Origin of the sequence: Pseudarthrobacter sp. Y6, assembly GCF_050156205.1 — a bacterium.
Taxonomy (GTDB): Bacteria; Actinomycetota; Actinomycetes; order Actinomycetales; family Micrococcaceae; genus Arthrobacter.
The window spans coordinates 2040707-2095692 of the sequence record NZ_CP189574.1 but is presented as its reverse complement, the minus strand read 5'-3'; the positions used below and the strand labels follow the sequence as shown (position 1 = coordinate 2095692).

The following is a 54986-nucleotide window of genomic DNA, read 5'->3' as shown; positions in this document are numbered from 1 at the left end:
GCGGCTGCGGATTTGTTCACCAGGGAAGCGGTCTTGTCGCTGACGATCTGGACGATATTCAGGCCTTGAATGCTGTTGGTCTGTACTGCGTCGAGGGCAACGAAGAAACCCATGTTGGTGCCACCGGTCTTGTACGACTGGGCCGCCAGGGCGCCGATTTCCTTTTTGTACTGTCCCAGTTCGGCCGCGGCGCGTGCGGTCTGGGCGGTGAGTGCGTCCACGGTGGAAGTGGCGGCCTGAAGCGCCGCGTCGGCCAGGGCATACTCCGCGGCGGACGTCACGGCCGCATTGCCCAGCGCCTCCGCTTCGGTCTGGAGCCCGCCCAGCAGCCCGTTGATCCTGGTGACCTCTACCGCTTTTCCGGCCTCGCTTTGCTTGGCGTTCTGCACGTCCTGCCACGAGGGATAGCCGCCCGGCGGCGCGTCGTCGCCAGCATGTGAGGGAAGCAGCGCAGCCGACCCCACGAGGACGACCGCCAGCATGCCCGCGAAGGCCGGCAGCCGCATTTTTTGAACAATCCGGGACATAGTTGGTGAGCTTACCGGGCATATACGGATTACGGGGCCTGACCAGCAACATCGTTACCGTCTCAGTACTGCTCCTGTGACGCGTTGGGGGTGGCCACCCAGACTGTCCGGGTGGCGCGGGGTTCCAGCTCGATGCCGTCGGAAATCCGCTCCCGTAGGTCTTTCACGGCGTCGCGGTCGTCCGCGGTCAGGGCTGCCAGGTGTGAGAAGCGCGCGAACCACTGCTGGGCGTACTCCCGTGCGGCCGGGGTCACGGGTGCGATGGTTGTGACTTCGGACTGGGTGACGCTGAACCCGGCGGCCTCGATGACCGGCGTCCAGTTCGGGTGGTGGTTCCACCCCTCGGCTGCTGCAGCGGCGTGGCAGCGCTGCTCCAACAGCGCTCCGCTCGGATGGCTTAGGAAGCGGGGCAGAGCGGCGAGCTCGACGACGACCAAGACCCCACCCGGCGACAGCGCCCGACGGACCCCCGAGAGGAGCTGGGCGGGGTGGGCGACGTGGTGTAGCGAGGACGATGCCCACACCAGGTCAACCGGCGCCTCGGTCGCTGCATCCGCCGTGATCAAGGAGCCGGCAAGCGTAGGGAAGCCGTCGTCGAGGTCGGCCTCGATCACGGCGAAGCCCAGCTTGCGAAGCAGCTCGAGCATCTGCGGGTCGTTGTCGATGCCCGTGACCGTGGCGTCGGGGTACCGCTCGCGCAGCAGCCGGCTACCTGCGCCGGTGCCGGCGCCTAGGTCAACGACGCTGCGCGCAGTTGGCACCCCTGTCAAGTCCAGGACGGCTGCGAGGTGGTCGCCGAACACTTCGGCGTCGAGGTCGAGGAAGCGGTGCTGGTCATGACTGCCAGGTCGCTGGTGGTGCTGGTGGTTCATGCTGATTCCCTTTGTGCTGTAGTCGTAGTGCCCATGTCGGCGGGTTTCTGCAAATCATCAAGGCCATGGCGTCGGTGACCCAGAACGATCTTGGAAACGGCTGCTTCCGAAGCGGCCGCGAAGGGGCCGAAGTGCCCTTCGACGGCCCGTCGTGTTTCCTCTTCTATGAGGTCCGCGTTGATCCTTGCGCCGGTCATGACACCTTCGGCCGCCGCGGTGATCACCTGAGCGGTTAAATTGGAGACATTGCCCGCCGCATAGACGCCGCGGACGGCCGTCGCACCCATAGCGTCGGTCTCGATAAACCGTCCGGCCCCCGACGGGTGCAACTGAGAACTTACCCCGAGTGATTCCAGAAGCGCGGATCTGGCCTCTACCCGTGTCCCGACAGCGAGGGTCTGTACGTCGAACGAGGAGCCCTGGCGGAGCGTGAGCCCCGTGAGGACACCACCGACAGCGTCCACAGAGGCCACGGTGCCGTCTACGACCATTACGGACCGGGCGGCGAGCTTGTCCCACTCCTCGTCGGTGGGTTCCACGGTGTCGTTGAGAAAAAGGGTGATGTCCCGGGACCACTGCCTAAACAACAGTGCCTGGTGGACGGATAGCGGGCCCGTGCCCAGCACGCCAATCCGTTGCCCACGGATTTCCCAGCCATGGCAGTAGGGGCAGTGCACCACGCCCTTTCCCCATTGCTTCCGCAGCCCGTCGATGGGAGGTAGCTCGTCTGTCAGGCCGGTGGTGACGAGGAGGCGTCTGGCGGAGAACCGGCGGGTATCTGCGAGAACAACTTCAAATCCGTAGGGGGTTCGCCGTGCCGAGACCGCTTCGCCGTCAATGACCGTTCCTCCGTAGGAGAGCACTTCGCTGCGTCCGATGGTCAGGAGCTCCCGGGGGTTCATACCGTCCCTGGAAAGATAACCGTGGACACCCGCCGCTGGTGCGTTGCGGGGAGTTCCGGAATCGATGACCAGCACCGAGCGCAGCGCCCGGGCCAGTGTTGTGGCCGCGCTGAGTCCCGCGGCGCCGCCGCCAATGATCACAACGTCATAGTGTGCGGAGTCCATGTTTGTTGTCCTTCGTTGCGTCCTGAAAGTTCGCCGCCAACGTCCGGAGGCGGTTAAACCAGCATCCGCCGCACGAAAAGGTTTTGGCAAACATTGTTGCTGTTATGGCAAAATGACGGTATGGCAAATGAACTTGATGACGTTCTCGGGGCGGTGGGCCCCCGGCTTCGGGCGCTCCGTACGGAACGGAACCTCACACTCGGAGATGTGTCCTCTGCCTCCGGTGTATCGGTGAGCACACTGTCCCGCCTTGAATCCGGCCAGCGCAGGCCAAACCTCGAAATCCTGCTGCCCCTCGCGAGGTTGTACGGGGTTCCCCTCGATGATCTGGTGGGCGCCCCGCCCACCGGGGATCCCAGAATCCACATCCGCCCCATCACCCATGCCGGGATGACTGCTGTTCCCCTGACACGCCGCTCGGGCGGATTGCAGGCGTTCAAGATGGTGCTCGACGGCGGTGCCCGCGGCGCCGAGCCTGATCCCCGCGTTCACGAGGGCTACGAATGGCTTTACATCCTCAACGGACGGCTGCGTTTGGTGCTGGGTGACAAGGATTTCGAACTCCGCCCTGGCGAGGCCGCGGAATTCGACACGCACACCCCGCACTGGTTCGCCAGCGCCGACGGAAAACCCGTCGAGTTCATCAGCCTGTTTGGACAGCAGGGAGAGCGGATGCACGTACGGGCGCGGCCCAAGACCTCGTAGCCGAAGTCCACTCCATCAGCTGGCTCGCTTAGGTCCCGCAGAAGGTCCGGTAGTTCCCGAAGTCTTCAGGGGCGGGGCCGGCGTAATGTTCCAGGCCGGGGCGCGGCGTGTAGGGATCGGCCAGGACGGCCATCAACCGGCTGAAGGGGTCCAGGTCGCCTGCAATAGCAGCGTCAAGAGCCTCTTCAACCAGGTGGTTCCTGGGGATGTAGACGGGGTTGACGCGGTCCATCAGGTCCGCGTCCGGTTTCAGCGCCAGCCACAGTCCGGCCCAGGCGTCGAAGGCTCCGGGGTCCGCAAACATGGACCGCGCAGTTTCCGGCGTGCCGCGGGCCGCCGAGCCGAGGCTCCGGAAGAACGACGTGTAATCAACCTGGCCTTCCCGGAGCAGCGCCAGCACGCCGTCCACCAAGGGCGACGCGACGTCGTCGTGCGTGTCCGAGCGCAGCCCAAGCTTGGCCTTCATGCCGGCTGACCAGGCAGCGCTGTACAGCACGCGGAAGGCGCCGAGGGATTCCACAGCGAGCGCCACGGCCTGATCCTGGTCTTCATGGAGCAGGGGCAGGAGTGCTTCGGCGAGCCGGGTGAGGTTCCACTCGGCAATGACCGGCTGGTTGGCGTAGGCGTAGCGTCCGTCCGCGTCGATGGAGCTATAGACCGAAGCGGGGTTGAAGGCGTCCATAAACGCACACGGACCGTAGTCGATGGTCTCGCCGGAGATGGTCATGTTGTCGGTGTTCATCACGCCGTGGACGAAGCCCACCAGCATCCATTGCGCCAGCAGGGACGCCTGGGCGGCTATGACCGCATCGAAGAACGCGAGATAGGGCTTGTCGGCCTGCGCCGCGTCCGGGTAATGGCGGCTGATGGCATGATCGGCCAGGCGGCGGAGAAGGTCCGCGTCGCCGTTGACGCGGGCAAACTGGAAGCTGCCGACGCGCAGGTGGCTGCTCGCCACCCGGGTGAGCACAGCCCCGGGCAGCATGGTTTCGCGGCGGACGGGCCGGCCCGTGGCCACCACGGCGAGGGACCTCGTGGTGGGGATGCCCATGGCGTGCATGGCCTCGCTGACGACGTACTCGCGCAGCATGGGACCGACGACGGCGAGACCATCACCTGCGCGGGCGAACGGTGTCCGGCCGGAGCCCTTGAGGTGGATGTCCCGCAGCTGCCCGTGGATGTCTGTGACCTCACCCAGCAGCAGGGCCCGACCGTCGCCGAGCAGGGGCGAGTAGCCGCCGAACTGGTGCCCGGCATAGGCCTGGGCCACCGGTGTGGCACCTTCAGGAATCTGGTTTCCGATGAGCAACCGTGTCCCGTCGGGCGTGAGCAGCGAGGCCGGGTCCAGGCCCAGCTCGCTGGCCAACGGCTCGTTCAGGACCAGCAGCTGCGGGTCAGGTGCTTCCTCCGCCTGCCACGGAACCGCCAACTCCTCAAGTTCCCGGGCGAAACGCCCGTCGAAGGAGAGCGTTAATGGGATTGCGGTGCTCATCCTTCAAGACTACCCGTGGCAACCGCCCGTACCGCGGCAGATCAGAGGTGCTGTCTCAGACGTGCTGTCTCAGACGTACTGTCCGAACCAGGTGAGGGTGTCGTTCCAAGCAGCCGTGGCCTGGGTTTCGTTGTAGCGCTCGCCGGTGTCGTTGTGGAAGGCATGGTCCACGCCGGGGTAAACGGTGAGCTGATGCGTCACGGTGGCGGCGTCCAAGGCATCGCGGAGGCCCGGCATGGCGCCGGTGATCCGCTGGTCGAGTTCGGCATAGACCCCGAACGCCGCTGCTTTGATGGCCGGCACCTTGTTCAGGTCCGGCGCTGGCCCATAGAACGCGGCGGTGGCCTTCAGCCCGGCCAGCTCGGTTGCCGCCTGCCAGGTAATGCCGCCGCCGAAACAGTACCCGTTCATGGCGATGCGTCCGGAGTCCACGAAGTCCTGGGCCTGAAGGTAGTCAAAGGCGGCGGCGAAGTCAGCAACATGGCGTTGTGCTCCTGCCCGGGTCAGGGCACCGGATACGGCGTCGGTGTCCAGGCTGCCGGTGCCCCCTTCCCTGCTCAGCAGGTCAAGGGCCAACGCCGCATACCCGGCCTTGGCAAAGCGGCGGGCAACGTCCTGGATGTGAGGGGTCAGGCCGCGGTTCTCGTGGCAGACCAGCACCGCCGGGCCGGCTGCGCCGGATTCAGGCCGGGCGAGGTAACCACTGATATCGGTTCCGTCGGCGGCGAACCGGACGGTCGCCGTCGTAAGCCCCGCGGCGCCCTCCGGGACGGACAGCGGACTCTTGGCACCCGGCACAGCCCCGGCAGAAGCGGTGCCCGTGCCCGCCGTCGACGATGACGGGGTGGGCGTGGGCATGGGGTCGGTGCTGCGTGGGACTTCCTCGGGCGTGCATCCCACGAGCAGCATCGCGGCAGATGCCGCCGTCATGCTTCCCATGATGAATGCGACCCGGCGGGTGAAGGTGCGGTGCGTCATTGCGCCGGCGCGGTAGTCGTCGAAGAATTCCTCGATCAGGTACCGTTCAAACGTTCCAAGCTGGACCATAGATGGCCTCCTCGGGTGAGGCTCATATCCTTCTCCGAAGCCGGCCATCCTGCAAGGTGTCCCCAGCCCTGGGTTAGAACTGCTCGGCCGGGATGGAAAACCCGAGGTCCAGAAGTCCGCGGCCAGCCTGTTCCAGGATCGGATCCATGGTCAGCGAGGCGTGGTTGAGCAGCACGTTGACATCGCGCTGGATCCGCTGAAGGGGGTGCGTCAGCCGGTGCACACTCCCTCCGGAGCCCGTCAGGATGAGGCGGACAGCCTCGGCCGACGCCGCGCCGCTGAGACCAAGCGAAAGCCGGTACCGAGCCCGCTCCTCATCAGTGAAAGCGACAGGCCGGCGGCCGTAGGAAGTGGCCACTACCCGGACCGCTTCCTGCCAGTGCAGCCGCGCAGTGGCCACCTGTCCGTAGGCCTGGGAGAACCTGGCCTGCGCGAGCGGCGAATCCGCCTGCCGCGCCTGCGTTGTCTGCTTGACCTTGCGCATCATCATCAGGTCCTGGAACACCTCAAGGGCGTGCTCAGCGGCTCCCAAAGCGGCGGCCGGAGCAACCATGTTCAGGAACGTGGCCATGGGGATGTGGATGTTCGGATCCGGGTGGATGCGGCTGCCGGGATTGTCCGCGGCCGCCAAGAGGTTCCACTCCAGGGCACGGTGCGCCGGGACAAAGAGATTCTCCGACCGGAGATCGTTGCTCCCGGTCCCCCGCAGGCCGGCCGTGTGCCACACGTCCAGCAGTTCAAGATCGGACACCGGGACCAGGCACTGCAGGCGGACGTCGGCGTGCTGCACGGCCAGGAGTGCCCATTCGGAGTGCATGATGCCGGAGGCGAAGCTCCAACGGCCCGAGATGGTGAAACCGCCGGGAACCTTCTCTGCTGTACCTGGAGGCGCGCCGGTGGCGGCGGCCAAGGGGGCCGGCCCGTTGGCGAACACTTCGTCCTGCGCTTCCTGCGGCCAGCGGGCCAGCATCCAGACATGTTCCACCAGGTGCCCGACGCTCCAGGCTGTGGAGACACATCCCTGGGCGAGGCGGCGAACTACCTCCACGTAGGTTTCCAGCCCCATGCCGAAGCCGCCCACGGCCTTCGGGGCAAGCATCTGGAACACCCCTGCTGCCTTCAGTGCAGCCATGGTGGCTTCCGGGATGCGGCGGATCTCCTCGGTTTCCGCTGCGCGCTCACGCAGCCGGGGAACGAGGGCATCCACCCTGGCCAGCAGCTCGTCATGCGTCGGGACGGTAACAGCCGCCGCGGTCGGCATCACGGCCGGGAGCACCTCTTCGGGCAGCTCGATGGTGTGCGCTGTATGGCTGCGCTTCGCGGCCAGGTAGCGGTGGTTGGCCTCCGAGAGGTGCACTCCGGTGGGGACCTGCTCCGCGACGTCTACGCCAAGGGCCGTCAGCTGCCCCACCTTGTCCGGGTTGTTGGTGAGGAGGCGGATCCGGCCCGCGCCCAGCGCGCCGAGCATCTGGGCGGCGGCGCTGTAGTCCCGCTCGTCCTCGCCGCGGCCCAGGGCCACGTTGGCTTCGTACGTATCCAGGCCGGTGTCCTGCAGGGCATACGCGTCGAGCTTGGAATACAGGCCGATGCCGCGCCCTTCCTGCCGGAGGTACAGCAGGAAGCCCCCGACGGCGGCAATCTCCTCGACTGCCTCGCGCAGCTGGGGTCCGCAGTCGCAGCGCTCGCTGCCGAATACGTCGCCGGTGAGGCACTCGCTGTGGAGCCGGACCAACGGCGCCTCGCCGTCCGGACCCTGGTTCAGGAGCGTTTGCTCCCATGCGCCGAGGGCGAGCAATAGGTGCTCTTTACCGTCGGCCAGTCCATTGAACGTCATGATCTCGGCGGTGGCCGCGAAACCATCAGGGAAGCGCAACGGGACGGTGACCTGGCTGCGGACAGTGGCGGGTTGTTCGAATGGCCGCGCGACGGTCTCGGACATGACGGTCATCCGGGCTCCTCAGGAAGTCTGGCAGTACTTGAATGTTGAAGTAAACAGTACTGGCCATTAGTTCACGACGCAAGTGATGTCCTGGACATAAAACTTCACTCTTGAAGTAAATGCCTTAGACTTGCCCTATGGAAATTCCCGAGGAGCCACGCTGGCTGAGCAGCGATGAACGCGAAGTGTGGCTGACCCTCGTGGGCATGATGATGAAGCTGCCCGCCGCCCTGGACGCCCAACTGCAGCAGGACGCCGGGATAAGCCACTTCGAGTACATGGTCCTGGCCGGACTATCCGAGGCTCCGGCCCGCACGCGCCGGATGAGCGACCTCGCGGGATTCACCGAGTCCGGCCTCCCCCGCCTGTCCCAGGTTGTCAGCCGGCTTGAAAAACGGGGCTGGGTGCATCGCTCCACGGATCCGTCCGATGGACGCATCACGCTGGCCACGCTCACCGACGAGGGCTGGGAGAAGATCACGCAAACCGCTCCGGGACATGTGGAGGCCGTCCGCAGCCTCGTGTTCGATCCCCTCACCAAGGCGCAGTCGCGCCAGCTGGGGAGCATCGGCAAGCGCATCATGGGCGCCATCGACCCCGAGGACCGCTGCCTGGGCCAAAGCGCCCCACCCTGAAAAAGAGCAGGGCTCTTTACCCGTCCACCCGATCGCGAGGAATGACCGGCTGGGCGGAGTCTGTACCCTTGAGGCGTGGGACATTCAGCGGTCATCATCGGCGCGGGAATCGGCGGCCTGAGCACAGCACGGTCCCTGAAACGTCACGGCTGGTCAGTGACGGTACTGGAGCAGGCTGCGGCCCTGCCGACGTCGGGCACCATGCTGGGTATGTGGCCGGCCGCGATGAAGGCTCTCGACGACATTGGTGTTGACGCCTCACGCCGCACTGATGGCTGGGCGCATATTGCTACCGGCGCAGGAACCCGACTCTGGACGCCGGCCGGCTGGCCGTTGGTGACAGCCCCAGGCGGCGCCGACCTGAACCTGGTCTCCCGGCCCGCGTTGCTCGCCGCGCTTGCCCGGGACATCGACGTCAGCTTCAACACGCAGGTCGTCGACCCCGGCCAGCTGGACGACGCAGAACTGGTGGTCGGTGCAGACGGCACGTTCAGCCGCACCCGACAGCGGATGTTAGGTGACCGGTTCCGCGCCCGTCCGCTTGGAGCCGTCGCATGGCGAGGCACCGTCAACGGCGCCGTAGCCGAATACGGCGAGACCTGGGCCCCCGAGGCACTGTTCGGCATCACACCGGCAGGTCCTCATGCGACCAACTGGTATGCATGCATCCGCGCCGATCAGACGTTTAATGGACCCCACCTGCCCCACATCGTGAACCATTTCGGGTCCTGGCACCGCGGCGTGCAGGAGCTGATAGACAGGATCGAAGAAGGGGCCATTTTGCATCATGGACTCTTCGAGGCGCCCAAGTTGCCGTCGTACATCATCGGGAAGACAGCGTTGGTAGGCGACGCCGCCCACGCAATGGCGCCCTTCCTTGGGCGAGGCGCCTGCGAGGCCATCGTTGACGGAGCCACGCTGGGGCGATCCGTGGCGCAGGCCTCCTCTATCGAGGCGGGTCTTGCCGTGTTCGACAAGGAGCGCAGGGCGCGGACGCAGCGGCTGGTGCTTGCCTCACGACTCATGGGCCGATTCGCCATGATGGATACCGGCTCAGGAATCCGCAACGCCGCGGTCGGTACCGTCGGCCAGCTGATGAAGCCCAGGCCGCGGCGGGATCCCACGCTCCGCAGTCACTAAGGGGCGTCAGTCACGCGGGCGCATGAGCCGTGGATTGAGCACTGCATGCGTTGGCTGGCCTGCTGTCGGGCGGCTTCCTGCTGACGCCGGAGGACATCGTTCGTCAGTGAGGCGTGGCCCTCCCCCATCACCGGAGTCGCCTTGACCGAGGGTGTGCTGGAGGCGGGTGAAACGCTCCGGATCACCGTGGCATCCGACCAGTTGGTGGTATTCGGTGACGGCATGGAATCTGACCGCCTGACCGCATCCTGGGGGCAGGAAATCACGGTGCGATTGGGCGAAAGGCCGCTGCAGCTGGCGGTGCAGGAACTGCGCTGGTCACAGGTGGACAGGGTCGTCCGCCACCAGGGCGCCGATGTCCGGACCTCTGAAATGGTGAGCGGTCCACGTCCGCCTCAGACCGCTTCGCCAATGCCGGCCAGGTCGGGGGCCAGTGCCAGGGGCGGGCGCTGCAGCCGCGCGAGTGCGGCGGCGGCTTCACTGCCTGGTTCTGCGGCGTAGGTGAGGATCCGGTGGCCGGAATCGTCCGGCATGGTCAGGACCTCAAACCAGACTTCCAGGGACCCGAGCTGCGGGTGGTCCAGGGTCTTGCGCCCTGACATGCAGTTCTCGACCGGGTGTTCTGCCCACATGGTCGCAAACTCAGGGCTTTTGAGGGTCAGTTCCCCGACGACGGCGGCCAGGTCCGTGTCGTCCGCGAACCGTCCGGAGAGCAACCGCAGGGACGCGACGGCGCGGCCGGCCTCGGAGCGCCAGCGCGGGTAGAGGCTGCGTGTGGCGTCATCCAGGAAGAGCATCCGGGTCATGTTCGGCCTACGGGACGGAGTGTCCGGGGCGCCGAAGTCCAGGTGCGAGGCAACCAGACGGTGCCCGGCCTGATTCCAGGCTAGGACATCGGTGCATTTGCCCAACACCACCGACGGAACACTGCCCATGGAATCAACCAAACGCTTGGTTCCGGGCCGCACATGGTCAGGCCGGTTCCGGGACGATTTGGGGTTGCGCCGTTTGATTCCGGAGAGGTCCGAAAGGTGTTTCCTTTCCACCTCGGTCAGCGCCAGGGCCCGGGCAAGGGCGTCGATGACCGTGTCCGAGGCGTTCACGTGCTGGCCCTGTTCCAGCCTGGCGTAGTAGGTCACGCTCATTCCGGCCAGCATGGCCACCTCTTCACGCCGCAGCCCTTGCACACGCCGGGTGCCATAATCCATCAGCCCGACGTCTGCCGGGGTCAGGGCGGCCCGTCGTTTGCGGAGGAAGTCGCCCATGGCCGTTGGTTGGTTCATACCTGTGAGTATTCACGATCATTCGCGAAGGTGGGTATCACTGCCAGTGCTACCCACAACACGGCGTGGCTGTTCCGGCCTGACGTCGTCAAGGTGGAGAGGAAAACCCACCCCACGTACTTAGTGATTGGAAACGTCCGCGATGACAGCTCACGACACCACACGGCTCCCCCCGTTCGCACCACCACCAGCACCGTCACCTGAACAGGGTCCCGCCCGGATCACCGGGCGACAGCGGCTGATCATGGTCCTGCTGCTGACCGCCAGCTTCACCCTGGCCGTGGACTTCTCCATCCTGAACGTCGCCTTACCCCGGATCGGGGCCGACCTTGGGTTCTCCCTGGAACACCTGCAATGGATAGCCACGTCATTCGCCCTGTGCGCGGCCGGGTTCACCCTGTTCTTCGGCCGGGTGGCTGACCTGTTTGGACGCAAACGCGTCTTCATCGCCGGCATGGCGCTGCTCGGAATCGGCTCCCTCGTCGGCGGCCTCGCCACCGACCCCGGGCTGCTGCTCACGGCCCGCGTCGCCCAGGGTCTCGCCACCGCGGCCGTCACCCCGGCCGCGCTGTCACTGCTCACCACCTCCTTCCCGGAAGGATCCCTGCGGGACAAAGCCCTGGGGCTGAACGGCTCCCTCATGGCCGCCGGTTTCACCACTGGCGCGATCCTCGGCGGACTCCTGACCGACCTGCTGTCCTGGCGGTGGGCGTTCTTCATCAACGTCCCCATCGCTATATTTGTCCTTATCCTCGCCCCGAAACTCCTCACCGAATCTGCCCGCGGAGACCGAACCAGGCTCGATCTCCCCGGGGCCTTCTCCGTCACCCTTGCTCTGCTGCTGCTCGTCTTCGGCCTGACCACCGCCGGAGGAAAAGGCTGGGCCGATCCGCTGGCCTGGGGACCACAGGCAGCCGGAGTGGTCCTGTTCATCGTGTTCTTCTTCATCGAAAAAGGCACGGTACACGCCCTTGTTCCTGTAAAAATCCTGCGGCGGAACAACATCGCATGGGGCAACATTGCCGGAATCCTGGCGTTCGCCACGGAAACGTCGCTCGTGTTCGTCCTGACCCTTTACCTCCAGCAAGTCCTCGGCTACACACCCTTCGAGGCGGGACTGACCTTCGCTGTGCTCGGCATCGGCACCGTCGTCGGCGGGATCATCGCCCCGAAACTCATCGGCAAACTCGGGAACAGGAACACCATCATTACCGGCCTTACCGTCCAGGCAGCCGCCACCGGCTCCCTGCTCTTTATCAACACCAGCCAGAACTCACTGATCATCGTCCTGATCGCCACATTCATAGGCGGCGTCGCCAACCTCGCAGCCATCGTCGGATTCATGGTCACCGCCACCACCGGTCTCCCCGACACCGAACAGGGCCTTGCCACCGGACTGACAACCATGAGCCAGCAAATCGGCATCACCATGGGCATCCCGATCATGAGCACCATCATCGCCGCATCCCTTCTCCGGCACGGCAACGGCGGTTCCCCCGAACAGGTACTGCATGCGGTACTGCCGGCCATAGGGATCAACGCCGCCCTCTGCCTCGCAACGGCCGCATTCATCGGCCTTTTCCTCAGGAAGCGTCCGTCAACGGCGACCCAATAGGGTCAGGCGCGCCAACGATTCCTCGCTGCTGCCTGGGCATCGCAGGACTGGAAATCCTCGCTGGACAAGTGGTACTCCTACACCGGGGCCAAGGAATCAAGGTTCCTGGCCACGGACACTGACTGGGCGCCATGGACAGTGGGCAAGGGCTACGACAAGAAGCGGGCCAGGGAGGAAGCAATGCGCCACGTAACTCCATATGTTCGACTACGAGGACAAGGACGCCGACCTCGTCGAGGAACCCGACAGTCTGATAGTCGGGTCGGGCTCACGCATTTTCGAGGACGGCGAGAATACCCAGGCCTTCTCCCAATTCCGCAGGACCACCGTCTGACAATTCGTGCAAATGCCACTTTCACAATTGGCACCTGCGCACGCGAGCAGGGGCTCAGTACAAGAAGATCGGCAGCCAGTCGCGGTTGTGCGCGTGCACCAGCGCGAGGAACAGCACGAAGTCGAAGACCAAGTGCACCGTCACCACATACGTGAGCGACTTAGTCAGCTTGAAGGTATATCCCTGCAGCAGGGCGAATGGGAACGTCAGAAGCGGACCCCAGGCCGTGTAGCCGATCTCCCACAGGAAAGAAGAGAAGACGACGGCCTGCAGAATGTTGGCGAGCCAGTCCGGGAAGTGCCGCCGGAGCAGAGTGAAGGTGGTGCAGATGAAGAACAGCTCGTCCCAAACTCCAACAGCGTTCACGCCGAGAAAAAGGCGCCAGAAGATGGTGGCGTCGGAGGCGTCCGGCCAGTTCTGATAAACCTCCGTGCGTATCAGGTACACCGGCAGAATCAAGTAACCGAGTGCCACAACAGCGATCAGGTACAGCTTCGCTGACAACGGCCATTTGCGGCCCGTGTTCACCGGAAATCTGATGATCTTCTCGCGGTAGACGAACCGGGACACCAGCCACGGCACCAGTACGGCCAGCGCGAGGGCACCACCCATCAGGGTCATGTGCGGGATGCTCAAGTCAGCGTTCAGCGGAACCAGGCTGATGATCACCATCCCCGCCGCGATTACCGCGAGGTGCCGCACGAATTCGCGGTCGATCAGCGCTGCCGTGACTAGGCTCAACGCGAGCACGCTGTAGCCCAGGAGGTCATTCTCGACGCCGAATAGCAGCACTCCGGACACTGAGAGTAGGACCGCTGGCACTAGCTTCCACGTGAGCGCGATACGGGGTGGCTGCGTCGAGATCGATGTCACCCCACAAGCATGTCAGCGATGGTCGCTCCAGCAAATCGTCCAATCACCTGGCATTTCCAGTGACAACCCGAGGGGCGCCTGCAGTTCGGGCAGGCCCCCGGTGAAAGCTTTCCGCGTGTCGATGTCGGCCGCTTAGTACAGCGCGGACGGCCATCTCAGTGGTTAGCCCGGTGTCGATGAAGCGCCCAGAATGGCCCATGACTTTGAGGCACTTCCGGATGGACACAGAATCTGAGAAGATGCAGACAGGTCTCCAGACTGAGGGACAACTACTACCGGACCGGAACAATTTCGCCCCTCGCCGAAGCCCTTCCCTTGGAAGACTCAAATGCACACGCTGACCTTGATTTATATCGTCCTTGCTGCGGCAATGCTCTGGATGGCAATTACTCTGAGCATGCTGGCCCTGCTCGCTCGCTCTGAACGTCGCGCCGGGCTCAGAGTGCCCCGTAAAAATGCTGTCGCTCTAAAACGGAAGCATGGGAGCATAAGCCCGAGGAGACGGAAGGTACGGCGTGGACGAACGTCTCATCGGGTAGCAGTGCGCCGCTGAAGCAGGCTTCTGCCCCTCGTCTGCCGGGACGTTTAGGACCATATCGTGGTCGAACAGGACCGGGCACGCCCTGTGCTGTCGGATGCTTCGGTTATGCCTGCTCACTAATTGTGCAGAATGAAGACACGTCCTGCCCGTTTCGGCTCTTCCTGCCGCCCCTTTTCGGACGAACTGAGCGGCTCTACACTGATCCACTGAGCAGCTCCAACGGGTCGGGCTGCAGTAAAAAGGAGGCCCCGAATGGGACTCGACGACAAGATGGGCAACATGGCCGAGAAAGCCGCTGGCAAAGCGAAAGAGGCGGCAGGCAAGGCTACCGGCAATGAGCGGCTTGAAGCCGAAGGTGAGGCGGATCAATCCAAAGCGGACCTGAAGCAGGCAGGCGAAAATATCAAGGATGCGTTTAAGAAAGACTGACTGCTACCCACAAGCCGGGGCGTCTCTTGCGAACGGGAGGCGCCCCTTACCTTTGGTGAGGTGTGTCACGGATCTTATGACGGTTGTCCGAAGGCGTCTTCTTACTCCAACATGTTGGGCAGGAGTCCCCAACACGAACCTGCGCAGGCGACCCGTCGGCAACGGCCGATTCGGGTGTCCGGCACCTGCCACCGCACAGGCGGTCGGCGCGCCCCTGGCGGCTGGCCCGATCATGTTGGGGACAATAGACAAGACGGCACCAGCCGCATGGAAGCTTTCCGTCCCCAGCTGTCAGTCAATCCTTCAGCAGTCCTGACACAAGGGCGGATGTTTGCCATTCCCGTTCTTCAGCCACCATGAGGTTCAGATGAAAAATACCCTAAGCGGGGCCAGCGCCCGCGACGATATTCTCAGGATAGGCGTCGTAGGCATCGGCAGCATCGCGCAAAAGGCCTACCTTCCCGTGCTGGCTAGCCAGCCCGGGCTGGAGCTCCACCTCATGACACGCGACCGGGACAAGCTGGAACGGATCGGCGCGGCGTATCGGGTCCCCCGCCTCTACACGGACCTTGAGGCGCTCATTGATGCGGGCCCGCACGCTGCCTTCGTCCATGCCCCCACTCAACACCACCACGACATCGTCACCCGCCTGCTCGAGGCCAACATCGACGTTTTCGTCGACAAGCCCCTCTCCTACAGCATCGCCGAAAGCCGGCAAATGGTGGCCCTTGCGCGGGGACGCGGACGTTCCCTCATGGTGGGCTTCAACCGGCGGTTCGCGCCAGCCTACACGGAGTCGCTGAACCACCCGCGCGACTTGGTGATCCTGCAAAAGGACCGTCACAACGGCCTCGGAAACGCTCGAACCATCATCCTCGACGACTTTATCCACCTTGTCGACACCCTGAGGATGCTGGCTCCGCCGGGTGCGGCCGACATTGACGTGCGCGGGAGGATCGATGGGAACGGCCACCTGCACCACGTCATCCTGCAACTGGAGGACGGTGGATTCAACGGCCTGGCCATCATGAACCGCACCAGCGGGTCCAACAGCGAAGTGCTGCAGACCGCCGGCGCCGGCCAACGGCGCGATGTCACCAACCTGAGCGACACCGTGGCGCACGACGGCGAGACTAGACTGCTGCCCGTCGACGCCTGGGAGCCGGTAGGCCATCGACGCGGCATTGAGGATATGTGCCGGCATTTTCTGGACGCATTGCGCACCGGTACGAGACTCGATGCCGGGGACGCGCTAACCACACACGAGGTGTGTGAGCTCATCATCGAATCCTTGGCTGCCGCGGACGCGTAGCACCATTCCCGGGCCTAAATCAGACCTCTCAGCGCCCAGAAACATAGACGGGTGCTCGGTCTCGACAGGAGGGTCGGTCTGGTTGGTGCCGGCGGGCTGCTATGCGTCGTTGGGGTATCGACCGGATCGTCCACCACGCCGATGTCATCAGCCTCAAAGGCAGCAGCTACCGCCTCAAAAAACACCAACCCGCCGCCAGTACGGCACAATAGAACAACAACCCCGTGGCCCCGTTTTCAATTGGCACTATTGGCCCTATTTTCGGTTGGCGTTAACACTCAGAGCGCCATTCTCGTCGTCTGGGTCTAACCACACAGCAAGCCCCCCACTGATCCGGTCACCGCCAATCCGAGGCCCCCAAGGGCCATGTTTCCCCTGCACACACGCGGTTTTCAGGAGTACGATATGGGCGTCGGCAGGATTCCTGCGACTCCTTGCCGCGAGACCGGTTCGCCATCAGATGAACCGGTAAACAGCGTGAAAGGGAAGGTCATGACTACCGCTTCACACCCTGCACAGCACCACCTGATGGGGTTGACGCTTCACAACACCGCCATCGGTATTGGTTCGGTTTTCCTGCTGGTTGGAGTCCTCGGGTTCATCCCGGGAATCACCACCAATTACGGCGCCATGACCTTTGCGGGACATGAGTCCGGGGCCATGCTCCTTGGAGTCTTCCAAGTGTCCGTGCTGCACAACATCGTGCATTTGCTGTTCGGCGCGGCTGGCATTGCAATGGCCCGGACAAACCCGATGGCCCGCTGGTTCCTGCTTGGCGGCGGCATCGTGTACCTGCTCCTGTGGATCTACGGCCTGGTCATCGACATGAACGCAGCCGCCAACTTCGTCCCGTTCAACACTGCTGATAACTGGCTGCACCTGGTTCTGGGTGTCGGCATGGTGGGCCTGGGGCTCTGGCTCGGCAGGGACGCCATGGAGAAGATGAAGGGAAGCACCCCATAACGCCACGGTTCGTGGAAAACGGACGACGGCGGCCGTCCCCGGGGCGCGAAATCCCCGGGACGGTCGCCGTCGCCTCCCTCGGCGTCGGCGGCTGCTTACGCCGCCTTTACACAGCCGAGCAGTACCGGGCGATCCTGAGGTGACGCAGTGAATGACGCATCGAACAGTGGACGGCCGGAAGGTGAACCCCGCTCCCTCTGGGTCGCTACCGCCGGAACCACCGATTATCCCGTCCTGCGCGGGGATCTGGAGGTCGATGTCGCGGTCATCGGGGCGGGCATCGCCGGGCTGACCGCCGCGTTGGCGCTCAAGCGCAACGGCCACGCCGTCGCGGTCATCGACACCGCCCGCGTCGGAACCGGCGTCACCGGCCACACCACCGGCAAGGTCACCTCCCTTCACCGCCTTGCCTACACCGAACTTGCACGCAAACACGGCGACGAGACCGCTCGAACGTACGGGCAGGCCAACCAGTCCGCGATCGAACACGTCGCGCAGCTGGTGGCCGAGGAAGCCATCGACTGCGACTTCCGCCACGTCGCCAACTACACCTACGCCGAAACCGACGACGCGCTCGACCTCGTGCGCGCCGAAGCCAACCTTGCGGCCCGGCTCGGCCTGCCCGCAGCCTTCACCACAGAGGTACCACTGCCCTTCCCTGTCAAGGGTGCGGTCCGATTCGACGGGCAGGCGCAAATCCATGCCGTGAAATACCTCCAGGGTCTCGCCCGCGTGGTCAACGGTGAGGGCAGCTTCGTCTTCGAGCAGACCCAGGCGCAGCGAATCCACGACGGCTCCCCGGCCGTCGTCGATACCGAACACGGCACCGTCCGGGCCCGCGACATCATCGTCGCCACGAATGTGCCGTTCGGCGACCAGGGCCTTTTCTACCTGCGGTGCCATCCGCACCGCTCCTACCTTGTCGCCGGACGCGTGGACACGCCACCGCTGGACGCCACGTTCATCAGCGTCGACGAACCGATGAGATCCATTCTGACCGCCAGCGTCAACGGCACAAGCTATGTGCTTACCGGCGGCGAGGGCCACCGCGTGTCCGAGTCCGGTGACACAGCCGCGCGGTACCGCAGACTCGCAGCCTTCGCCCACGACCGCCTCGGCGTGGACAAGGTCGCCTACCGCTGGTCAACTCAGGACGGCATCCCGCTCGACGGGCTGCCCTACGCCGGACTTATGTCACCCACCGCCAAACACGTGTACGTGATCACTGGCCTGCGCAAATGGGGCCTGTCCAACGGAACCGCGGCCGCGCTCATTCTCACTGACACCCTCAACGGCCGGGAGAACCCTTGGGCCTCGGTGTTCAACAGCAACCGGATTACCCCGGCAGCCAGCGCGAGAAGGTTCATGACGGAGAACATCAAGACCGTGGAAGCTGTCCTGGCCGGCAAACTCCGAGGCCGGCCCAGCCAGACGGAACTATCGCCCGGAGAGGGGACAGTCATCAAAGTCAACGGCGAGAGCACCGCCGTCTACAAAGACGGAGACGGGCAGGTCCACGCCGTCTCCGCCACCTGTACACACCTGGGCTGCACCGTCGGCTTTAACGCCGCCGACACAACCTGGGACTGCCCCTGCCACGGCTCCCGATTCACCACCGAGGGCACCGTCATCCAAGGGCCCGCCGCCAAGAACCTCCCACCCGCACCGACGCCCTGATCCCCCGCTAGTTGCCGCCGGACCGGCGCTTGGGGGCGGTACGCGCCACGCCCACAGCGGCCAGTAGGGCACCGGCTCCCTCAGCCACGGCGCTGAGGGACTTCTCAAAAAACCACACCGGCTCATACATCGCGGGGAAGGGTCCGAAGGCCGGAATATCCACATACCGGTACAACACCACGGCGACGAATGCACTCAGAGCCACCACCAGGGCCAGGGCAAAGGAGGCTCTGCTGCCGCGGAACAGAACCCACAGCGCCGCCAGCACTGCCGCAGCCGATTCGAGCAGGAACAAGTTGCCTTGTCCGATTCCGCCAGGCGAGGCCGCCTGGTAGCCGGGGGCCAGATAAATATGCACCCCGGCGTCGATGAATAGAGCCAGTGCGGTCAGTGCCCTCAGTGCCATGTTCATTTGACTGTCAGCGTGCCGTGCATGTTGGGGTGATAGGCGCAGTGGTAGGGGTAGGAGCCCGGTGCCGAGGGCGCCGTGAACGTGGCCGTCCCCCCGCTTCCCTTGACATCCACGTCAAATGCCTTGCCTTGATCCGCGGTGACGGTATGGCCGGCTGCGTCCACGTTGGTGACCGTGACAAGGGCGCCCGGCGCGACGGTCAGCGGCGCTCCATACTCGAAGTCCTTGATGGTGATCGTTGGCGCTCCCGGGTTGACCGCTCCTGTCGTCGCTGTCCCCGGCCCGGGGGACGCCGCCGGAGAGCTGGGTGAGCTGCTGGAGCCGCAACCGCCCAACAGGAGCGCCGCCATCAGCAGCACTGCGGCCTTGCCCTGAATCGCTCTCACGGTGACCGTCCTCGACTCCGGAAACCAGGGCCGGCCAGGCCCCGCCTGTCCCTATTATTGTGCGCGCATCAGACGGAAATGGCACCTGCGGTTCGGTGAAGGGCGGCCGACGGCGCTGAATGTCAGAGCCCGCCGATAGGTTCAGGGGAAATGACAGCCACGAAAGGGACCGCTCCACATGTCGACACCAGCATCGTTTGAAACAGCACCAACGGCGTCCAGCATGCCGGATTGGTACCCGGACTTGCTGGCGTCCGTCACGGGCAAAGTCAGGGCTGGCCGTTCCAAGGCGATCGCCGCTGCGAACCAGGAAATGCTGCACAGTTATCTGGCGATCGGGCGGGACATTCTGGAACGCCAAAGTCTCGAAGGCTGGGGCGCCCGAATCGTCGACCGGCTCTCAGTTGATCTCAAGCGGCAGTTTCCCGAAGCAACCGGATTCTCGCCGCGAAACCTGAAATACATGCGGGCCTTCGCTGAAACATGGCCTACCGAGGCAATTGTGCAAGCGCCGCTTGCACAATTGCCTTGGTACCACCACCTCGCGCTGATCCATAAGCTCAACGACCCCGAAACACGGCTCTGGTACGCAGCTGCCGCCGTCGAGAATGGCTGGTCTCGCAACGTAATGGCACACCATATCGAGACGAAACTCCACGAACGCTCCGGCAGGGCGATCACCAACTTCAAAGCGACATTGCCGCCGTCGGACTCGGATCTTGCCCAGCAATCATTCAAGGACCCATACGTCTTCGACTTCGTGTCCATGACAGGCAAGCGGAATGAGCGTGAGCTTGAGGGACAGCTCGTGGTGCACGTCGAAAAGTTCCTGTTGGAACTCGGCCAAGGGTTTGCCTTTGTCGGCCGGCAAGTCCGGTTGACTATCGGCGCCGATGAGTTTTTCGCCGATCTGCTGTTCTATAACTTCAAGCTGCGTTGCTTCGTCGTGGTGGAGTTGAAAGCCACCGCCTTCAAGCCGGAGTATCTGGGTCAGATCAACATGTACATGTCCGCTGTTGACGACCTCCTGGGTCATGCTGACGACGAGCCGACCATCGGACTGCTGCTGTGCAAAACGAAGAACAACGTCGTGGCCGAGTACTCTCTGCGGGGCTTCTCGAAACCGATCGGTATCGCCGAATGGGAATCCGCGATTGTGGCGTCCTTGCCAGAGGAATTCGCTGCCACGCTCCCCAGCATCAGCGAAATCGAAGCCGAGCTTTCGCAAGACTTTTCCCAAGGAGATTCGGTGAATTAGCCGGAATCGATATGCAAGGCTCTGCGTCAGCCCGGGGTGAGGACGCAGAACTCGTTGCCCTCCTGGTCGGCGAGGCACACCCATGACACATCGCCCTGGCCGACGTCGGCGTCAGTGGCGCCCAGCGCCCGCAGCCTGGCCACTTCTGCCGCTTGATCATCACCCGGGTACGGCATCAGGTCGAGGTGGACACGGTTCCACACGGTCTCCACGCCGGACGTGCGAAGTAATTCCAGATACGGCCCGACGCCTTTGGCCGAACGCAGCCTCGCATGATCGTCGGTCACCTCGTGCAGGGTCCAGTCCGTAGCCTCGCCCCAGAACCGGGCCAGGGCCCGCGGATCCGCGCAGTTGACCACCACCGTGGCAATCGGCCCGGTGTCCCGGTAGATCGGTCGCGGCTCCAGCACACAGAACACATTGCCCTCCGGGTCGGCCAGGACTGTCCACGGCACATCACCTTGGCCCACATCCGCGGGCGTCGCACCGAGCTCCAACAGCCGCGCGACCAGCTCCGCGTGATGGGCTGCAGAGGTGGTGGCTAGATCGAGGTGCGCGCGGTACCTCACCGTCTCGGGCTCCGGGACGGTGACGACATCGATGCAGACGGCCGCGGGGTCCGGCCAGACGAAGTCCACAGGTTCAACATTCGTCACACCGGGTCCCTCGCTGGAAACACCCCAGCCGAGCGCCTCCGCCCAAAACCGGCCCAGCGTTGAGTCATCCCGAGCCTTGAAATTCACCTGAACAAGTCGCAGCGCCATACCGCCCGACCCTATACCCAGGTAATACACGATATGGGAGGCACGCCCTAGTCCGGGCCATTCCCTCTACACCGCGTTGCCCCTTCCCCACCCCGCCGCACGGCACGGCTGACAACACGGGCGCCTACCACGGCGCCTTTCACGGCGACAGAGATCGGTCGCTATCGCGGAGTCTTTACTCCAATGCGTCGTCGAGTCAACAATGGCTCTTACTACGGGCCTCCGCTGGCTTGGCAGCGCGCCGCCCATCCGACTGCCGCCCCACCGGGCTGCCCTACACAGGAGCGCTGACATGAACGATCCGACAGCCACATCCCAGACAACCTCGGCGGTATCTGATCGCGCTGCACGGCTGGCGTCGATCCCCTCCTTTCAGCGGGTTAACGCCTACATCCGGGAGTACAGTGCCCGCGGGCACGGGCAGGTGCCGGGCTGCGACTTCACCTTCGGCAATCCGCACCAGATGCCGGCCGACCGCTACGTGAATACGCTGCGGGACGCGCTGGCTCCTCAGAATGATCAGTGGTTCGCCTACCAGACCAACGGCGAGGCCGCCCGGGAAGCAGCCGCTCAATCCCTTCACCGGCTGCTGGATGTGCCCTTCCGGACGGAGGATATTTACCTCACCACCGGTGGCTTCGCCGCCATTGCCCTTGCGCTGAAGACCGTCGCCGATCCCGGCGACGAGATCATTTACAGCCTGCCGCCCTGGTTCCTATACGAGCCGCTGATCCTTGAAGCCGGGCTCGTACCGGTGAAGGTGAAAATCAACACAACCACGTTCGACCTGGACCTCGACGCGATCGAGGCCGCCATCACGGAACGCACCCGGGTAGTGATCGTCAACTCGCCCAACAATCCCACGGGGCGGATTTATCCCCCCGAATTGCTGGTCCGGCTGGCCGAACTGCTGGAGGCGGCCTCGGCGAGGATTGGACGGCGGATTTACCTCATCTCGGACGAGGCCTACAACCGGATCGTGTTCGACGGCTTGCGATTCCACAGCCCTGTGGAGTTCTACCCGCACACGCTCCTGGCCTACTCCTACGGCAAGACCCATCTCTCCCCAGGCGAGCGCGTCGGCTACCTGGCGTTGCCGCCCACCATGCCGCAGCGGGATGAGATGGAGCCGGCTATCACGGGCCTGCAGGTGGCGATGGGCTGGGTGTATCCGAACGCCCTGCTGCAGCACGCGCTTCCCGAACTGGAGAAGTTCACCATTGACGTCGGCCAGTTGCAGCGGCGCCGGGACCGTCTCGTCGATGTGCTCGGCGGCATGGGGTACCTCGTCCGGCGGCCGGAGGGCACGTTCTACCTGTATGTCACGTCCCCCATTTCGGACGACGAGGCGTTCGCCACCTCACTTGCCCGCCGGGATGTCTTCGTGTTGCCGGGCGTGCTGTTCGAGACGCCTGGCTTCTTCCGGATCTCCCTGACAGCCAACGAAAACATGATCGAACGCAGCTTACCGGCATTCGAAGCGGCGATGCTGGAAAGCCGCCCGTGATTCGTGATGAAGGAGCCCTGCCCGCCATAGCCAACAGGACTCCCTCCGCGTCGCGCCGAAGTTCCGGTTACTCCGGGATCTGAATCCGCGCGGCTTCCTGCATCAGCGGATCGGAGATCATCACAGTTGCCGCCCCCGGTGCCATGTCGAACGCGATATACCCACGGGACTTGTCACCCGGCAGCACGTCATCGGAGCCCAGCTGGTTATCGGCAAACATGCTGAGGTCAGCTTTGCGGCCACTTTCATCCTTGGCCGATCAGAAGCTGGAATCCTTCAGGGAACTGCTTAGTCGTTTGGATTTGTTCACAGAAACGCTAAACCGCCGCTTCCATCGCAAGCGCGTGTTTTTTCGGGAAGATCGTTCGCTGGCTATCGAGGGATCTTCAGGCCGAATGCTCAGCGTTGCCAATTTGTCTTCCGGCGAGCAGCACGAATTAATCCTAACCAAATACCTCCTTTTTGATGCCAAGCCCAATGCACTAGTCTTGATCGACGAGCCCGAGATTTCCCTGCACGTCGCTTGGCAGAAAGCCTTTTTGGACGATCTACAGAGCTTTTCCAGTGTTTCCAATGTCCGCTTCATAATAGCGACGCATTCCCCCCAAATCATCAATAACTCTTGGCACCTCACTCAGGCGCTGGGAGATCCGGAATGACAGTTTGCGATCTCCGCGACGAAATGACGCCAACTACCAAGGCCAATGAAATTCTCATGCAGGCGATGGTAGACGAGCGTTTTTATCTTCTCGTAGAGGGGGCTACGGATTTCAAACTATTCAACCGAATTCTTCCAGTCGAGGCGTGGGAAGTAGAGTTCCTCGACGGAAAACACAACGTCGCAAAATGTATGCAGGACTTGGTCCTTCAAGGGGCTAATCGCGTGTCAGCTGTCTTGGACAGTGACCCGTTGGATCCATGTATCTCCGAGGGACAGGTTTTCTACAGTCAACTCGCCGACTTGGATGCGGATCTTTTTGCTATCGAGGGATTGATTGACAGAATCGTCACTTCCAACGCGCAAGTAAGGGATCAGACGGTCCTGGCACAAATCGGTCAACCCACTTGGCGGGATGTCGTTATCGGCCTGGTCGAGCCTTGGACTGCTGCACGACTGCATCTGTCAGTCAGCGCCCCAGGTGTCAGCATGAAGGAATTCCCGGTACACCTCCTCGGTGATGCTCAAACCGCCAAGCTAAGGTCCGTCGAGCTGAACCGCCTCGTCGAGAACAAAGGGGGTCGCGGTTATTTAGAATCGGTCGATGTGAAGGATCTTGTTCACGAAAAAGGCAGCAAAGAGCTTGAGCTCTTTCATAATGGGCATCACATCGCGTCCGCCCTCGCATGGGTACTCTCGGAGGTCCTAAAAGCAAACAAGCTCCGGGCTAACACTGTTGAAGATTTCGCTCGAACTGCCATTACCCTGGAGGAGATTCGAAGGTTACGGGTCGTGGTGGAGTTTCATGCGTGGGCACATGCCCAAAGCACTTGCATTTGGCCGGCAGGATCTTGTGACCAGCTGACAGGCTGAGGCTGCCAACGGCTCAAATTCCGCGCGGCACGCATAGTCGGCGACATACTGCAAGAGTCTTCGATGAGTAGCTAGGCTCGGCTGCACCAACGAAACGGCCCTAAAACGCGAGCGTTTTGGGGCCGTTTCTAGATCGGCGGTAATTTGCCGGATGGGCCCGACTTTGGCTAGGAAACTTTCGAGGAGTGATTCCAGGTTGTCCGCGGTAATGCCCTCGCCGGAGGCACTGCTAATTCCGGGCTCATGCCCTTTCTTCCACTCGTGGAGCATTTCGGCCGGATACTCATCCCTGCATGGACCGTCGATGAGCTTGTGATGGGGCGTGCACATCAGTACAAGGTTGCTGAATGCAGCACGCTCTTCGTCCGTCATTCCAGGGTCGTACTGCGCTGATCCTTCGTTGGCTCCCCTGATGTGGGCGATTTCCACAGCTATTTGTTGCTGGCCTTCAACCTCCTCGACCACTGTCTTCTTGCAGTCTCGAAAATAGCAGGTCCCCTTCCCGAGAGCGAATAAGGCTGCCCGGGTTCCTGCACTGTATTTTCTTGCGTCATCTGCCACGTCCGGCAGTCTATGTCTCCAGGCGGAAACCCCGGCATACCCCTCCTGAATAGGAGCAACAGTTGAGGCCCGGCCGGTGCTGCAGGCAGGGAGGGGAACTGCACTTCGGCATCACGTTCCCCGGCTGGCGTACAGATGAGCAATTACAAATTTCAGGCAGGCGCCAACGAACCACGGAATGGATATCCCGGTCGTGGCGACGGAAGGGTGGACAACGAACAAGACGATTTCGATCAGCTGCATACCGGCTTGTGTGCGGCGCAACTCGAAATACATTAGCCATCCGACGTGATGCTCGTCACTGGCAAGGAGCCTTGGTCGGCGGGGCCGTGACTTTCGGCGGTAAATGGCGGCGTCTTCGCAGCGCTATTTGGCGCATGATGCAGCCGGGAAGTGGATTCCTTACCGGAGGGCGCCGATGAGGCGGATGTCGGGCGCCCAGTCGGGGTGCGGGTACTCGAAGGGCTCCTGCTCAGGCTCCTGAGGTCACGCCCCCGTACCGGCCGTCTGCGCGGCACTCCCGGTGGAGGGCCGACGAATCCCATGCAAAGGCAGTCCGAATGCCGGCCTACATCGTCGACGACGTGATCGCAGAAAAACGGTGGCGTGGGGTGGATGCTTTCCAAGTATCCGGGCGCTTTGAATGCAGGTACCTGTTACTCGTGACATCCGCTTGAGCTGAATCCTAGGCTCGTGAGCACAGGCTGGCTATGGCAGTGGTCGATTGTGCTGCTGGGGATATGGAGTTCAACTCCGGGGAGCAACATTGCAAGACTATGGATTTTTTCACATAGGCGGGCGTGGTAGCGGCCGCAGGACTTCGTGGCTTGGCGTAAGGCGGGGAGGCGGTCGCTCGGCTGGTCCTCATCTACGCAGGTCGCGGAATACGCGGCTTCAGGCACTGCTGACAGCGCTGCTGCTTGCGCTGGAGGGTGGCCTGGTGATGGTGCCGGTTGCTGCGTCCGCTGCCGGGGGTGAATTGCCGGCTGCCACCAACTGTGCGGTTCGACTGCTCCCCGGTCTGGGTGGCCACGGCAGCAATGCGATCGCAGCGGGCAGCAACGGCCTGGTGGTCGGCATCGCCGACACCGCCGCAGGCGAGTCCGCTCCAGTCCTCTGGCGCAACGGTCAACCGACGCCGCTTTCGATCCCGCTCCAGGTCCCCGTCCCCACCTCGGTAAACGCGGACGGAATAGTAGTCGGCACGGGGTATGACGCTAACCAGGAAATGCTGGTGGGCTGGTGGTGGCAGAGCGGGCAGTACCACCCGCTTCCGGTGGGCCCCGGTGACATAGCGCTCCCTTCGGCGGTCTCGGACAGCGGCGCCGTCGCCGGAGTGCTGGTCGCGGACGAAGAACACTCTGACGGGCCAGGCGCCGATGAGGACGGGCGTCCCGCTCTCTGGGCCAGCGTTAGCGCAGCACCACGCGTGCTCACCCTTCCCCCCGGGACGCGGGGCGGCCATGCCTTCGCGATCGGCCCAGACGGCACCATCGGCGGTGTGGCCCTCAGCGACGGCGGTACCCCTGTCCTGTGGGCACCGGACGGCACCCCGAAGGCCCTGCCGACCCTCGCCGGCCGAGGCGGTGTGGTGCTCGCGATCGACTCCGCCGGGCAGGCGCTCGGCCAGAGTGCAGTGCCAGGCGGAACCCACGCGGTCGCCTGGAACGCCGCCGGTCCCATCACCGATGTGGGCGCAGCGGCCGCCGGCCCCTCCTCGAGCGCGTTCGCAGGGGTCGCGGGGACCGCCGTGGGAGCGGGCAGCAACCCGTCCTTCCGCGCGTCGCGACCCCAGGCGGTGATGTGGATCGGTAAGAGCGCCCGGATCCTGCCACCTGGTTCGGACGACCAGTTCGCCGGAGTGTCCGGGTCGGCGAGCTCGGTGTCACGGCAGGGCGGGACCACCGTTGTCATCGGGTTCTCCGCGGCAGGCAACGGGCTGCGCCGCGCGACCGAATGGAGCTGTCGATGAACGGCCGCCGGCACGAGCGCCGCCCACTGCGCCGAGCGCTGGCCGTCCTGCTCGGCGGCGCACTCGTTCTCGCCAATGCCTACATTCTCGCCACATCGCCCGAGCCCCGGGCCACCGCCGCATCCTCGGTGAGCCTGGGGTTCGCCGGAGACACCGGCGGCAACACGGTGACCGGCAAGGTGATCGACGCAGCACGTAACGCGGGGACCGCGGCCATGTTCAACCTCGGCGACATGTCCTACTCCCAGATCACCCCGGAGTCGTCCTGGTGCTCGTTCGTCACCCAGCACGCCGGGACGATGCCCTATGAGTTAGTGTCCGGGAACCACGAGGACGACGGACCAGACGGGGTGTGGTCGAACTTCGCCGCGTGCCTGCCGGACCGGCTCGGCGCCACAGGAAACTACGGCCAGCAGTTCTACACGGACTACCCGGCCGACAACCCATCGGTCCGAGTGATCATGGTGTCCCCGAAGCTGACCTTCAGCGGCACGACCCTGAACTGGTCCTACAAGGCCGGCACCCAGGGCTACAGCTTCGTGTCGTCGGCGATCGACGCGGCACGGGCTGCGGGGATCCCGTTCGTCGTTGTCGGAATGCACATGTACTGCCTATCGATGGTCAACTACCCCTGCGCCGCCAGCCCTGACCTGATGAACCTGCTGGTGGCCAAGAAAGTGGACCTCTACCTGCAGGCACACGACCACGCGTATGCACGCAGCTACCCGCTCGCGCTCCAAGGCAGCTGCACAGCCATCCCTGTCGGCACCTTCAACCCGGACTGTGTGGCCGATACGAACCCCAATGCCCAGTTCGCCGCCGGGACCGGGACGATTCTGGCCACCGTGGGTTCGGGCGGCAGGTCACTCAACAGCGAGAGCAACACTGCGACGGCGCCCTACTTCCAGCAGTTCATGGGCAGCAACAACAACCCGACATACGGCTTCTTGAAGGTGTCAGTGACCGACACGACGCTCACCGGTCAGTTCGTCGGCGCCTCGGGCGGAACCTTCACCGACAGTTTCACGCTCACCCGCACGGCGTCCTCACCGAGCCCATCGCCTACGCCAACACCTACGCCCACACCAACACCAACACCAACACCAACACCAACACCAACACCAACACCAACACCTACGCCTACGCCTACGCCTACGCCGACATCGACGGCGACAGCGGTCTCGGTCCGGTCTTCGGCTACCGGGTCCGGTGAGCTGACCGCGGCGGGTTCGTACACGGCCACCCTGCCGGCAGGCTGGCAACCCGGAGACACAGTCTTCCTGTTCTCGCAGGTCACAGTGTCCGGGTCGGCCAACACCACGGCTCCGTCCGGATGGACGCGGGCTGTCGGCGACTTCACCAGCGCCGGGTCCACTTCGGCGCACCAGGCGGTCTGGTATCGAGTGATGCAGTCCGGCGATGCCGCGCCGAGCGTACCTGAGCCGGCCTCCCGCTATGCCTGGTCCAGTGTTGCCGTGCAGGGCGCAAACCAGACAACACCGCTGGATGTTATACCTACCACTGACACCAACAGTGGGGTTGCCTACCCGGATGTCCGGGCTCCGTCGATCACGCCGGTGACGCCGGGGGCGCTGCTGTTGACGGCCCACGGCGCCAGAAACGGCACCAACTCGGCCACCACCACCTTCATGCCGCCGTCAGGAACAACGGAACTCGGAGACGCAACGTCAAACATCGCGTCCAAGTCGAACGCGGCCATCGAGGTCAACTCCCTCTCGCTGACCGATACCTCCGCCACAGGCACGAAGACCGCCACCGCAGCCTCAAGCTCCGGCACGCTCATCAACCAGTGCGGCTCGGCCATCGTCGTGCGCCCAGCGCCCTGACCGGTGCTGGGCAGTAAGGGGGGCGGCGGGCCCACCTCAGGCGGTGCCCCATGCGCGGGTCCGGTTGTCCTTTAAGTTGTCCCAAAACTCCCGCCACAATGACCCGTCACAGGTGCAACTTTCGGTACGGTGCACGGATGGATATTGGCTATGCGCGTGTATCGACGGCGAAGCAAGCTCTGACCCGACAGCTGGACGCCCTGGCGGCCGCCGGCATTACCAGGGAACACATCTTCGTGGACAAGAAGTCCGGGGCCACCACTGCCCGCGCAGGGCTACAGGCAGCATTGACCCATGCCAGAGATGGTGATGTTCTCGTGGTCCACACCCTGGACCGGCTGGGCCGGACAGTCCGCGACACTCTGAACATGGTCCACGAACTCAAAGAGCGGGGCGTGGGCATCCGGACCCTGGCGGACCCGCTAGCCATCGACACCGCCGAGCCTGACAGCCCCATGAGCCAGCTGGCGTTTGTCATGCTGGAACTTCAAGCGCCCCGGCGTCCCGACGACGAAGGACGAGTACATCAGGGTTCGGGAAGCCTCGCTGAAGTTCATAACGCTGCGGGGCAACCGGATGGCCGACTGGGTCGAGAAGAACCACCCCGACATTATCGTCCGCCGGCAATAAACAACGTTTACACCAGCCCCTGACGACATTGTGATGAAGAGGCGCCTAACCCTCCGGACACTCAGCCGATCCCACTAACGGGACGATGCGGCAGTCCGACGTTGCATCGTGGCTAGACCCTCGCCCGATCGTGTGGCGGAAGCCGGAAAAGGACCCTGTGGATCGCAGCGGTAAATGGTGTGGTTTCCGCAGCGCTTTATGGCCGACGGACGCACGCAAGCGGGTCCCTCAGCGTACATAGGCGAAGTCACAGATAAGCCGGTGCAAAACCTGAGCGAGGCGCTATGACGGACGTCGTCCAATCGCTTCTAATTGCCGAGACCACGAGGGCGGCAAGCGCGAGGAAAAGTGCGATGACGAGAGCTATCGATACAACCTTTACAGGGCCATTGGAGGATGACTATCCTCAAGGTTCATTGAGCTCGACCGGAAGCTTTCGTGCCCATACGGGCCTGCCTAGTTTTCCGGGAGTTGGAATTCGGTCCAGAGCGTTCCTTTCCGGGGAAGACGCCCTTTTCGCGGATTGGCGGTGCCGGGCTACGGCATCGGTATTTCCGCATCGGGCGCTGCAGTAACGCTGGCGGCCGGCCTTTGAACTATCTACGAACGCCTGGGAGCAGCTCTCCCGTGCACAGGCGCCGATTCGTTCGCCGCCGCTCCAGGCAATGAACAGGGCCAGGCCACCCGATGTGACGGCTTTGATGGCTTGTATCTCTTAAGTACCCCCTGTTGAGGTGGGTGGCTGTCGGTTTACGGTGGCCTTGGGAGGGGCCGGGGTGGTTCCGGTTTTCGGCTGGGCGTCATGGCCCGTGAAAGAGATCGTCGCCCCCGGCCTGTCTTCCAAGCAGACCCGATTGAGGGAATTGGTGGCCGGAAGGAAACGGTGCGCAGCACCGGTTTCCGTCCGGGCAGGCACCGGATGACTTACAAGCGCGGGAACCGTATCCGACGCTTCCTCAGCAGTTGCGGGCATGTGAGGGAGGTCGCCGCCCGGCGCTGGAAGCAACGCATGACGGTTCTCCCAAGAGGTGGACTACCCGGCCTGGTGACTCGGCTGGTGGACCGGCAACGACGGGTTGTTCCATCGCACGTATTCGATGCGAAAGGGAGAACCATCATGCAAGATCAGGATAAACCCGCGGGGATCGTGCGGGCAGTGGCAGGTATCGATGCGGCCATCACAGCACGGCATCACATCGCGGTGCGGGAGTTTTTCGACGACGGAACAGAACATCTGAGCCGCTTCACTGTCGACCCAACCCTTGCCGGGCTGGAGAGACTCTCACAGCGGCTGGCCGCAGTACCGGCGCCGCTGACAGCGGTCGTGGAACCGACATCCATGACCTGGCTGGCGCTGACCCTCGCGGTCGAACGGGCCGGCGGGCAGATGGAAATGATCGGCGCCCGGCACTCCTCACGGCTGCGCGCGGCCATCATGGGCAAAAACAAGTCCGACGTCATCGACTCCGAAGTACTCACCCACGCCGGGGAGATCTTCGACCCGCCACCGCTGGTCCTGGCATCCCCGGGGCAGCTGGCACTGCGACGGGCCGTGGTCCGCCGGGCCGGCGCCGTCATTGACGGGAACCGGCACTGGCGGCGGCTGCTGTCGCTGGCACGGTGGGCCTTCCCCGATGTGTGGACCGCGTTCGCCGGATCCGAGTCAACAGCATTGGCGGTTCTGGGCCGCTGGCCGCACCTCCGATCACTGGCATCGGCGCGCTCAGCAACGCTTACTGCCGTGGTCGCCGAGCATACCCGCGACGTTGGAGATACGCCCGCCCGTGCTGCCGCGATCAAGGCCGCGGCGCGGGGATGGGCAGATTTCTGGGAGGGGCATCTGGATCTGGACGCGCTGGCCGTGGACGTCACCGAACACCTGACAGATCTGCAGGAGTCACGGGCCAGGGTCGAGCGCTTCACCTCCCACGCGCGGCAGTGGTGGGAGCACCTCTACGGCGATGACCCGCTGGTGCTGTCCTTACCCGGAGTGGGCCCGGCCATCGGTCCCTGCATCCGCGCCTACTTCGGCGACGGATCCGGGTTCGACAGCGCTAAGAAGGCTGCCAACTATGTTGGTATTACCCCTTCGAACTGGTCATCCGGGACGATGCACCAGTCCCACCGGGCCATCAGCAAGGAAGGGCCGGCACCGCTGCGGCTGGCGTTCTACCAGGCCGGCAGCGTCGCCCGGACCATGGACCCGCAGCTGGCCGCGTTCTATCACCGGCTCATGACCGAACACGGCCACTGCCACACCCAGGCCACCATCGCGGTCGCCAGGAAACTGGCCGAAAGAACCTGGAAAACCCTCACCACCGGGCAGATGTACGAGCTGCGCGACCTCCAAGGGCAGCCAGTCACCAAACGGGCAGCGAAAGAGCTCATCGCCTCCCACTACACCGTCACGCCCCAACAGCGCACCCAGTCGCGGTCCCACACCCTCGAAGCGAAACGGGCACGCCTAACACGGTAAGTACCACTGGCCCTCCGCTCCGTTCGGCGACCGGACCCATGCCGTTCTGCCCCACCACCAGCCACCGGCGGCACCCTGCGACGGTCTGTCCCCGGACGGGGCAGCACCCAGCCTTCACCGGCAAAACACAGGCGAGGGTGCACCCGGCATGCCTGCCGTCCAGAGCCAAAAAAGGGTTGACAAGCGTTAGGGAATCTTGTCAAGGTTCCCGGGGAATGGTCTGCTGAGATGATTGCTCATGCTGCCATCCAGGCCGCACTTCTCAAGAGAATACGCGATTTGTAATTGTCTGGGTTTCGATAGTGTCAAGCCCCGGGTTTGGTGGAGGGTTTGTTAGACCCGTTCCATCGTTTTGATGGTGGGCAGATTTGAGTAGAAAATGGTTTCTGCTTCTACCGGCGGTATATACCCGATCTCGCCGTGGAGACGCCGGTGGTTGTACCAATCGATGTATTCGGCGACGGCGATTTCAAGGTCGTTGATGCCGGTCCACGGACCTTTGTTCCGGATGAGCTCGGCCTTGAAGAGGGAATTGAGCGCCTCTGCCATGGCATTGTCGTAGCTATCACCCTTGGCTCCCACGGAGGCGACTGCTTCGGCGTCAGCAAGGCGTTCGGTATATCGGATGGCACGATACTGCACCCCTCTGTCGGAGTTAAACCGAATTCGGCTTAACTCCGATTAAGCCGAGAAAAACGTTAAGCCGAATGTCGGGCTTGTTGCTACGTCGTTTCGGGACTCCGGGGTAGTTTTCTCGGCTTAACGATTAGGCGCTCTTTGGCCCCTCAGGCCACAGCTCCATCGCGAAGGTATGCCCACCGTTTACGCCTTCATACATTCGTCACGCTGGGCATGGCGAAAATGGCTGGATACCGCCGCTTCCTCCATCAGCCAGTCTCACTGACGAGGATTGGTCTGGCGACAACAACCTACAACAGTTCGACACTCCAGATGACCCACGAAACATTAAGCCGAGGAACAAGGCACAAACCCGTGGAAGTACGGGCCCACAGGGCCAGTCCCCGGGTTAACGTTTTCCTCGGCTTAATCGGAATGGTGTACGAGCTGGGAGACGTCCTTCCCCTCGCGCCGGCGGGTCCATAACCCCATCTCCAGGGCGTCCAGTGCCAGGGCTGTGTGCATGGTCCTGGAGAGCTGCCAGCCGACCACCCGGCGGGAGAAAACATCCAAAACAAAGGCCGCGTAAACCCAGCCGGAGAACGTTCGAATGTAGGTAATGTCTGCGACCCAGAGGCAGTTCGGAGCAGGTGCGCTGAATTGTCGCCGAACCAGGTCCGCCGGCCGCTCCGACAAGGGTCCTGGCACCGTTGTGCGGGGCCCCTTGGCACGGCGAACACCGTGCAACCCGGTACGGCGCATCAGCCGCTCCACGGTGCACCGGGCCACTTTGCAGCCCTCGGTTCAGCGCCGCATAAACTTTCCTGGCCCCATAAACACTGTAGTTCTCCCGGTGCACCCGGGTGATTTTCTCCGCCGTCACGGCGTCGGTTATTGACCGTTTGGACTCCGGTCGTGCCTTGGCAGCGTAGTAGGTCGACGGGGCAATCGGCAGCTCTCTGCAGATCGGCTCGACCCCGTATTCGTCCTTGTGTTTATCGATGTAAGAGATCATCGTCGTGAGGGGCGGTCGAGCTCCGCCGCGAAGAAAGCTGATGCTGATTTCAAAATCGCATTGGCCCGGCGCAACTCAACAACCTCGCGTTCAAGCTCGGCCAGACGGGTCGAATCATCGGTGGTAGTGCCAGGGCGCACGCCCTGATCGATCTCCACGCTACGCACCCAGCCACGGATGGTATCTGCCGGGATGCCCAGCTGCGCACCAATCCGGGTGCAGGCACCCCGCCGGCCACTCGGGTCCTTCTGCGCGTCCATCACAAGCCGGACCGCCCTCTGGCGAAGCTCGTCAGGATACTTTTTCGGTGCTGGCATGGTGCTCATCCTTTCAAGGACTCAACACCCTCCATTAAACCCGGGGCGATTCACTGGCAAGTCCAATCGGAGCACTCCACGTCCTCCGGAACCGTCACCTACTCCCACTGCCGCTGCGGCGCCCACACCATGCGGTTGCGCTGCGCCACTGAAGACCTCCTCGCCGCCGTCGTGACAAAATGACAGGCAGGAGCCCGTGGTAGCCCACAGCCTGTTGGCATTGCTGGACTGTGAATCGCGGCCGTATTTGGTGTTGTTCTGTCGGCGCCATGCGGCATGGTCGAGGATCAGTGGTGGTCGAGACTAAGCCCCTCAACCCGGGCATGGTTAATCGACAACAACGGCGATGCCGTGCCGGACGATGTTGCATCTGAAGTCGCCAATGTTGGAGGTCCTGTAGCAGCCGAAGTTGCAAGCGAAGACGGCCCCAAACCCGATCTCTTCTACTCGGACGAGATCGTCGACTGGGTAGAACAGAAGTCTAATTACGAGGACTGACCGTCTCAGCAAGGGATCCCTTGCTGAGACGGGTTGAAGCCGCGCGGGGCCGAGGTAGAACTTGATCTCTATTTGGCGGCCTTCTGCGATCGATGGGCGATGTTGATCGGCGGCGGCTTTTCCTAACAACGTGTCTGACCTTGATATTCTCAGGATTGGCCGCGGCTTCGGCTTCGATGGATTCCCGGGCGGTGGCCATCGCGGCGGCGCGCCGGGCCCGGTTGGCCAGCTCCGCAGGCAGCTCATCACCGCGTTTGCCCGGCCCGAAGCGGGCGTCCTCGGCCGCGTCCACGGTCTTGGCCTCCGCCATCAGGTCACTGATCTCATCGGCCAACACCTTCTGCTTCGCGCTCAGCCGGGCATAGCTCATCGCCTTGTGCCGGGAGTATTGGCCCGGACCTTCGTCCCGTCCAGTGCCACATGGCCCAACGAGACCATGCCCGCGGCCCGGCAGAGCTCCAGCGCCTGCAGGAACACGTTGGCCAACGCCGCGAGGTGGCGTTCGCGGAACCGGGCGATGGACCGGAAATCCGGGGCCTGCTGGGCGGCCAGCCAGCGGAACGCGACCACGTCCGTGCACGCCTTTTCCAGTTCCCGCGAGGACCGCACCCCGACGCAGTATCCGTAGAGCACGATCCGCAGCATCAACCGCGGATCATACGGCGGCTGGCCCTTGGCCTTGGCATAGGAGGCATAGAACCGGGTCAGATCCAGTTCCCCGTCAACAAGCTCTCCAATGAACCGGGCCAGATGCCCCTGGGGCAACCACTCCTCCAGCGACGGCGGGACCAGCATCACCGCATCCGGCACGAACGCCTTGAAGCGTTTCCTGGCCCCGCCGTTGGCATCCATCGGCACATCGGCGGGCGACTCGACCCGCTCCACCAACGACTCGTCAAACAAACCATCCTGCGCGGAAGAACCGGTATCCATACCCCCGATTCTCCCAGCCACCGCCGCAGGGCCCGGTAAATCCGCCGGCGTTTTAAAAACCGGCGCCCTCATAACTGACCCACGCACCTAGCACCTGCTGCTCATCAACAACAACCACGGGCCGCTTAACGACCGATAGTAGCCATTAGAAGTCCCAGTCATCATCCTCGGTGTTGACGGCCTTGCCGATGACGTACGAGGAACCGGACCCCGAGAAGAAGTCGTGGTTCTCGTCGGCGTTCGGCGAGAGCGCTGACAGGATAGCCGGGTTCACGTCCGTGACGGAAGCCGGGAACATGGCCTCGTAGCCCAGGTTCATCAGCGCCTTGTTGGCGTTGTAGTGCAGGAACTTCTTGACGTCCTCGGCCAGGCCGACGGAGTCGTAGAGGTCGTGCGTGTACTGGACTTCGTTTTCGTACAGCTCGAAGAGCAGCTCGAACGTGTAGTCCTTGATCTCCTGCTTGCGCTCCTCGGAGAGACCCTCGAGGCCCTTCTGGAACTTGTAGCCGATGTAGTAGCCGTGTACGGCCTCGTCGCGGATGATCAGGCGGATCAGGTCAGCCGTGTTCGTCAGCTTGGCCCGTGAGGACCAGTACATGGGCAGGTAGAAACCGGAGTAGAACAGGAAGCTCTCCAGCAGTGTGGAGGCCACCTTGCGCTTCAGGGGATCGTCGCCCTGGTAGTAGTCCATGACGATCTGGGCCTTCTTCTGAAGGTTCACGTTTTCGGTGGACCAGCGGAATGCCTCGTCGATCTCCTTGGTGGAGGCCAGCGTGGAGAAGATGGAGGAATAGCTCTTGGCGTGCACAGACTCCATGAACGCAATGTTCGTGTAGACGGCTTCCTCGTGCGGGGTGATCGCGTCTGGAATCAACGAAACGGCACCGACGGTGCCCTGGATGGTGTCCAGCAGGGTCAGGCCCGTGAACACGCGCATAGTGAGCTGCTGCTCGTCCGGGGTCAGCGTGGCCCACGACTGAATGTCGTTGGACAGCGGGATCTTCTCCGGCAGCCAGAAGTTGTTGACCAGGCGGTTCCAGACGTCTACGTCCTTGTCGTCCTGGATGCGGTTCCAGTTGATGGCCTCGACGTGGCTGAGTAGCTTGACCTTTTCGGTCATGTCATCCCCTAAATGTTGGGTTAGTTCTTTGAAGTTAAGCGTACGACGGCGGGCGGGCGCCCGCCGTCGTACTTGCACGATTTAGTTGAAGATTAAAGCATGCAGCTGACGCAGCCGTCCACCTCAGTTCCCTCCAGCGCGAGCTGGCGGAGACGGATGTAGTAGATGGTCTTGATGCCCTTCTTCCAGGCGTAGATCTGGGCCTTGTTGATATCGCGCGTGGTGGCTGTGTCCTTGAAGAACAGCGTCAGGGACAGGCCCTGGTCCACGTGCTGCGTGGCGGCGGCGTAGGTGTCGATGACCTTCTCGTAGCCGATTTCGTACGCGTCCTGGTAGTACTCCAGGTTGTCGTTCGTCAGGTACGGGGCCGGGTAGTACACGCGGCCCAGCTTGCCTTCCTTGCGGATCTCGATCTTGGACGCCACCGGGTGGATCGAGGAGGTGGAGTTGTTGATGTAGGAGATCGAGCCCGTCGGCGGGACGGCCTGCAGGTTCTGGTTGTAGATGCCGTGCTCCATGACCGAAGCCTTCAGCTCGCGCCAGTCATCCTGCGTGGGGATGTGGATGTTCTTGAACAGCTCAGCAACCTTCTCGGTCTGCGGCACCCACTCCTCCTCCGTGTACTTGTCGAAGAACTCGCCCGAGGCGTACTTGGACTTCTCAAAGCCGCCGAAGGTCTGCCCGGTCTGGATGGACAGCAGATTCGAGGCGCGGACCGCATGGTACACCACCGAGTAGAAGTAGATGTTGGTGAAGTCCAGGCCCTCTTCGGACCCGTAGTGGACTCGCTCGCGAGCCAGGTAGCCGTGCAGGTTCATCTGGCCCAGGCCGATGGCGTGGGACTGGTCGTTGCCGCGGGCGATGGACGGCACCGAGGTGATGTTGGACATGTCCGAGACTGCCGAGAGGGACCGGATGGCCGTCTCGATGGTCAGGCCGAAGTCCGGGCTGTCCATGGCCTTGGCGATGTTCAGCGAACCCAGGTTGCAGGAGATGTCCTTGCCGGTCTGGTCGTAGGACAGGTCATCGTGGTACGTGGTGGGCTGGGAAACCTGGAGGATCTCCGAGCACAGGTTGGACATGATGATCTTGCCGTCGATCGGGTTTTCCCGGTTCACGGTGTCCTCGAACATGATGTACGGGTAGCCGGATTCGAACTGGATCTCGGCGAGGGTCTGGAAGAACTCGCGCGCCTTGATCTTGGTCTTCTTGATCCGGGAATCATCCACCATCTCGTAGTACTTCTCGGTGACCGAGACGTCCGAGAACGGCATGCCGTAGACGCGTTCGACGTCGTACGGGGAGAACAGGTACATGTCCTCGTCCTTCTTGGCCAGCTCGAACGTGATGTCCGGGATGACAACGCCCAAGGAGAGGGTCTTGATGCGGATCTTCTCGTCCGCGTTCTCGCGCTTGGTGTCCAGGAAGCGGTAGATGTCCGGGTGGTGGGCGTGCAGGTACACAGCTCCCGCACCCTGGCGGGCACCGAGCTGATTGGCGTAGGAGAAGCTGTCCTCCAGGAGCTTCATCACGGGGATGACGCCGGAGGACTGGTTCTCGATCTGCTTGATCGGTGCACCGACTTCGCGGATGTTGGTCAGCGCGAACGCCACACCGCCGCCGCGCTTGGACAGCTGCAGCGCCGAGTTGATGGACCGGCCGATCGACTCCATGTTGTCTTCGATGCGGAGCAGGAAGCAGGAAACCAGTTCGCCACGCTGGCGCTTGCCGGCGTTCAGGAAGGTCGGGGTGGCCGGCTGGAACCGGCCTTCGATGATCTCGTCCACCATCTGCAGGGCGAGCTTCTCGTCGCCGCGGGCCAGGTGCAGGGCCACCATGCAGACGCGGTCCTCGTAGCGCTCCAGGAATCGATTGCCGTCGAACGTCTTCAGCGTGTAGGACGTGTAGAACTTGAACGCGCCCAGGAAGGTTTCGAAGCGGAACTTCTTCTTGTACGCGCGGTTGTAGAGCTCGCGGATGAAGTTCATCGTGTACTGGTCAAGGGTCTCGCGCTCGTAGTACTGGTTCTTCACCAGGTAGTCGAGCTTCTCTTCCAGGTCATGGAAAAAGACGGTGTTGTTGTTCACGTGCTGCAGGAAGTACTGGTGTGCAGCCTCGCGGTCGGCCTCGAACTGGATCTCTCCGTTGGGGCCGTACAGGTTCAGCATGGCGTTGAGCTCGTGATAGCCCAGCCCCTTATAGGCGGCCGGCATCTCGGGCTTTTCGACGGCGGCACTCCGCTTTTCGGCTGCTGCGGTGCCCTGGCCTTCGGCCCTGGTTACTTCTGTGTCTGCGACAGTCGTGTCCAAAACGTGTCCAATCCGTTGTGTACGCGGGCGACGTCTTCTGGCGTGCCCATAAGTTCAAATCTGTAAAGCCGGGGGACCTTGCATTTGGCGGCAATGATGTCCGCGGCCATGCAGTAGTTGTCCCCGAAGTTTGTGTTGCCTGCACCGATAACCCCGCGGATCAGTTGCCTGTTCTGCGGGTCGTTCAGAAAGCGGATCACCTGCTTGGGCACGGAGCCCTCTCCCCCGGTGCCCCCGTAGGTCGGCACCACCAGCACATAAGGCCGGGTGGCGAGAAGGGGTGCATCCTTTGCGTGGAGCGGGATCCGTGCCAGCTCACGTCCGAGCTTCGCGACAAAGCGGCTGGTGTTCTCGGAGGTGGAGGAAAAGTAGATGAGCTGGCTCTGTATGGTGACAGGCTGCAACGGGGCCACCTGGGCCCTGGCCACTGCCAGTGCTGACACGGGAGTCACCTCATGTGTGCGTATAGAAAGTTGCCGGCTGGCGAAAAGTGTAGGGCCTTAGGCCACGGAGGAAACGGCAGACAGTGCCAGTTCCTCGATCTTGTCCGGGCGGAAGCCTGACCAGTGGTCTTGGTCCGTGACTACAACAGGTGCCTGCATGTAGCCCAGCGCCTTCAGTCGCTCGAGGGCATCGGCGTCCTGTGAGATGTCAACGCTCTGGTAGGTGATGCCCTTTTTGTCCAGCGCACGGTAGGTTGCGTTGCACTGTACACACGCAGGTTTGGTGTAAACCGTAACGGTCATGGTCCCTGTCCCCTTTATCGAAATCTTCGCTCGTCTTTGTCCCGCCCAAGCTGTAGATCGATACTACATGTAGTGCCGACGACTCTTCGGAACCCCAAGATGATGTATTACAAGTATGTCATTTAATGCACTTTTAATCCACAGGCAAGCGCCCTCAAAATGTCCGGAATCCCGCCATTTTTGCGGACGAAATCCACACCCTGTGGAGTACTTAGCCACAATTAACCCTCCGCGTGTCGCGTGCTGGACGGCGTGTCGCGCCTAGTGGGCGGACCACTACATCTAGTGCCGGGCACGCAAAAGGGGCCCTGAAGAAACCTTCAGGACCCCTGCGACGTGACGAAGGTAACCAGCTACAGCTGAGCCTCCCGGCGGTCCAGGACAATCTGCTGTACGTCCAGGTAGCCGGACTGGAAACCCGCCCGTGAATAGCACAGGTAGAACAGCCACATCCGCTGGAAAACGGCGTCGAACCCCAACTCGCCCACCTCCTGCGAGCGCGCGATGAACTGTTCCTCCCAGAGGCGGAGGGTCGCGGCATAGTGATCGCCCAGGCCCATCCGCTCCCGCACCCGAAGGCTCGTGTGCTGCTGGGCCACGCTTTCGATGGCCCGCACCGACGGCAGGAACCCGCCGGGGAAGATGTACTTGTGCACCCACGTGTACGCGTTGCGCGTGGCCAGCATGCGGCCGTGCGGCATGGTGATGGCCTGGATGGCCACCTTCCCGCCCGGGGCCAGCACACGGTCGATGGTCTGAAAGTAGATGGGCCAGTACTCATAACCAACCGCCTCGATCATTTCCACTGACACAACGGCGTCGAACTCGCCCTCCACGGCCCGGTAGTCCTGCAGCGCCACGGTCACCTGGTCTGCGTAGCCGGCTGCCGCAATGCGTTCCTGCGCCAGCGCCCGCTGCTCACTGGAGAGCGTCACACTGTAGACGGTGGCACCCCGGGCTGCTGCCCGGAGGGCCAGTTCACCCCAGCCGGTGCCGATCTCCAGCAGGCGCGTGCCTGATCCGACGCCGGCCTTGTCCAGCAGCCTGTCGATCTTGGCCTGCTGGGCCTCCGCCAACGCGTCCCACGGGACCGAATCCAGCGCACCGTCGCTCAGCGGGAAAAGCGCCGAGGAGTAGCTCATGGTGGTGTCCAGGAAGTTGGAGAAGAGCTCGTTGGAGAGATCGTAATGCCGCGAGATGTTGCTGCGCGTGTTGTCCTCTTCATTGCGTTCCTGCCGCGGCGTCCGCGGCAGGTACAGGGTCCGCAGCTTCTGCAGCGGTGCGGGGATCAACGTGTCCACGGACGCGGCGAAGATCTCCAGCACCCCGGCGAGGTCTGATGCTTCCCAGTCCCCCGCCATAAAAGACTCGCCGAGCCCGATCAGGCCGTTGTCCCCGATCCGCACTTCGAACGCTGCCGGCCTGAGCATGGTCATCACCGGCGCGTCCAGGCCGCCGGTCCCCAGCACCGAACCGTCCGGGTAGGCAACGCGCAGGGGCAGCCGGCGCACCGCCGCTTTGAACAGCAGGCCGGCGGCCTTGCCTGCCACCAGCGCTTTAGTGCCCGACGGCGCGTGGGCAACACCGGGCCACACGTCCGGATCGATGGTGGCTGGCGACGCCGGTACCCTGGCAGCAGTCTGCCCCGTCACCGGGTGCCGTGCGGCTGACTTCGCGGCGGAAACCTCCGCAGTCGCGGCCGTTCCGTTCTCATCGGTCATGGTCATTGGACTGCCTCCTGTGAGGGGTGATGTGGCTTCTTGATGACGGGCAGGCGTTTTGCCCAGAGTTTAACGCCCTGAATGCGGATCAGCGCTGATACCAGCAACGGCGCGGCGGGTACTGCAATGGCCGCTGCCAGGATGTTCCTGACGGTGGCCGGGTGCCGGTTCCCGTCCATGGTTGCGGCGAACGGCCGGTGCCCTTCCCGCTCCAGAACGATGGAGACGGAGAGCCGTTGCTCCGGTGCGGGCAGCTTCATCCGGTACTGTCCGTGGACATCATTGAACGGTGAAACGTAGAAGGCCTTGGGCACACTGGCCCGGCCGGAAGGATCCGTCTCCAGCAGGTAGCAGTGGCGTTCGCCGTAGGTGTTGTGGACCTCGGCGATGACACACTTCAGCTCCCCGGACATCCGATAGCACCAGAAGAGGGTAAGCGGGTTGAAGACGTGGCCGAAAACCCGGGCGCTGGTCAGCATTCGGATGGCCCCGCCGTCGGGCTCTATCCCCCGGGTCCGCAGGAACCGTTCCACGTTACTGCGGATGGTGGCCTCGGGATCGCCCAGGTGGTCGGCGGCCCGGAATACAGCCAGCGGCCGCATGAGCCGGGGCAGAACCGGGAGCCGGTCCACGTCCACAAACCAGCTGTAGCTCCGGTAGGTGAACGCATTCTTCAGCGGGCTCTGGCGCACGTGGGAAATGGACGTGCGGTAGATGGCTGCGGTTGAGCTCATGCGCCCTCCGAGGCTGAGAGCAGTTCTGGCTCGGGCGCCTGAATCCCGGGCGTATCCCAGGTGCGTCCCAGGCTCGCGGCGGCACGGACACCGGCCAGGGCGCCGTCCTCATGGAATCCCCAGCCGAGGTAGGCGCCGGCGTATGCGATGCGGTCATCGCTCAGGGCCGCAATGCGCTGCTGTGCCCGCAATGATTCGAGGGTGTATTGGGGGTGCTCATAGACCATGCGTTCCAGGACCCGGTCCTCCGCGATGAGCCCGGACTCCCCCAGGCTCACCAGATACGGCTGGCCATCGGCGGGCTTCAGGCGCTGCAGCCGGGTGAGGTCGTAGCTGACCAGTACCTTGTCCGGACGGGCTTCGCAGCCAGGGAGCCGGTAGTTCCAGGACGCCCTGGCATTGTCTGCGGCGGGCAGGACGGCCGGGTCCCGGTGGAAAACGGTGTGGTTGACGGAGTAAGGCATCTGGCCGAGGGCTTCCTTTTCGGCCGGCGTGGCGTCCGCGAGGAAGCTCAGGGCCTGGGCCGGGTGCGTGGCAATGACCACGGCCTCAAAATCTTCAATCCCCTGGTCAGTGGCCACTTCCACGCCCAGGGAGTGCCGCCGGATACCGGTGACGGGGGTACCGAGCCGGACGTCCGGGAGCGTCGCGGCGAGTTTCTCCACGTACCTCCCCGAACCGCCGGTGACCGTGCGCCACTGCGGCGAACCCTTGACGCCCAGCATGCCGTGGTGGCCCAGGAACGTGAAAAGGTAGCGCGCCGGATAGGACAGCGCCGTGGTGGGATCGCAAGACCAGACCGCGCTGACCACCGGCGTCATGAAATGGGAGATGAAGTACTGGCTGAAGCGTTCCTTTGCCAGGAATTCACCGAGGGTGAGCTCTGCTCCGCCCGCACCAGGGCCCGCGTCGGACGCTGGAGCTGCCTCAATCAGCGCCCGGGCCCTGCGGTAGAACCGCATGACCTCCAGCAGCATCAGCAGGTAGCGTCCGCGCAGCAGGCTGGACGGGCGGGCGATGATCCCGCGACCGCCCCCACGGGCTCCCGCATACTCCAGCCCACAGCCGTCACAGCGGACGGACATGCTCATTTCGGAGTCCTGGGTCTCCACTCCCAGCTCGGCGAACAGCCGCAGCAGGGTGGGATAGGTCCGTTCGTTGTGGACGATGAAGCCGGTATCGATGCCGAGGGCGGATCCATCCGGCTGCGCGACATTGTGGGTGTGGGCGTGGCCGCCCAGCCTGCTGTCCGCCTCGAAGAGGGTGACGTTGTCGTGCCGGTTCAGGACATACGCGGCCGTCAGGCCGGCCACTCCGCTGCCCACGACGGCGATGCGCCGTCCCTGCGGCCTGCCACTCGGGTTCCCTGCCAAAGACACTATTCTGCTCCCCTGCTCGGACTCGCGGTGCATTTGCTCGGCACAAACTCTCTAGGGGCAGTTCGACGCCGTGGGGCCGGTGGATGACTGAGTTTGAACTAAATCTTTGTGCCAGAATGAAGCGGGCCTTCCAGAACCGGCACAACGCTGTGCCCAGGCGGCCCTGACCGAAGGACAGCGTTGGTAAATCCCGTTCATCTGAAGACACTCCTCGAAGTTACCCGGCTGGGATCATTCGCGGCCGCAGCGGCACGCCTGGGGTACACGGCGTCGGCGGTCTCGCAACAGATGTCCGCCCTGGAACGCGAGACGGGCGTGGTCCTGTTCCAGCGTTCGGCCCGCAGCGTGGTCCCCACGGAAGCGGCGGTGGTGATGACCCGGCACGCCGCGAAGGTCCTGACGGACATCGAAGCCCTGATGGCGGCAGCTTCCAAGACACACAGCAGCACCAGCCAGGAGCTGCGGCTGGGAATCTTCCCCAGCCTGGCAACGTACGTCCTCCCGCGCATACTGAAGAATCCTGCGTGGAAAGACCTGGGCATCGACCTCAAAGTGTCCGTGGCCGAGCCGGCCCAGACCATCCAGGGGCTGCGCACCGGCGGAGAGCTGGATGTGGCGCTCGTCTTCCAGGTGGGCCAGTCCGGGCTCGCCTGGCCGCACACCATTAACCGGCAGTGGATCGGCGACGACAACTTCCGCGTGGTGCTGCCCGCGGGCTGGGGGTTCCGCACGGACGCCAAAGTGGCGGCGGACCATCTGTCCGAGCTGCCCTGGATCATGCACCACCCCGGGAGCCCCGACGCCGTGGTGATCGAACGGCTTTTTGCCAGCTGCAACCTGCATCCCCGCGTGGTCGCCCACAGCGACGATTTCCATGCCAGCCTCGAAATGGCGGCCGCCGGACTGGGCGCCGCGCTGGTGCCCGAGCTGGCATTGCGGAACCGGCCGGCCGGCGTTGTGGTGCTGGACGTTCCCGAGATCCGGCTGGCGCGGAACGTGTTTGCCCTGCTCATCAACGAGAAGAAGACCGCCCGGGTGCAGCTGTTCGTGGACCTGCTCGCCGAAACCATGGCCGTTGCGGGGTCCTCAGGCAATTAGCCCGGAATGCTGGAATGCGCAGCACTTGGGGGCTATGTTGAAGGTATGAACAGGGTAGCGAGCCAGCACTTTGGAGAAATCGAGCTCAACCACGGCAGGGATCACAACATCGCTGCCAAACATGAACTGGGTGGCCAGCTACTGGAACTCGACCTGAACATCAACGCACACGACCACTTTGATGAAGCCGCCATGCACAAGGTGGACTACCGGCTACGATTCCTCCCGGAGCTCGTGGACGAGGTGCGGGAAATGATCGCGGAGGAACTGGACCAGGAAGGTACCAGTCCGCAGGAGTACCTCAATTTCCACTGCAGCGCCCTCAAGTCCGAGCAGCTGCAGAAAATCTTCGGCGTGGACGACCGGAGCCAGCTCACCAACGATGTCTTCCTCAAGGCCCTCAAACTCGGCCACGTGGGCATCTACCCCGGCCAGCCCGAACGCTACTTCGTCCTCGACTTCACGCTCGGCGCACACTTCACGGACGAGGTGCTGGTGGTAGCCGCCGACGAAGACGGCGTCGTGGACGACGAAATCCTCTGGGAGTCCTAGAACCGCTTAACGCCCGACGGCGGCCGGTCACCTTTCGGTGACCGGCCGCCCGTTCGCCCGCTTCTCAAGGCCCGGCGCGGTAGACCGCACCGGGCCTTGAGCCTCTGCGGGCTCTCTTATGAACGTGTTACTTCGCGGATTCCAGCAGGCCGGCGCGGACCGTCTTGGTGGCCTTGACCAGGTTGCGCAGGGACTCTTCGGTCTCGGCGTAGCCGCGGGTCTTCAGGCCGCAGTCCGGGTTGACCCAGAGCTGGCGGGACGGGACGTGCTTGACTGCGGTGGCCAGGAGTTCGGTGACCTCGGCCTCGCCCGGAACACGCGGCGAGTGGATGTCGTAGACGCCCGGACCAACGCCGCGGCCGAAGCCGTGGGACTCGAGGTCGTGGACAACCTCCATGCGGGAGCGTGCCGCTTCAATGGAGGTGACGTCTGCGTCGAGGCCGTCGATGGCATCGATGATCACGCCGAACTCCGAGTAGCAGAGGTGGGTGTGGATCTGCGTGGCGTCAGCGGCACCGGCGGTGGCCAGGCGGAAGGAATCAACTGACCATTTCAGGTAGGTGGCGTGGTCGGCCTTGCGCAGCGGCAGGAGTTCGCGCAGTGCGGGCTCGTCCACCTGGATGACCTTGATGCCGGCAGCCTCGAGGTCCGCGATTTCGTCGCGGAGGGCCAGGCCAACCTGGTTGGCGGTTTCGCCCAGCGGCTGGTCATCGCGGACGAAGGACCAGGCCAGGATGGTGACCGGCCCCGTGAGCATGCCCTTCATGGGCTTGCTGGTCAGCGACTGGGCGTACTCGGCCCAGGCCACCGTGATGGGGGCGCTGCGGGTGACGTCGCCCCAGAGGATGGACGGGCGGGTGCAGCGTGAGCCGTAGGACTGGACCCAGCCGTGAACCGTGACGTCGAAGCCTTCGAGGTTCTCGGCGAAGTACTGGACCATGTCGTTGCGCTCCGGCTCGCCGTGCACCAGGACGTCGTAGCCGAGCTCTTCCTGCAGCTCCACAATGCGCTTGATCTCGTCCTTCATGAGCTGTTCGTACTGCTCGTTGGTGAGGTCGCCCTTGTTGTTGCGGGCACGCGCCGAGCGGATCTCGGACGTCTGCGGGAAGGAGCCGATGGTGGTGGTGGGCAGCGGAGGGAGGTGCAGGGCATCTTCCTGGGCGGCTTCGCGGACTGCGTAGGCGGAGCGGCTGAAGTCCGCTGCGGTCAGGGCCTCGGTGCGGGCCCGGACGTCGTCGCGGCGGACGCCTTCGGCGATGGCGCGGGCTGCGATGACGGCGGATGCCTCGTCGATGGCCGTCTTGGCGGAAGCCGGGTCGGCCAGGTAGGACGCGAGGGTCTTGACTTCAACGGCCTTCTGGTCGGCGAACGCGAGCCAGCTGCGCAGCTCCTCGGAGAGCTGGCCCTCTTCGGTGACGTCGTGCGGGACGTGCTGGGTGGACGTGGAGGTGCTGACGGCGATCCGGCCGGCGGCAGCCTTCAGTTCGTCCAGCTTGGCGGCGGCGACGGCGAGGTCGTTGCGCCAGATGTTGTGGCCGTCAACGACACCGGCAACCAGGGTCTTGTTGCCAAGGCCGGCCAGGGCCGCTGCGGAGGGGACCGCACCCTTGAAGGCGTCGATGTGCAGGGCGTCGATGTTGGTGGCGGCAAGCGTGCCCAGCTGGCCATCGAGGGCGCCGTACGGGGTGGAGACGAGGATCTGCGGGCGCTTGGCTGCACCGGAGAGGACTTCGTAAGCGCGGGCAACGGCTGCTTCGATTTCGGCGGCCGGGGTGTCCTGGTCAACAACCAGTGCGGGCTCGTCAAGCTGGATCCAGCTGGCGCCTGCGGCGGCGAGCTTCTCGAGCAACTGTACGTAAACCGGCAGGACGTCTTCGAGGCGGGACAGCGGAGCGAAGCCTGCCGGGGCCTCATCTGAAGCCTTGGAGAGCAGGAGGTAAGTGACCGGGCCAACGATGTACGGGCGGGTCTCGATGCCGTTGGCCAGGGCGAACTCGAATTCCTCAACGATGCGGTTGGAGGCGAGGGTGAACTCGGTCTCCGGGCCGATCTCCGGAACGAGGTAGTGGTAGTTCGTGTCGAACCACTTGGTCATTTCCAGCGGCTGCTGGTCCTTGGTGCCACGGGCCAGGGTGAAGTAGCCGTCGATGTCGAGCTGGCCTTCGGCGTTGAGGAGCTTGCCGAAGCGGGCCGGGACAGCGCCGAGGTGGGCGGTGGCGTCCAGGACCTGGTCGTAGTAGGAGAACGTCCCCGGAACGGCGGCGGCTTCGGTGAGGCCCAGTTCCTGCAGGCGCTTGGCGATGGTCAGCTGGATGCCCTTGGCGGCGGCGTCCAGTGCTGCGGCGTCGATCTTGCCGGCCCAGTAGGCTTCGACAGCCTTCTTGAGCTCGCGGCGACGGCCGATGCGCGGGTAGCCGAGCAGCGACGCGGCCGGGAACGGAGTGGCGGGGGTGTTCTGTTCAGTCATGGGAGATTCCTTGGGTGTTAGTGGAAACTGTGAATGGTCTGGCGGATGTTGGAAGGTCAGCTGGCGAGCTGGCGCCGGAGGGTGGCGCTGCGGCGGCCAACTGAACGGGACTGGCGCGGAAGTGCCAGTTTGTCCAGCACCTCCAGCGCGCTCTGGTGTTCGTTGAAGGTGTAGATGTGGATGCCCGGCGCTCCGGCCTCGAGGGCCGCGTTGGCCAGGTCCACCGTGGCCCGGACACCGATCCGGAGGCGCTCGGAGTCACTGTCCGCGGCGGCAAGGCGGGCCAGGAGTTCCGGTGCCGGTTCTACGCCTGTCAGTTCGCCGAGCCGGGTGACCCGGCGCAGGCTGGTGAGCGGCATAACGCCCGGGATGATGGGGATGGTGACCCCGGCCCGGCGTGCGCGGCTGATGAGGTTCGCGTACTGCTCGGTATGGAAGAAGACCTGGGTGATGGCAAAGTCGGCGCCGGAACGCTGCTTGGCGAGCAGCACCTCGACGTCGTGGGCTTCGCTGGGTGATTCCGGGTGCCGGGTGGGGTAGGCTGCGACGCCCACGGCGATCTTGCCTGCACACAGAAGGGCCGACCGCCGCTGTTCAACGCGCCGGATGAGTTCGATCAGGTCCTGCGCATACCGCAGGGACCCTGCGGCGAGCGGTGCACTTTCCTTGGGCTGGTCGCCCCGGAGGGCCAGGATGCCCCGGACCCCGGTGTCCAGGAGGTCGCCGATGATCTCCGCAAGTTCCTCCGGCGTGTTGCCAACGCAGGTGAGGTGGGCCAGCGGCCGGAGCGTGGTTTCCAGCAGGAGCCTGTTGATGAGTTCGACGGCGGTGTCCCGGTTCGAGCCGCTGGCACCGTAAGTGACGGAGACGTAGTCCGGTTCGGTGGTTTCCAGTTCCCGGATGGTGGTCCAGAGCGACTCGGCCGCGGCCGGACTACGGGGCGGGAAGAGCTCGTACGAGAGCGCTACCGGGGCGGTCTCGGAGAGGTTCGGATGCGTTTCGATAAGGCTTGGCGGTGACATTTGCGTCCTTGGCTTTGGGCCATTGCCGGCTACGGTCAGCAAATGTGACAGTGAAGCCGGGAATGAATTTGAGTTTGGGAACACGGAAAACTCCACAGGGACGCAGCCGCGACTGTTACGCCTGTAATGAAGTTGTCCGTGAGCAAATGTCAGGCCCACATGGGGGCACCCACACCCTCCACAATCGGAGGATCGCTGACACGTTACCTCGGTAACTTGTATAGAACTCTAGAAGCCGGCGGGGCTTCCTTCAAGTTCGCCGCCGAATTAAGACGCAGTTTTACGGCGTGTTTCGTTCCGGTACAGAATTTTGTTCGCCGTTTGGGTCGAAGGATTCATCGGGGCATACTGCGGACCGCCGCTGCATTGGCCTGTTACCAGGGCCGGTCGACGCCCGGCCCGAAGTCATCGTCCCGGAGGTACTCGTCCCGCCCCTGCCCGGAATTCCGCTCGCTTTGGGCTTCCTTGGCACTGTCCTTAAGCTGCTCTAGCTGGCTCTGCTGGCCCGGATCGGCAGCAGGTTCGTCCTCACCAGGCTGCTCTGACGGTTGCGGTGTGGTGTTGTCTGCAGCTGCATCGGCCTTTTGCTGAAGCCGCTCCCCCGCCTGTTCCAGTTCCTCTCCCGTGCCCGCTTCTGCACCGGTATCCGCGACGTCGTCGTAGCAGCCGTCCGGAGCAGCCTCCACCACGGCAACGCCTTCCGCGAAGAGCCGGGCCGCCGCCGTCGGATCTTCTGCTTTGGCCTGCGCGTCACCGAGGCTTTCGATGGTGAGCGCCAGATTGAGCCGGACCACGCACTCGTCGGCCGTGCCCGCCAGGGACAGTGCCTCCTCGAAGCGTTGGCGGGCGGCAGCGAAGTCCCCCGCGAGGAACAGCCCGTCACCCTCGGCGAACGGCGCCTTGTGCGGTTCGATGAAATTGGCGATCCGCAGTCCGGCCGCAGCATCCGCCACGCCGCCGGAGTCCCCGGCCGCGAAGGACCGGGCAGCGGTATCGGCGAGCATGCCCACACTGAGCAGCTTCGCGGCCAGGCACAGCACCAGCAGTGCGGGCAGCGCAGACCACCACAGCAGCCGACGGCGGTGCTCCCGCCGGTCCCGTGAGTCCACCGGCGGTGCGGGTTTCTGGCGCGCCTCTTTCCGGGGTGCCGGCGTGGGCGCTGGGCGCATCACTTTCGACCTCCCGGTCCGGGCCGGAGCTGCCGCCACTGGCGCAGCACCAAGAAGGTTTCGCGGAGGGCCAGCAGGAACGCTCCGGCGGAGAGGAGCCAGTACAGCTCAGTCCGGCCGGCAACATCGCCGTCGTCAGTTGCCCGTTCGAAGTCCCCCGGATCAGCCGCCTGCATCATCGGCGCCACCGGGTCTCCGGCGGAACGGTGGACATAGGGAACCGCCAGCTGCCCGGCAATCCCCTGCAGCCGGCCTTCATCGATGATCGATAACGCATCCTTGCCGGTTCCGGACGACCGGTCCTGGATGTAGCCGGCACCAGCGTCCTGCCCGGAACCCTGTCCTGTGTTTTCCTTCATCCGGCCGCCTTCCGCCGTGCCGTAGCCGAGCACCGCGCCACCGTCGACCAGGCCGCCGTCGAGCCTAATCGCCTCCGGTGCCTTGGCGCTGGTCTGTTCACCGTCGCCCAGGTAGTAGACCAAGCGCGGCCGTTCTGGATGGCTGTCCCGCGCTGCCCTCAGCCGCTCCGTCAGCAAGGTTCCGGCAGCCGTGACGCTGCTGCCCTTCGAAAATGCCGTGACCTGGGGCTGCAGGATGGACACGCTGGTGTCCAATGCGATGTTGTCGGTGGTGAGGGGCATCCGGACAATGGCGTTGCTGTCGAAGGTCAGGAGCGAAAAGCGGGCCCCGGCCAGTTCACTCGCGATGGCCATGATGTCGTGTCGCACCCCATCCAGCCGGGGCGAGCTGTCGCCGTAGTCTTCGGCAGCGATGCTGCTGCTGGTGTCCACGACGAAGAAGACGTTGACATCCGCCGTTGCGGCTTGGGAACTTCCACCGGGAACACCCGGCCGGAGGGCCGCAGCCAGGAGCAGCAGCACCAGGGCGCTCCTGAACAGCCAGTCGCGGCGTATACCGGCAGAGCGCTCCCGCGAAGCCTGCACGAGTCGCCAGCCCAGAAAGAACACAACTGCGGCTATGAGCGGGACCATAACCCACCAGGGCAGGATGGGTTGCAGTGTCATGGCCGGAGCCTCCACGATGCGCCCGCCAGCACCATGCCGGACAGGAGTGCCAGCGTGAGGGGCAGATCGGGCCGGTCCGAGACCACTGCCCGGGGTGCACCCTTCATGGCCGTGGCTTCGGTTTCCTGCACGGACCGGACGATGTCCGCAACGGCCTCCGGGCTGTCCAGCCGGTAGTACGCTCCACCGCTGGCTTCGGCCGCTGTGCGCAGCCTGGCTCCAGGCTGGCCGGGGCCGGGTCCATAGTCGAAGTCGCCGGGGTTCAGGGCATACACCGGCACTTCGCGTTCCTTGGCCAAGGCGGCCGCCTGCTCGAGGGTGAAGATGGGATCGCCGGAGAGGTAGTTGTCCGTTGCCAGGACAATGGACCGCGAGCGCCGCTGGCCGGAGTCAGGGCTGTCAATGCCAGGGCTGCCGGGCTCCACACTGCGAGAATCCGCGGCGCCCGTGTCCGGAAACCCGTTGACGCAGGACGCCAGGCCGTCGCCGATCAGCGAAGATCCGCGGCCATTCCAGGTGCCGTCCAGGAATCCCGCGCTGCCGGGGTTTCCGTCGAAGGCGTCTTTGGCCAGCGTGAGCTGTTCCTGGACGTACCCGTAGTCGTCGGTGAGTGGGAAGACCTGGACGGCGCTGCTGTCGAAGACGGTGAGGCCGATCCGTTCGCCGTCGAACTTCTTCGCCAGTTCGGCAAACACCTGCACCACGGCCGCGTCGGCGCTGCTCATCGAGCCCGACGTGTCCAGGCACAGCATGATGTCCCGGTTGCGTTGCTCCGGCTGGATGGTGGTTAGCTCCACCGGGCGCGCCGCCGCGGCCACCGCAGAGACCGCCAGGGTTATGGCCGCGAGCGCGGCTATCGCCAGCCAGCGGCGGTGCCGCCGGAGTGCCGCCTGGTATTCGGGCAGAGCGGTGAGGCGGTCCGCATTGGCCACCGGCCGCCGTCGAGCGTTTGCCTGGCGGTCCGGGCGGAAGGCGCGCCATCCGGCCAGGGCCGCGATGACCAGTGCCGGCGGGATCAGCCACCAGAACATCAGTTCCACTGCCACACCGTCTGGCGGGCAGTCTCGGCCGATTGCGCGACCGGCGGCAGCGGCTCCAGGCCGAACTCGCCCGGGTAGATCTTGCGGACGGCCTCGGCTACTGGGGGCAGCGGGTGCCCGCGCAGGTCCGCCAGGGTCATTCTGGGTGCGTCAATGCCGGTGACATCGCGGGCGAACCGGCGCACCAGGAGGCTTAGTTCCTGGTGCGATTCACGTGTGGTCAGCAGCCCGGCGGCGGCGTTGGCGGTGACGGCGTCGATCCTTTGCAGGTAGGCCTCTTTGAGGCTGGCAAGGTCCGACGGCGGCGTGAACCGGGGCGCCTGCTCCGGCACCTTCGGTTGGCGCTTACTCAGGAAAACGACCACGTACCAGCCCAAGACCACTACCAGGAGGGCGAGCCCGGTCCACAGCCACGCCTGGCTGTACTGGAGGGGTCCGTAGATGCCCGGGTCAGCCTTCACGCCGGTGCCTTTCCAAGAGGGCGAAGAGTTCCGTCATGACTGCGCTGCTGCCTGACACGTGGCCTTGGGTGATGCCGGTGCGGCGAAGCATTGCCTGGCGGGCGGCGTCTCTCTCCCCAGTTGCCTTGGTATAGGCCGCCGCGATTGCCGGGGACGCTGCCAGGTGTGCTGGCAGCACCGAGGAGTCTGCCACGCTGAAGGCGTCCTGGCCGGTGTGACCTTCCCCGGCCAGGTCAGCGTCCCGGATGGTGAGCCAAAGGACCTCGTGCTGGGCACGGAGCCTGCGGAGGAGCTGTTCGGTGTCGGGGCCGGCGGCATGTTCGTCGGACACCACAAACAGCAGGAACCTGCCCTTGACGTTGCGGGCCACGTATTCCAGCTGGTCCTCGATCCCGCTCGGGCCGGAGTCCAGGGAGGTGGACGAGTCAACTTCGCGCAGGAGCCGTTCCAAATGCGGCTCACCGGCTTTGGCGGGAATGGCGCGTGTCCCGTTGCGATCGCCGCAGACCAAACCCACCACGTCGCCGTGCCGGTGCGCCAGGTAGCCCACCACACCGAGTGCCATAACGCCGATGTCCTTTTTGGTTTCGCCGTCGCGGGACTCGGCAGCCATGCCGCGGCCGGTATCGGCAATCAGCAGGACGGTCTGGCGCCTCACGGCGACGTACCGTTTGATAAGCGGCGACCCGAAGCGGGCGGAAGCCTTCCAGTCGATGTCACGGACATCGTCCCCGGGGATGTAGGCGCGCAGGTCGTCAAAGTCGAGGCTGCGGCCGCGGAAAACGGAACCGTATTCGCCGTCGAGCATGCCGCGGGCTTTCCGGTGGGCGAAGATGGCCATCTTCGACTTCACACGCTTCAGGAGGCTGGTCACCGCAGCCTCAGGGGGTCTGGACGGAGGCCACGACCGCGTCGATGATCGACTCCACCGGCACCTGCTCGGCAACGGCGTCGAACCCCAGGATCAGGCGGTGCCGCAGGACGCGGTGGGCGAGGGACTTGACATCCTCCGGGATCACGTGACCTCGGCCGTTGAGGAGCGCCACCGCACGGGCGGCCTGGCTGAAGGCAATGCTGGCGCGGGGGCTGGCGCCGAATTCGATGAAGCCGGCGAGACGCTGGTCGATGTACTGCCCGGCGTTCCGGGTGACGAACACCAGGCCCACGATGTAGTTGATGATGGCCGGGTCGATGTAGATCCGCTTCACCAGCTCCTGCACGCCGATGACTGCGTCCAGCGAGGCAGCGGCCGCCGGCTTCTGCTCCGCACTGAAGACCCCGGCGTCGATCCGCCGGATGATTTCTGATTCCTCGGCCGGCGTGGGGTAGTCCAGCACGTCCTTGAGCATAAAGCGGTCCATCTGCGCCTCCGGCAGCTGGTACGTGCCTTCCTGCTCGATCGGGTTCTGGGTGGCCAGCACCATGAAGGGGGACGGCAGCCGGTATTCCTCTCCCCCAATTGAGGTCTGCCGTTCCTGCATGGCCTCCAGCATGGCGCTCTGGGTCTTGGCGCTGGAGCGGTTGATCTCATCAAGCAGGACAATGTTGGCGTGCACCGGCCCCAGCTGGGTGATGAAGGTGCCCTTGGCGGCGTCGTAGATCTGCGTGCCCACAATGTCGCTTGGGAGCAGGTCCGGCGTGCACTGGATCCGGCGGAACTCTGCGCTCACTGCTTCGGCCACGGTCTGGGCGGCGGTGGTCTTCGCCAGTCCCGGAACGCTTTCCAGCAGGATGTGCCCACCGGTCATCAGGCCCACCAGCAGGGATTCACGCAGCCGTGCCTGGCCCACAACTTTGGCATCGAAGCTGCGGGAAATGTTCGCCACCACCTGCTGTGCTCGGGCCAGTTCCGCCGGGTCGATTCGTGCGGGCGCGCTGGTCTGAAGCAATGGATTTCCCCCTGATGGATGGTGGTTGACGACTGGTGGGCCGACGTTGCTGGCGGGCAGCTGCACTCCGCCCGCCATCCTATCCAAGCAACCTGCCGGTCCGGCCGCAATGGGGACCCCTCCCCATGGCAGGTCCGTCAGGTCTATTCTGGTGGAATGAGCCAGCTACCAGCCAGTTATCAGGAGTATCTCGCAGGAAAAAGCGAGAGTTTCATCAACACCGTGCGGCCCATCCTGATGCAGTCGGCTGCGGATCAGGCCCACGGTGTGCGGGTGCTCAACCTGCCTCACGGACATCAGGCACATCTGGACGATTCCATCCCGTTTGGGACTGTCATCGAGGACATCGACTGAGGATCCGGCCGGCGTCGCTGGCCAAGCGCCGCTAGCCTTTGACGGCACCCGAGAGCGCGAACGAGCTGCCGGCGCCCTTGGCCACAATGACGTAGAGTGCCAGCACCGGGACTGAATACAGGATGGAAAAGGCGGCCAGCTGGCCGTACGCCACTGCGCCGTGCTGTCCGAAGAAGGCGAAGATCGACACTGCCGCCGGCTGCCGGGCTTCGGACAGGAGCAGGACGAACGGGACGAAGAAGTTCCCCCATGCCTGGATGAACACAAAAATGAACACCACGCCCAGCCCCTGCCGCATCAGGGGCAGGACGATGGTCCTCAGCGCCGTTAGTCCCGAGGCCCCGTCCACCCATGCCGCTTCCTCAAGCGACACCGGGACGGCGTCCATAAAGTTCTTGGTCATCCAGATGGCCATGGGCAACGTGGTGGTGGCCATAAAGAAGATGGTGGCGGGCATCGAATCCAGCAGGTGAAGCTGCACAAACAACCCGTACACCGGCACCATGATGGCCGTGATGGGAAGGCAGGTTCCAAACAGGATGGTGTACATAAACGGCCTGTTGAACCTGGACTGGTAGCGGGACAGCGGGTAGGCGGCGAGCACTGCTGCCACGAGGTTCACGGCGGCCGTGCCGGCGGACAGCACCATGCTGTTCCAGAGCGGCTGAAACAGCAGCCCCGGCGTCATGATGGCGGCAAAGTTATCCACGGAGAATTGACCCGG

At 64.0% G+C, this 54986-nt stretch carries 55 protein-coding genes, 2 pseudogenes and 1 other annotated feature (2 of these 58 running past the window's edge); of the genes and pseudogenes, 23 read left to right on the top strand and 34 right to left on the bottom strand.

Annotation, left to right across the window (positions count from 1 at the left end; genetic code table 11):
• The 3 genes from ACQCSW_RS10055 to ACQCSW_RS10045 form a co-directional block, all read right to left on the bottom strand.
• On the bottom strand, positions 1-506 hold the start of the coding sequence (locus ACQCSW_RS10055; RefSeq protein ID WP_426985536.1) for a lytic transglycosylase domain-containing protein. It extends 766 nt beyond the left edge of the window; the window shows 506 of its 1272 coding nt (coding positions 1-506); its start codon is at positions 504-506; its stop codon lies off the left edge, out of view.
• 83 nt (positions 507-589) lie between these two features.
• Positions 590-1399: a class I SAM-dependent methyltransferase gene (locus ACQCSW_RS10050; RefSeq protein WP_426985534.1), complete on the bottom strand. Its 810-nt coding sequence runs from the start codon at positions 1397-1399 to the stop codon at positions 590-592.
• A complete protein-coding gene (locus tag ACQCSW_RS10045; RefSeq protein WP_426990586.1) occupies positions 1396-2466 on the bottom strand; it encodes an NAD(P)/FAD-dependent oxidoreductase in 1071 nt (356 codons plus the stop codon). Before ACQCSW_RS10045 ends, ACQCSW_RS10050 begins: the two co-directional genes overlap by 4 nt.
• 120 nt (positions 2467-2586) lie before the next feature.
• On the opposite strand from ACQCSW_RS10045, the gene ACQCSW_RS10040 reads away from it, so the two are divergent.
• The gene (locus ACQCSW_RS10040) at positions 2587-3171 is read left to right on the top strand and encodes an XRE family transcriptional regulator (protein WP_354250152.1); all 585 of its coding nucleotides are present in this window, start codon (positions 2587-2589) and stop codon (positions 3169-3171) included.
• Positions 3172-3199: 28 nt separating this feature from the next.
• Here the strand turns inward: ACQCSW_RS10040 and ACQCSW_RS10035 are convergent, their stop codons facing one another.
• The 3 genes from ACQCSW_RS10035 to ribA all read right to left on the bottom strand — a co-directional run bounded on the left by ACQCSW_RS10035 (position 3200) and on the right by ribA (position 7658).
• Positions 3200-4663 carry a protein adenylyltransferase SelO gene (locus ACQCSW_RS10035; RefSeq protein WP_426990585.1) on the bottom strand — a complete coding sequence of 488 codons (1464 nt, stop codon included), beginning with the start codon at positions 4661-4663 and terminating at the stop codon, positions 3200-3202.
• Positions 4664-4732: 69 nt separating this feature from the next.
• The gene (locus ACQCSW_RS10030) at positions 4733-5710 is read right to left on the bottom strand and encodes a dienelactone hydrolase family protein (protein ID WP_426990584.1); all 978 of its coding nucleotides are present in this window, start codon (positions 5708-5710) and stop codon (positions 4733-4735) included.
• Positions 5711-5783: 73 nt separating this feature from the next.
• Positions 5784-7658 (bottom strand): GTP cyclohydrolase II RibA, encoded by a 1875-nt coding sequence (gene ribA / locus ACQCSW_RS10025; protein WP_426990583.1) that lies wholly within the window; start codon positions 7656-7658, stop codon positions 5784-5786.
• Between the two features lie 128 nt (positions 7659-7786).
• Between ribA and ACQCSW_RS10020 the strand changes: the two genes are divergently transcribed.
• Together ACQCSW_RS10020 and ACQCSW_RS10015 are read left to right on the top strand one after the other, a co-directional pair.
• A complete protein-coding gene (locus ACQCSW_RS10020; protein ID WP_426990582.1) occupies positions 7787-8284 on the top strand; it encodes a MarR family winged helix-turn-helix transcriptional regulator in 498 nt (165 codons plus the stop codon).
• A 75-nt stretch (positions 8285-8359) separates the two neighbouring features.
• Positions 8360-9424, top strand: coding sequence for an FAD-dependent oxidoreductase (locus ACQCSW_RS10015; RefSeq protein ID WP_426990581.1), 1065 nt, complete (start codon positions 8360-8362; stop codon positions 9422-9424).
• Here ACQCSW_RS10015 and ACQCSW_RS10010 read toward each other — a convergent pair.
• Positions 9421-9648 carry a hypothetical protein gene (locus tag ACQCSW_RS10010; protein WP_426990579.1) on the bottom strand — a complete coding sequence of 76 codons (228 nt, stop codon included), beginning with the start codon at positions 9646-9648 and terminating at the stop codon, positions 9421-9423. The two genes, ACQCSW_RS10015 and ACQCSW_RS10010, sit on opposite strands and share 4 nt — an antisense overlap.
• 171 nt (positions 9649-9819) lie before the next feature.
• Positions 9820-10707, bottom strand: a complete 888-nt coding sequence (locus ACQCSW_RS10005) for a helix-turn-helix transcriptional regulator (protein WP_426990578.1) — start codon at positions 10705-10707, stop codon at positions 9820-9822.
• A gap of 142 nt (positions 10708-10849) precedes the next feature.
• Between ACQCSW_RS10005 and ACQCSW_RS10000 the strand changes: the two genes are divergently transcribed.
• The 3 genes and pseudogenes from ACQCSW_RS10000 to ACQCSW_RS09990 all read left to right on the top strand — a co-directional run bounded on the left by ACQCSW_RS10000 (position 10850) and on the right by ACQCSW_RS09990 (position 12656).
• A complete protein-coding gene (locus ACQCSW_RS10000; protein WP_426990577.1) occupies positions 10850-12322 on the top strand; it encodes an MFS transporter in 1473 nt (490 codons plus the stop codon).
• Between the two features lie 60 nt (positions 12323-12382).
• Positions 12383-12463, top strand: a pseudogene (locus tag ACQCSW_RS09995) (hypothetical protein); the annotation flags it as partial.
• Positions 12464-12521: 58 nt separating this feature from the next.
• Entirely contained in the window at positions 12522-12656 is a 135-nt protein-coding gene (locus tag ACQCSW_RS09990) for a hypothetical protein (protein ID WP_426990576.1), read from the top strand.
• 54 nt (positions 12657-12710) lie between these two features.
• On the opposite strand, the gene ACQCSW_RS09985 is transcribed toward ACQCSW_RS09990, so the two are convergent.
• A complete protein-coding gene (locus ACQCSW_RS09985; RefSeq protein ID WP_426990575.1) occupies positions 12711-13529 on the bottom strand; it encodes a CPBP family glutamic-type intramembrane protease in 819 nt (272 codons plus the stop codon).
• A 793-nt stretch (positions 13530-14322) separates the two neighbouring features.
• Here ACQCSW_RS09985 and ACQCSW_RS09980 point away from each other — a divergent pair.
• The 5 genes from ACQCSW_RS09980 to ACQCSW_RS09960 all read left to right on the top strand — a co-directional run bounded on the left by ACQCSW_RS09980 (position 14323) and on the right by ACQCSW_RS09960 (position 18451).
• Entirely contained in the window at positions 14323-14499 is a 177-nt protein-coding gene (locus ACQCSW_RS09980; RefSeq protein ID WP_354253115.1) for a CsbD family protein, read from the top strand.
• Between the two features lie 367 nt (positions 14500-14866).
• Positions 14867-15811, top strand: coding sequence for a Gfo/Idh/MocA family protein (locus ACQCSW_RS09975; RefSeq protein WP_426990574.1), 945 nt, complete (start codon positions 14867-14869; stop codon positions 15809-15811).
• A gap of 101 nt (positions 15812-15912) precedes the next feature.
• Complete coding sequence (locus ACQCSW_RS09970; protein ID WP_426990573.1) at positions 15913-16023, top strand: ATP-binding protein; 111 nt, start codon at positions 15913-15915, stop codon at positions 16021-16023.
• Positions 16024-16303: 280 nt separating this feature from the next.
• Entirely contained in the window at positions 16304-16774 is a 471-nt protein-coding gene (locus tag ACQCSW_RS09965; protein ID WP_354253113.1) for a DUF4383 domain-containing protein, read from the top strand.
• A 147-nt stretch (positions 16775-16921) separates the two neighbouring features.
• Entirely contained in the window at positions 16922-18451 is a 1530-nt protein-coding gene (locus tag ACQCSW_RS09960; RefSeq protein ID WP_426990572.1) for an FAD-dependent oxidoreductase, read from the top strand.
• Positions 18452-18458: 7 nt separating this feature from the next.
• Here ACQCSW_RS09960 and ACQCSW_RS09955 read toward each other — a convergent pair whose 3' ends face one another.
• Both ACQCSW_RS09955 and ACQCSW_RS09950 read right to left on the bottom strand, forming a co-directional pair.
• A complete protein-coding gene (locus tag ACQCSW_RS09955; RefSeq protein ID WP_426990571.1) occupies positions 18459-18863 on the bottom strand; it encodes a hypothetical protein in 405 nt (134 codons plus the stop codon).
• Positions 18860-19249: a cupredoxin domain-containing protein gene (locus tag ACQCSW_RS09950; RefSeq protein ID WP_426990570.1), complete on the bottom strand. Its 390-nt coding sequence runs from the start codon at positions 19247-19249 to the stop codon at positions 18860-18862. The genes ACQCSW_RS09955 and ACQCSW_RS09950 overlap by 4 nt, the downstream gene beginning before the upstream one ends.
• Positions 19250-19427: 178 nt before the next feature.
• Here ACQCSW_RS09950 and ACQCSW_RS09945 point away from each other — a divergent pair, with 178 nt between their 5' ends.
• Positions 19428-20507 carry a PDDEXK nuclease domain-containing protein gene (locus ACQCSW_RS09945; RefSeq protein WP_426990569.1) on the top strand — a complete coding sequence of 360 codons (1080 nt, stop codon included), beginning with the start codon at positions 19428-19430 and terminating at the stop codon, positions 20505-20507.
• 26 nt (positions 20508-20533) lie between these two features.
• On the opposite strand, the gene ACQCSW_RS09940 is transcribed toward ACQCSW_RS09945, so the two are convergent.
• Positions 20534-21271: a VOC family protein gene (locus ACQCSW_RS09940; protein WP_426990568.1), complete on the bottom strand. Its 738-nt coding sequence runs from the start codon at positions 21269-21271 to the stop codon at positions 20534-20536.
• A 292-nt stretch (positions 21272-21563) separates the two neighbouring features.
• Here ACQCSW_RS09940 and ACQCSW_RS09935 point away from each other — a divergent pair, with 292 nt between their 5' ends.
• Positions 21564-22778: an aminotransferase class I/II-fold pyridoxal phosphate-dependent enzyme gene (locus ACQCSW_RS09935; RefSeq protein ID WP_426990567.1), complete on the top strand. Its 1215-nt coding sequence runs from the start codon at positions 21564-21566 to the stop codon at positions 22776-22778.
• 67 nt (positions 22779-22845) lie between these two features.
• Here the strand turns inward: ACQCSW_RS09935 and ACQCSW_RS09930 are convergent, their stop codons facing one another.
• Positions 22846-22998: a hypothetical protein gene (locus tag ACQCSW_RS09930; protein WP_426990566.1), complete on the bottom strand. Its 153-nt coding sequence runs from the start codon at positions 22996-22998 to the stop codon at positions 22846-22848.
• 31 nt (positions 22999-23029) lie between these two features.
• On the opposite strand from ACQCSW_RS09930, the gene ACQCSW_RS09925 reads away from it, so the two are divergent.
• The 5 genes from ACQCSW_RS09925 (at position 23030) to ACQCSW_RS09905 (ending at position 29342) form a co-directional block, all read left to right on the top strand.
• Complete coding sequence (locus ACQCSW_RS09925; protein ID WP_426990565.1) at positions 23030-23437, top strand: AAA family ATPase; 408 nt, start codon at positions 23030-23032, stop codon at positions 23435-23437.
• Entirely contained in the window at positions 23434-24309 is an 876-nt protein-coding gene (locus ACQCSW_RS09920) for a hypothetical protein (RefSeq protein ID WP_426990564.1), read from the top strand. The genes ACQCSW_RS09925 and ACQCSW_RS09920 overlap by 4 nt, the downstream gene beginning before the upstream one ends.
• 1504 nt (positions 24310-25813) lie before the next feature.
• Entirely contained in the window at positions 25814-26842 is a 1029-nt protein-coding gene (locus tag ACQCSW_RS09915; protein ID WP_426990563.1) for a hypothetical protein, read from the top strand.
• On the top strand, positions 26839-28689 hold the full coding sequence (locus ACQCSW_RS09910) for a hypothetical protein (protein ID WP_426990562.1): 1851 nt from the start codon (positions 26839-26841) through the stop codon (positions 28687-28689). Before ACQCSW_RS09915 ends, ACQCSW_RS09910 begins: the two co-directional genes overlap by 4 nt.
• Before the next feature lie 137 nt (positions 28690-28826).
• Complete coding sequence (locus ACQCSW_RS09905) at positions 28827-29342, top strand: recombinase family protein (RefSeq protein ID WP_426990561.1); 516 nt, start codon at positions 28827-28829, stop codon at positions 29340-29342.
• Positions 29343-29725: 383 nt separating this feature from the next.
• Here the strand turns inward: ACQCSW_RS09905 and ACQCSW_RS09900 are convergent, their stop codons facing one another.
• Positions 29726-29962 carry a CGNR zinc finger domain-containing protein gene (locus ACQCSW_RS09900; RefSeq protein WP_426990663.1) on the bottom strand — a complete coding sequence of 79 codons (237 nt, stop codon included), beginning with the start codon at positions 29960-29962 and terminating at the stop codon, positions 29726-29728.
• A gap of 474 nt (positions 29963-30436) precedes the next feature.
• On the opposite strand from ACQCSW_RS09900, the gene ACQCSW_RS09895 reads away from it, so the two are divergent.
• Positions 30437-31795, top strand: coding sequence for an IS110 family transposase (locus ACQCSW_RS09895; RefSeq protein ID WP_426987616.1), 1359 nt, complete (start codon positions 30437-30439; stop codon positions 31793-31795).
• Positions 31796-32128: 333 nt separating this feature from the next.
• Here ACQCSW_RS09895 and ACQCSW_RS09890 read toward each other — a convergent pair whose 3' ends face one another.
• From ACQCSW_RS09890 to ACQCSW_RS09880, 3 genes are all read right to left on the bottom strand, one after another.
• A complete protein-coding gene (locus tag ACQCSW_RS09890) occupies positions 32129-32437 on the bottom strand; it encodes an integrase core domain-containing protein (protein ID WP_354167936.1) in 309 nt (102 codons plus the stop codon).
• A gap of 402 nt (positions 32438-32839) precedes the next feature.
• Entirely contained in the window at positions 32840-33109 is a 270-nt protein-coding gene (locus ACQCSW_RS09885; protein ID WP_426990560.1) for a DDE-type integrase/transposase/recombinase, read from the bottom strand.
• A gap of 244 nt (positions 33110-33353) precedes the next feature.
• Positions 33354-33467: a sequence feature (AL1L pseudoknot), on the bottom strand.
• A complete protein-coding gene (locus ACQCSW_RS09880) occupies positions 33425-33745 on the bottom strand; it encodes a transposase (protein WP_426988519.1) in 321 nt (106 codons plus the stop codon). (Overlaps the previous feature by 43 nt.)
• Before the next feature lie 276 nt (positions 33746-34021).
• On the opposite strand from ACQCSW_RS09880, the gene ACQCSW_RS09875 reads away from it, so the two are divergent.
• Positions 34022-34243, top strand: a complete 222-nt coding sequence (locus ACQCSW_RS09875) for a hypothetical protein (RefSeq protein ID WP_426990559.1) — start codon at positions 34022-34024, stop codon at positions 34241-34243.
• 160 nt (positions 34244-34403) lie between these two features.
• On the opposite strand, the pseudogene ACQCSW_RS09870 reads toward ACQCSW_RS09875, so the two are convergent.
• The 8 genes and pseudogenes from ACQCSW_RS09870 to ACQCSW_RS09835 form a co-directional block, all read right to left on the bottom strand.
• Positions 34404-35095, bottom strand: a pseudogene (locus tag ACQCSW_RS09870) (transposase); the annotation flags it as partial.
• A gap of 226 nt (positions 35096-35321) precedes the next feature.
• Positions 35322-36296, bottom strand: a complete 975-nt coding sequence (gene nrdF, locus ACQCSW_RS09865) for a class 1b ribonucleoside-diphosphate reductase subunit beta (RefSeq protein ID WP_111909053.1) — start codon at positions 36294-36296, stop codon at positions 35322-35324.
• Positions 36297-36388: 92 nt separating this feature from the next.
• Positions 36389-38509, bottom strand: coding sequence for a class 1b ribonucleoside-diphosphate reductase subunit alpha (gene nrdE / locus ACQCSW_RS09860; RefSeq protein ID WP_426990662.1), 2121 nt, complete (start codon positions 38507-38509; stop codon positions 36389-36391).
• 65 nt (positions 38510-38574) lie between these two features.
• On the bottom strand, positions 38575-39048 hold the full coding sequence (gene nrdI / locus ACQCSW_RS09855) for a class Ib ribonucleoside-diphosphate reductase assembly flavoprotein NrdI (RefSeq protein ID WP_354251570.1): 474 nt from the start codon (positions 39046-39048) through the stop codon (positions 38575-38577).
• Positions 39049-39105: 57 nt separating this feature from the next.
• Positions 39106-39351 (bottom strand): glutaredoxin-like protein NrdH, encoded by a 246-nt coding sequence (gene nrdH / locus ACQCSW_RS09850; protein WP_009356333.1) that lies wholly within the window; start codon positions 39349-39351, stop codon positions 39106-39108.
• A 353-nt stretch (positions 39352-39704) separates the two neighbouring features.
• Positions 39705-41078 carry a class I SAM-dependent methyltransferase gene (locus ACQCSW_RS09845; RefSeq protein WP_426990558.1) on the bottom strand — a complete coding sequence of 458 codons (1374 nt, stop codon included), beginning with the start codon at positions 41076-41078 and terminating at the stop codon, positions 39705-39707.
• The gene (locus tag ACQCSW_RS09840) at positions 41075-41806 is read right to left on the bottom strand and encodes a DUF1365 domain-containing protein (RefSeq protein ID WP_426990557.1); all 732 of its coding nucleotides are present in this window, start codon (positions 41804-41806) and stop codon (positions 41075-41077) included. The genes ACQCSW_RS09845 and ACQCSW_RS09840 overlap by 4 nt, the downstream gene beginning before the upstream one ends.
• On the bottom strand, positions 41803-43179 hold the full coding sequence (locus ACQCSW_RS09835) for an NAD(P)/FAD-dependent oxidoreductase (RefSeq protein WP_426990556.1): 1377 nt from the start codon (positions 43177-43179) through the stop codon (positions 41803-41805). The genes ACQCSW_RS09840 and ACQCSW_RS09835 overlap by 4 nt, the downstream gene beginning before the upstream one ends.
• A gap of 186 nt (positions 43180-43365) precedes the next feature.
• Here ACQCSW_RS09835 and ACQCSW_RS09830 point away from each other — a divergent pair, with 186 nt between their 5' ends.
• Together ACQCSW_RS09830 and ACQCSW_RS09825 are read left to right on the top strand one after the other, a co-directional pair.
• Complete coding sequence (locus ACQCSW_RS09830; protein WP_426990555.1) at positions 43366-44283, top strand: LysR family transcriptional regulator; 918 nt, start codon at positions 43366-43368, stop codon at positions 44281-44283.
• A 45-nt stretch (positions 44284-44328) separates the two neighbouring features.
• On the top strand, positions 44329-44835 hold the full coding sequence (locus ACQCSW_RS09825; RefSeq protein WP_354251574.1) for a DUF2004 domain-containing protein: 507 nt from the start codon (positions 44329-44331) through the stop codon (positions 44833-44835).
• Between the two features lie 127 nt (positions 44836-44962).
• Here the strand turns inward: ACQCSW_RS09825 and metE are convergent, their stop codons facing one another.
• From metE to ACQCSW_RS09785, 8 genes are all read right to left on the bottom strand, one after another.
• Positions 44963-47302, bottom strand: coding sequence for a 5-methyltetrahydropteroyltriglutamate--homocysteine S-methyltransferase (metE, locus tag ACQCSW_RS09820; RefSeq protein ID WP_426990554.1), 2340 nt, complete (start codon positions 47300-47302; stop codon positions 44963-44965).
• Between the two features lie 56 nt (positions 47303-47358).
• Entirely contained in the window at positions 47359-48324 is a 966-nt protein-coding gene (locus tag ACQCSW_RS09815) for a methylenetetrahydrofolate reductase (protein ID WP_426990553.1), read from the bottom strand.
• Between the two features lie 374 nt (positions 48325-48698).
• A complete protein-coding gene (locus tag ACQCSW_RS09810) occupies positions 48699-49493 on the bottom strand; it encodes a hypothetical protein (RefSeq protein ID WP_426990661.1) in 795 nt (264 codons plus the stop codon).
• Entirely contained in the window at positions 49493-50518 is a 1026-nt protein-coding gene (locus tag ACQCSW_RS09805; RefSeq protein ID WP_426990552.1) for a VWA domain-containing protein, read from the bottom strand. The genes ACQCSW_RS09810 and ACQCSW_RS09805 overlap by 1 nt, the downstream gene beginning before the upstream one ends.
• Positions 50515-51558, bottom strand: coding sequence for a vWA domain-containing protein (locus ACQCSW_RS09800; RefSeq protein ID WP_426990660.1), 1044 nt, complete (start codon positions 51556-51558; stop codon positions 50515-50517). Before ACQCSW_RS09800 ends, ACQCSW_RS09805 begins: the two co-directional genes overlap by 4 nt.
• Positions 51549-52019, bottom strand: a complete 471-nt coding sequence (locus ACQCSW_RS09795; protein WP_426990551.1) for a hypothetical protein — start codon at positions 52017-52019, stop codon at positions 51549-51551. The genes ACQCSW_RS09800 and ACQCSW_RS09795 overlap by 10 nt, the downstream gene beginning before the upstream one ends.
• A complete protein-coding gene (locus ACQCSW_RS09790; RefSeq protein ID WP_426990550.1) occupies positions 52009-52893 on the bottom strand; it encodes a DUF58 domain-containing protein in 885 nt (294 codons plus the stop codon). The genes ACQCSW_RS09795 and ACQCSW_RS09790 overlap by 11 nt, the downstream gene beginning before the upstream one ends.
• A 7-nt stretch (positions 52894-52900) precedes the next feature.
• Positions 52901-53908, bottom strand: coding sequence for an AAA family ATPase (locus ACQCSW_RS09785; protein WP_426990549.1), 1008 nt, complete (start codon positions 53906-53908; stop codon positions 52901-52903).
• Positions 53909-54064: 156 nt separating this feature from the next.
• Here ACQCSW_RS09785 and ACQCSW_RS09780 point away from each other — a divergent pair, with 156 nt between their 5' ends.
• Positions 54065-54262, top strand: a complete 198-nt coding sequence (locus ACQCSW_RS09780) for a hypothetical protein (RefSeq protein WP_111909039.1) — start codon at positions 54065-54067, stop codon at positions 54260-54262.
• A 31-nt stretch (positions 54263-54293) separates the two neighbouring features.
• Here ACQCSW_RS09780 and ACQCSW_RS09775 read toward each other — a convergent pair whose 3' ends face one another.
• Positions 54294-54986 carry the 3' portion of a carbohydrate ABC transporter permease gene (locus tag ACQCSW_RS09775; RefSeq protein WP_426990548.1) on the bottom strand. The gene runs 192 nt beyond the window's last position, so the window shows 693 of its 885 coding nt (coding positions 193-885); its start codon lies off the right edge, out of view — the gene reads right to left on this strand; its stop codon occupies positions 54294-54296.

What these genes read in the sequence shown, in the direction of transcription:
- ACQCSW_RS10050 (WP_426985534.1), bottom strand. Translation starts at nt 1,399, where the DNA reads ATGAACCACCAGCACCACCAGCGACCTGGCAGTCATGACCAGCACCGC.
- ACQCSW_RS10045 (WP_426990586.1), bottom strand. Translation starts at nt 2,466, where the DNA reads ATGGACTCCGCACACTATGACGTTGTGATCATTGGCGGCGGCGCCGCG.
- ACQCSW_RS10040 (WP_354250152.1), top strand. Translation starts at nt 2,587, where the DNA reads ATGGCAAATGAACTTGATGACGTTCTCGGGGCGGTGGGCCCCCGGCTT.
- ACQCSW_RS10035 (WP_426990585.1), bottom strand. Translation starts at nt 4,663, where the DNA reads ATGAGCACCGCAATCCCATTAACGCTCTCCTTCGACGGGCGTTTCGCC.
- ACQCSW_RS10030 (WP_426990584.1), bottom strand. Translation starts at nt 5,710, where the DNA reads ATGGTCCAGCTTGGAACGTTTGAACGGTACCTGATCGAGGAATTCTTC.
- ribA (WP_426990583.1), bottom strand. Translation starts at nt 7,658, where the DNA reads ATGACCGTCATGTCCGAGACCGTCGCGCGGCCATTCGAACAACCCGCC.
- ACQCSW_RS10020 (WP_426990582.1), top strand. Translation starts at nt 7,787, where the DNA reads ATGGAAATTCCCGAGGAGCCACGCTGGCTGAGCAGCGATGAACGCGAA.
- ACQCSW_RS10010 (WP_426990579.1), bottom strand. Translation starts at nt 9,648, where the DNA reads ATGCCGTCACCGAATACCACCAACTGGTCGGATGCCACGGTGATCCGG.
- ACQCSW_RS10005 (WP_426990578.1), bottom strand. Translation starts at nt 10,707, where the DNA reads ATGAACCAACCAACGGCCATGGGCGACTTCCTCCGCAAACGACGGGCC.
- ACQCSW_RS10000 (WP_426990577.1), top strand. Translation starts at nt 10,850, where the DNA reads ATGACAGCTCACGACACCACACGGCTCCCCCCGTTCGCACCACCACCA.
- ACQCSW_RS09990 (WP_426990576.1), top strand. Translation starts at nt 12,522, where the DNA reads ATGTTCGACTACGAGGACAAGGACGCCGACCTCGTCGAGGAACCCGAC.
- ACQCSW_RS09980 (WP_354253115.1), top strand. Translation starts at nt 14,323, where the DNA reads ATGGGACTCGACGACAAGATGGGCAACATGGCCGAGAAAGCCGCTGGC.
- ACQCSW_RS09975 (WP_426990574.1), top strand. Translation starts at nt 14,867, where the DNA reads ATGAAAAATACCCTAAGCGGGGCCAGCGCCCGCGACGATATTCTCAGG.
- ACQCSW_RS09970 (WP_426990573.1), top strand. Translation starts at nt 15,913, where the DNA reads ATGCGTCGTTGGGGTATCGACCGGATCGTCCACCACGCCGATGTCATC.
- ACQCSW_RS09965 (WP_354253113.1), top strand. Translation starts at nt 16,304, where the DNA reads ATGACTACCGCTTCACACCCTGCACAGCACCACCTGATGGGGTTGACG.
- ACQCSW_RS09955 (WP_426990571.1), bottom strand. Translation starts at nt 18,863, where the DNA reads ATGAACATGGCACTGAGGGCACTGACCGCACTGGCTCTATTCATCGAC.
- ACQCSW_RS09945 (WP_426990569.1), top strand. Translation starts at nt 19,428, where the DNA reads ATGTCGACACCAGCATCGTTTGAAACAGCACCAACGGCGTCCAGCATG.
- ACQCSW_RS09940 (WP_426990568.1), bottom strand. Translation starts at nt 21,271, where the DNA reads ATGGCGCTGCGACTTGTTCAGGTGAATTTCAAGGCTCGGGATGACTCA.
- ACQCSW_RS09935 (WP_426990567.1), top strand. Translation starts at nt 21,564, where the DNA reads ATGAACGATCCGACAGCCACATCCCAGACAACCTCGGCGGTATCTGAT.
- ACQCSW_RS09930 (WP_426990566.1), bottom strand. Translation starts at nt 22,998, where the DNA reads ATGTTTGCCGATAACCAGCTGGGCTCCGATGACGTGCTGCCGGGTGAC.
- ACQCSW_RS09920 (WP_426990564.1), top strand. Translation starts at nt 23,434, where the DNA reads ATGACAGTTTGCGATCTCCGCGACGAAATGACGCCAACTACCAAGGCC.
- ACQCSW_RS09915 (WP_426990563.1), top strand. Translation starts at nt 25,814, where the DNA reads ATGGTGCCGGTTGCTGCGTCCGCTGCCGGGGGTGAATTGCCGGCTGCC.
- ACQCSW_RS09910 (WP_426990562.1), top strand. Translation starts at nt 26,839, where the DNA reads ATGAACGGCCGCCGGCACGAGCGCCGCCCACTGCGCCGAGCGCTGGCC.
- ACQCSW_RS09905 (WP_426990561.1), top strand. Translation starts at nt 28,827, where the DNA reads ATGGATATTGGCTATGCGCGTGTATCGACGGCGAAGCAAGCTCTGACC.
- ACQCSW_RS09895 (WP_426987616.1), top strand. Translation starts at nt 30,437, where the DNA reads ATGCAAGATCAGGATAAACCCGCGGGGATCGTGCGGGCAGTGGCAGGT.
- ACQCSW_RS09880 (WP_426988519.1), bottom strand. Translation starts at nt 33,745, where the DNA reads ATGCCAGCACCGAAAAAGTATCCTGACGAGCTTCGCCAGAGGGCGGTC.
- ACQCSW_RS09875 (WP_426990559.1), top strand. Translation starts at nt 34,022, where the DNA reads ATGGTCGAGGATCAGTGGTGGTCGAGACTAAGCCCCTCAACCCGGGCA.
- nrdF (WP_111909053.1), bottom strand. Translation starts at nt 36,296, where the DNA reads ATGACCGAAAAGGTCAAGCTACTCAGCCACGTCGAGGCCATCAACTGG.
- nrdE (WP_426990662.1), bottom strand. Translation starts at nt 38,509, where the DNA reads ATGCCGGCCGCCTATAAGGGGCTGGGCTATCACGAGCTCAACGCCATG.
- nrdH (WP_009356333.1), bottom strand. Translation starts at nt 39,351, where the DNA reads ATGACCGTTACGGTTTACACCAAACCTGCGTGTGTACAGTGCAACGCA.
- ACQCSW_RS09845 (WP_426990558.1), bottom strand. Translation starts at nt 41,078, where the DNA reads ATGACCATGACCGATGAGAACGGAACGGCCGCGACTGCGGAGGTTTCC.
- ACQCSW_RS09840 (WP_426990557.1), bottom strand. Translation starts at nt 41,806, where the DNA reads ATGAGCTCAACCGCAGCCATCTACCGCACGTCCATTTCCCACGTGCGC.
- ACQCSW_RS09825 (WP_354251574.1), top strand. Translation starts at nt 44,329, where the DNA reads ATGAACAGGGTAGCGAGCCAGCACTTTGGAGAAATCGAGCTCAACCAC.
- metE (WP_426990554.1), bottom strand. Translation starts at nt 47,302, where the DNA reads ATGACTGAACAGAACACCCCCGCCACTCCGTTCCCGGCCGCGTCGCTG.
- ACQCSW_RS09815 (WP_426990553.1), bottom strand. Translation starts at nt 48,324, where the DNA reads ATGTCACCGCCAAGCCTTATCGAAACGCATCCGAACCTCTCCGAGACC.
- ACQCSW_RS09810 (WP_426990661.1), bottom strand. Translation starts at nt 49,493, where the DNA reads ATGCGCCCAGCGCCCACGCCGGCACCCCGGAAAGAGGCGCGCCAGAAA.
- ACQCSW_RS09805 (WP_426990552.1), bottom strand. Translation starts at nt 50,518, where the DNA reads ATGACACTGCAACCCATCCTGCCCTGGTGGGTTATGGTCCCGCTCATA.
- ACQCSW_RS09780 (WP_111909039.1), top strand. Translation starts at nt 54,065, where the DNA reads ATGAGCCAGCTACCAGCCAGTTATCAGGAGTATCTCGCAGGAAAAAGC.